The organism is Flavobacterium pedocola (genome assembly GCF_053764385.1).
Map to the genome: position 1 here is coordinate 57,672 of NZ_JBSNCR010000005.1, position 56,739 is coordinate 114,410.

63 protein-coding genes (2 of these 63 running past the window's edge) are annotated in these 56,739 nt (G+C 38.6%); 46 read left to right on the plus strand and 17 right to left on the minus strand.

The features are described 5' to 3' along the window. Positions 1 to 72 carry the 5' end (the start) of a helix-turn-helix domain-containing protein gene (locus ACWPKD_RS12505; RefSeq protein ID WP_073311884.1) on the minus strand. It extends 135 nt beyond the left edge of the window, so the window shows 72 of its 207 coding nt (coding positions 1-72); it begins with the start codon at positions 70 to 72; the stop codon falls past the left edge of the window. Positions 73 to 76: 4 nt separating this feature from the next. Next, positions 77 to 592 carry a DUF2975 domain-containing protein gene (locus ACWPKD_RS12510; RefSeq protein WP_455413019.1) on the minus strand — a complete coding sequence of 172 codons (516 nt, stop codon included), beginning with the start codon at positions 590 to 592 and terminating at the stop codon, positions 77 to 79. Between the two features lie 327 nt (positions 593 to 919). Between ACWPKD_RS12510 and ACWPKD_RS12515 the strand changes: the two genes are divergently transcribed. From ACWPKD_RS12515 to ACWPKD_RS12565, 11 genes are all read left to right on the plus strand, one after another. Then, complete coding sequence (locus ACWPKD_RS12515) at positions 920 to 2,320, plus strand: anthranilate synthase component I family protein (protein ID WP_455413020.1); 1,401 nt, start codon at positions 920 to 922, stop codon at positions 2,318 to 2,320. Positions 2,321 to 2,361: 41 nt separating this feature from the next. Then, a complete protein-coding gene (locus ACWPKD_RS12520; protein WP_455413021.1) occupies positions 2,362 to 2,931 on the plus strand; it encodes an anthranilate synthase component II in 570 nt (189 codons plus the stop codon). A 137-nt stretch (positions 2,932 to 3,068) separates the two neighbouring features. Beyond that, the gene (gene trpD, locus ACWPKD_RS12525; protein WP_455413022.1) at positions 3,069 to 4,064 is read left to right on the plus strand and encodes an anthranilate phosphoribosyltransferase; all 996 of its coding nucleotides are present in this window, start codon (positions 3,069 to 3,071) and stop codon (positions 4,062 to 4,064) included. Positions 4,065 to 4,090: 26 nt separating this feature from the next. After that, positions 4,091 to 4,882 (plus strand): indole-3-glycerol phosphate synthase TrpC, encoded by a 792-nt coding sequence (gene trpC, locus ACWPKD_RS12530; RefSeq protein WP_455413023.1) that lies wholly within the window; start codon positions 4,091 to 4,093, stop codon positions 4,880 to 4,882. Further along, a complete protein-coding gene (locus tag ACWPKD_RS12535; RefSeq protein ID WP_455413024.1) occupies positions 4,879 to 5,505 on the plus strand; it encodes a phosphoribosylanthranilate isomerase in 627 nt (208 codons plus the stop codon). Before trpC ends, ACWPKD_RS12535 begins: the two co-directional genes overlap by 4 nt. Positions 5,506 to 5,522: 17 nt before the next feature. Beyond that, the gene (gene trpB, locus ACWPKD_RS12540; RefSeq protein ID WP_455413025.1) at positions 5,523 to 6,704 is read left to right on the plus strand and encodes a tryptophan synthase subunit beta; all 1,182 of its coding nucleotides are present in this window, start codon (positions 5,523 to 5,525) and stop codon (positions 6,702 to 6,704) included. 50 nt (positions 6,705 to 6,754) lie between these two features. After that, positions 6,755 to 7,528, plus strand: coding sequence for a tryptophan synthase subunit alpha (gene trpA / locus ACWPKD_RS12545; RefSeq protein WP_455413026.1), 774 nt, complete (start codon positions 6,755 to 6,757; stop codon positions 7,526 to 7,528). Between the two features lie 159 nt (positions 7,529 to 7,687). Next, positions 7,688 to 8,209, plus strand: coding sequence for a hypothetical protein (locus tag ACWPKD_RS12550; protein ID WP_455413027.1), 522 nt, complete (start codon positions 7,688 to 7,690; stop codon positions 8,207 to 8,209). A gap of 207 nt (positions 8,210 to 8,416) precedes the next feature. Further along, positions 8,417 to 9,073, plus strand: a complete 657-nt coding sequence (locus tag ACWPKD_RS12555; protein WP_455413028.1) for a hypothetical protein — start codon at positions 8,417 to 8,419, stop codon at positions 9,071 to 9,073. Positions 9,074 to 9,200: 127 nt separating this feature from the next. Then, entirely contained in the window at positions 9,201 to 11,690 is a 2,490-nt protein-coding gene (locus tag ACWPKD_RS12560; protein ID WP_455413029.1) for a PIG-L family deacetylase, read from the plus strand. 184 nt (positions 11,691 to 11,874) lie between these two features. Next, on the plus strand, positions 11,875 to 13,557 hold the full coding sequence (locus ACWPKD_RS12565; RefSeq protein WP_455413030.1) for a sodium:solute symporter: 1,683 nt from the start codon (positions 11,875 to 11,877) through the stop codon (positions 13,555 to 13,557). 52 nt (positions 13,558 to 13,609) lie between these two features. Here ACWPKD_RS12565 and ACWPKD_RS12570 read toward each other — a convergent pair whose 3' ends face one another. Then, positions 13,610 to 14,461, minus strand: coding sequence for a DUF2911 domain-containing protein (locus ACWPKD_RS12570; RefSeq protein ID WP_455413031.1), 852 nt, complete (start codon positions 14,459 to 14,461; stop codon positions 13,610 to 13,612). A gap of 123 nt (positions 14,462 to 14,584) precedes the next feature. Here ACWPKD_RS12570 and ACWPKD_RS12575 point away from each other — a divergent pair, with 123 nt between their 5' ends. Next, positions 14,585 to 15,046, plus strand: coding sequence for an SRPBCC family protein (locus ACWPKD_RS12575; protein WP_455413032.1), 462 nt, complete (start codon positions 14,585 to 14,587; stop codon positions 15,044 to 15,046). 4 nt (positions 15,047 to 15,050) lie between these two features. Continuing rightward, on the plus strand, positions 15,051 to 16,337 hold the full coding sequence (locus ACWPKD_RS12580) for a cryptochrome/photolyase family protein (RefSeq protein ID WP_455413175.1): 1,287 nt from the start codon (positions 15,051 to 15,053) through the stop codon (positions 16,335 to 16,337). Positions 16,338 to 16,379: 42 nt separating this feature from the next. Here ACWPKD_RS12580 and ACWPKD_RS12585 read toward each other — a convergent pair whose 3' ends face one another. Then, a complete protein-coding gene (locus ACWPKD_RS12585) occupies positions 16,380 to 16,796 on the minus strand; it encodes an endonuclease domain-containing protein (protein WP_455413033.1) in 417 nt (138 codons plus the stop codon). 44 nt (positions 16,797 to 16,840) lie between these two features. Continuing rightward, entirely contained in the window at positions 16,841 to 17,497 is a 657-nt protein-coding gene (locus ACWPKD_RS12590) for an HAD family hydrolase (RefSeq protein WP_455413034.1), read from the minus strand. A gap of 313 nt (positions 17,498 to 17,810) precedes the next feature. Between ACWPKD_RS12590 and ACWPKD_RS12595 the strand changes: the two genes are divergently transcribed. From ACWPKD_RS12595 to ACWPKD_RS12605, 3 genes are read left to right on the plus strand one after another with little or no spacing between them, the layout of a single operon-like run. Further along, entirely contained in the window at positions 17,811 to 18,353 is a 543-nt protein-coding gene (locus ACWPKD_RS12595) for an RNA polymerase sigma factor (RefSeq protein WP_455413035.1), read from the plus strand. A 9-nt stretch (positions 18,354 to 18,362) separates the two neighbouring features. Next, entirely contained in the window at positions 18,363 to 18,767 is a 405-nt protein-coding gene (locus tag ACWPKD_RS12600) for a hypothetical protein (RefSeq protein ID WP_455413036.1), read from the plus strand. Between the two features lies 1 nt (position 18,768). After that, positions 18,769 to 19,218: a hypothetical protein gene (locus ACWPKD_RS12605; protein ID WP_455413037.1), complete on the plus strand. Its 450-nt coding sequence runs from the start codon at positions 18,769 to 18,771 to the stop codon at positions 19,216 to 19,218. Between the two features lie 27 nt (positions 19,219 to 19,245). Here ACWPKD_RS12605 and ACWPKD_RS12610 read toward each other — a convergent pair whose 3' ends face one another. Then, complete coding sequence (locus ACWPKD_RS12610) at positions 19,246 to 20,340, minus strand: WD40/YVTN/BNR-like repeat-containing protein (protein WP_455413038.1); 1,095 nt, start codon at positions 20,338 to 20,340, stop codon at positions 19,246 to 19,248. Positions 20,341 to 20,378: 38 nt separating this feature from the next. Further along, the gene (locus ACWPKD_RS12615) at positions 20,379 to 20,738 is read right to left on the minus strand and encodes a DUF983 domain-containing protein (RefSeq protein WP_455413039.1); all 360 of its coding nucleotides are present in this window, start codon (positions 20,736 to 20,738) and stop codon (positions 20,379 to 20,381) included. A 101-nt stretch (positions 20,739 to 20,839) separates the two neighbouring features. On the opposite strand from ACWPKD_RS12615, the gene ACWPKD_RS12620 reads away from it, so the two are divergent. Genes ACWPKD_RS12620 through ACWPKD_RS12635 form a run of 4 tightly spaced genes read left to right on the plus strand, consistent with a single transcriptional unit; the run spans position 20,840 to position 24,615 of the window. Continuing rightward, on the plus strand, positions 20,840 to 21,715 hold the full coding sequence (locus tag ACWPKD_RS12620) for a helix-turn-helix domain-containing protein (protein ID WP_455413040.1): 876 nt from the start codon (positions 20,840 to 20,842) through the stop codon (positions 21,713 to 21,715). A 48-nt stretch (positions 21,716 to 21,763) separates the two neighbouring features. Continuing rightward, positions 21,764 to 22,978 (plus strand): RsmB/NOP family class I SAM-dependent RNA methyltransferase, encoded by a 1,215-nt coding sequence (locus ACWPKD_RS12625; protein ID WP_455413041.1) that lies wholly within the window; start codon positions 21,764 to 21,766, stop codon positions 22,976 to 22,978. A 32-nt stretch (positions 22,979 to 23,010) separates the two neighbouring features. Then, entirely contained in the window at positions 23,011 to 24,174 is a 1,164-nt protein-coding gene (locus ACWPKD_RS12630; RefSeq protein WP_455413042.1) for an endonuclease, read from the plus strand. A 54-nt stretch (positions 24,175 to 24,228) separates the two neighbouring features. Beyond that, positions 24,229 to 24,615 (plus strand): hypothetical protein, encoded by a 387-nt coding sequence (locus ACWPKD_RS12635; protein ID WP_455413043.1) that lies wholly within the window; start codon positions 24,229 to 24,231, stop codon positions 24,613 to 24,615. A 17-nt stretch (positions 24,616 to 24,632) separates the two neighbouring features. Here the strand turns inward: ACWPKD_RS12635 and rho are convergent, their stop codons facing one another. Next, on the minus strand, positions 24,633 to 26,366 hold the full coding sequence (rho, locus tag ACWPKD_RS12640) for a transcription termination factor Rho (protein ID WP_455413044.1): 1,734 nt from the start codon (positions 26,364 to 26,366) through the stop codon (positions 24,633 to 24,635). 185 nt (positions 26,367 to 26,551) lie between these two features. Here rho and ACWPKD_RS12645 point away from each other — a divergent pair, with 185 nt between their 5' ends. The 4 genes from ACWPKD_RS12645 (at position 26,552) to ACWPKD_RS12660 (ending at position 29,899) form a co-directional block, all read left to right on the plus strand. Further along, entirely contained in the window at positions 26,552 to 26,962 is a 411-nt protein-coding gene (locus ACWPKD_RS12645; RefSeq protein WP_455413045.1) for a DUF4293 domain-containing protein, read from the plus strand. A gap of 157 nt (positions 26,963 to 27,119) precedes the next feature. Next, on the plus strand, positions 27,120 to 27,788 hold the full coding sequence (locus ACWPKD_RS12650; protein ID WP_455413046.1) for a response regulator: 669 nt from the start codon (positions 27,120 to 27,122) through the stop codon (positions 27,786 to 27,788). Between the two features lie 27 nt (positions 27,789 to 27,815). Beyond that, positions 27,816 to 28,109: a hypothetical protein gene (locus ACWPKD_RS12655; protein ID WP_455413047.1), complete on the plus strand. Its 294-nt coding sequence runs from the start codon at positions 27,816 to 27,818 to the stop codon at positions 28,107 to 28,109. Further along, positions 28,109 to 29,899, plus strand: a complete 1,791-nt coding sequence (locus ACWPKD_RS12660; RefSeq protein WP_455413048.1) for an ATP-binding protein — start codon at positions 28,109 to 28,111, stop codon at positions 29,897 to 29,899. The genes ACWPKD_RS12655 and ACWPKD_RS12660 overlap by 1 nt, the downstream gene beginning before the upstream one ends. Here the strand turns inward: ACWPKD_RS12660 and ACWPKD_RS12665 are convergent. Beyond that, the gene (locus ACWPKD_RS12665; protein ID WP_455413049.1) at positions 29,867 to 30,364 is read right to left on the minus strand and encodes a metallophosphoesterase family protein; all 498 of its coding nucleotides are present in this window, start codon (positions 30,362 to 30,364) and stop codon (positions 29,867 to 29,869) included. The two genes, ACWPKD_RS12660 and ACWPKD_RS12665, sit on opposite strands and share 33 nt — an antisense overlap. Before the next feature lie 182 nt (positions 30,365 to 30,546). On the opposite strand from ACWPKD_RS12665, the gene truA reads away from it, so the two are divergent. The 8 genes from truA to ACWPKD_RS12705 all read left to right on the plus strand — a co-directional run bounded on the left by truA (position 30,547) and on the right by ACWPKD_RS12705 (position 38,138). Further along, positions 30,547 to 31,293 (plus strand): tRNA pseudouridine(38-40) synthase TruA, encoded by a 747-nt coding sequence (gene truA, locus ACWPKD_RS12670; RefSeq protein ID WP_455413176.1) that lies wholly within the window; start codon positions 30,547 to 30,549, stop codon positions 31,291 to 31,293. Further along, the gene (locus tag ACWPKD_RS12675) at positions 31,290 to 33,044 is read left to right on the plus strand and encodes an ABC transporter ATP-binding protein (protein ID WP_455413050.1); all 1,755 of its coding nucleotides are present in this window, start codon (positions 31,290 to 31,292) and stop codon (positions 33,042 to 33,044) included. The genes truA and ACWPKD_RS12675 overlap by 4 nt, the downstream gene beginning before the upstream one ends. Continuing rightward, positions 33,041 to 33,802 (plus strand): cyclase family protein, encoded by a 762-nt coding sequence (locus tag ACWPKD_RS12680; RefSeq protein ID WP_455413051.1) that lies wholly within the window; start codon positions 33,041 to 33,043, stop codon positions 33,800 to 33,802. The genes ACWPKD_RS12675 and ACWPKD_RS12680 overlap by 4 nt, the downstream gene beginning before the upstream one ends. 195 nt (positions 33,803 to 33,997) lie before the next feature. After that, complete coding sequence (gene lpdA, locus ACWPKD_RS12685) at positions 33,998 to 35,386, plus strand: dihydrolipoyl dehydrogenase (RefSeq protein ID WP_455413052.1); 1,389 nt, start codon at positions 33,998 to 34,000, stop codon at positions 35,384 to 35,386. A gap of 264 nt (positions 35,387 to 35,650) precedes the next feature. Beyond that, positions 35,651 to 36,061, plus strand: coding sequence for a cupin domain-containing protein (locus ACWPKD_RS12690; protein ID WP_455413053.1), 411 nt, complete (start codon positions 35,651 to 35,653; stop codon positions 36,059 to 36,061). Between the two features lie 31 nt (positions 36,062 to 36,092). Next, positions 36,093 to 36,590, plus strand: coding sequence for a YybH family protein (locus ACWPKD_RS12695; RefSeq protein WP_455413054.1), 498 nt, complete (start codon positions 36,093 to 36,095; stop codon positions 36,588 to 36,590). Between the two features lie 386 nt (positions 36,591 to 36,976). After that, entirely contained in the window at positions 36,977 to 37,276 is a 300-nt protein-coding gene (locus tag ACWPKD_RS12700; RefSeq protein ID WP_455413055.1) for a hypothetical protein, read from the plus strand. 220 nt (positions 37,277 to 37,496) lie between these two features. After that, complete coding sequence (locus ACWPKD_RS12705) at positions 37,497 to 38,138, plus strand: dioxygenase family protein (protein ID WP_455413056.1); 642 nt, start codon at positions 37,497 to 37,499, stop codon at positions 38,136 to 38,138. Between the two features lie 27 nt (positions 38,139 to 38,165). On the opposite strand, the gene ACWPKD_RS12710 is transcribed toward ACWPKD_RS12705, so the two are convergent. Continuing rightward, positions 38,166 to 39,218: an RluA family pseudouridine synthase gene (locus ACWPKD_RS12710; RefSeq protein WP_455413057.1), complete on the minus strand. Its 1,053-nt coding sequence runs from the start codon at positions 39,216 to 39,218 to the stop codon at positions 38,166 to 38,168. Then, positions 39,208 to 39,840, minus strand: coding sequence for a PASTA domain-containing protein (locus tag ACWPKD_RS12715; protein ID WP_455413058.1), 633 nt, complete (start codon positions 39,838 to 39,840; stop codon positions 39,208 to 39,210). Before ACWPKD_RS12715 ends, ACWPKD_RS12710 begins: the two co-directional genes overlap by 11 nt. 190 nt (positions 39,841 to 40,030) lie before the next feature. Here ACWPKD_RS12715 and ACWPKD_RS12720 point away from each other — a divergent pair, with 190 nt between their 5' ends. The 4 genes from ACWPKD_RS12720 to ACWPKD_RS12735 are packed head-to-tail and all read left to right on the plus strand — an operon-like array spanning position 40,031 to position 43,847. Then, on the plus strand, positions 40,031 to 41,005 hold the full coding sequence (locus ACWPKD_RS12720; protein ID WP_455413059.1) for a D-alanine--D-alanine ligase: 975 nt from the start codon (positions 40,031 to 40,033) through the stop codon (positions 41,003 to 41,005). Positions 41,006 to 41,035: 30 nt separating this feature from the next. After that, positions 41,036 to 41,650, plus strand: coding sequence for a hypothetical protein (locus ACWPKD_RS12725; RefSeq protein WP_455413060.1), 615 nt, complete (start codon positions 41,036 to 41,038; stop codon positions 41,648 to 41,650). Further along, entirely contained in the window at positions 41,651 to 42,106 is a 456-nt protein-coding gene (gene coaD / locus ACWPKD_RS12730) for a pantetheine-phosphate adenylyltransferase (protein ID WP_455413061.1), read from the plus strand. Positions 42,107 to 42,113: 7 nt separating this feature from the next. Continuing rightward, the gene (locus ACWPKD_RS12735; RefSeq protein WP_455413062.1) at positions 42,114 to 43,847 is read left to right on the plus strand and encodes a M14 family metallopeptidase; all 1,734 of its coding nucleotides are present in this window, start codon (positions 42,114 to 42,116) and stop codon (positions 43,845 to 43,847) included. A gap of 29 nt (positions 43,848 to 43,876) precedes the next feature. Here ACWPKD_RS12735 and ACWPKD_RS12740 read toward each other — a convergent pair whose 3' ends face one another. Further along, positions 43,877 to 44,479 carry an NUDIX hydrolase gene (locus ACWPKD_RS12740; protein WP_455413063.1) on the minus strand — a complete coding sequence of 201 codons (603 nt, stop codon included), beginning with the start codon at positions 44,477 to 44,479 and terminating at the stop codon, positions 43,877 to 43,879. 7 nt (positions 44,480 to 44,486) lie between these two features. On the opposite strand from ACWPKD_RS12740, the gene pyrE reads away from it, so the two are divergent. Together pyrE and ACWPKD_RS12750 are read left to right on the plus strand one after the other, a co-directional pair. After that, positions 44,487 to 45,134, plus strand: coding sequence for an orotate phosphoribosyltransferase (pyrE, locus tag ACWPKD_RS12745; RefSeq protein WP_455413064.1), 648 nt, complete (start codon positions 44,487 to 44,489; stop codon positions 45,132 to 45,134). A gap of 18 nt (positions 45,135 to 45,152) precedes the next feature. Beyond that, complete coding sequence (locus ACWPKD_RS12750; RefSeq protein ID WP_455413065.1) at positions 45,153 to 45,545, plus strand: SRPBCC family protein; 393 nt, start codon at positions 45,153 to 45,155, stop codon at positions 45,543 to 45,545. Positions 45,546 to 45,595: 50 nt separating this feature from the next. On the opposite strand, the gene ACWPKD_RS12755 is transcribed toward ACWPKD_RS12750, so the two are convergent. Then, positions 45,596 to 46,327 carry a biotin--[acetyl-CoA-carboxylase] ligase gene (locus ACWPKD_RS12755; RefSeq protein ID WP_455413066.1) on the minus strand — a complete coding sequence of 244 codons (732 nt, stop codon included), beginning with the start codon at positions 46,325 to 46,327 and terminating at the stop codon, positions 45,596 to 45,598. Positions 46,328 to 46,419: 92 nt separating this feature from the next. On the opposite strand from ACWPKD_RS12755, the gene rsfS reads away from it, so the two are divergent. From rsfS to ACWPKD_RS12790, 7 genes are all read left to right on the plus strand, one after another. After that, positions 46,420 to 46,791 carry a ribosome silencing factor gene (gene rsfS, locus ACWPKD_RS12760; protein ID WP_455413067.1) on the plus strand — a complete coding sequence of 124 codons (372 nt, stop codon included), beginning with the start codon at positions 46,420 to 46,422 and terminating at the stop codon, positions 46,789 to 46,791. 12 nt (positions 46,792 to 46,803) lie between these two features. Continuing rightward, on the plus strand, positions 46,804 to 48,741 hold the full coding sequence (ftsH, locus tag ACWPKD_RS12765) for an ATP-dependent zinc metalloprotease FtsH (protein WP_455413068.1): 1,938 nt from the start codon (positions 46,804 to 46,806) through the stop codon (positions 48,739 to 48,741). Positions 48,742 to 48,852: 111 nt separating this feature from the next. Continuing rightward, the gene (locus ACWPKD_RS12770) at positions 48,853 to 49,458 is read left to right on the plus strand and encodes a lactate utilization protein B/C (protein WP_455413069.1); all 606 of its coding nucleotides are present in this window, start codon (positions 48,853 to 48,855) and stop codon (positions 49,456 to 49,458) included. A 1-nt stretch (position 49,459) separates the two neighbouring features. Further along, entirely contained in the window at positions 49,460 to 50,278 is an 819-nt protein-coding gene (locus tag ACWPKD_RS12775; RefSeq protein ID WP_455413070.1) for a phosphatidate cytidylyltransferase, read from the plus strand. Next, positions 50,259 to 50,921: a phosphatidylserine decarboxylase family protein gene (locus ACWPKD_RS12780; protein ID WP_455413071.1), complete on the plus strand. Its 663-nt coding sequence runs from the start codon at positions 50,259 to 50,261 to the stop codon at positions 50,919 to 50,921. The genes ACWPKD_RS12775 and ACWPKD_RS12780 overlap by 20 nt, the downstream gene beginning before the upstream one ends. Next, complete coding sequence (locus ACWPKD_RS12785; protein ID WP_455413072.1) at positions 50,921 to 51,205, plus strand: acyl-CoA-binding protein; 285 nt, start codon at positions 50,921 to 50,923, stop codon at positions 51,203 to 51,205. Before ACWPKD_RS12780 ends, ACWPKD_RS12785 begins: the two co-directional genes overlap by 1 nt. 33 nt (positions 51,206 to 51,238) lie before the next feature. Beyond that, complete coding sequence (locus tag ACWPKD_RS12790; RefSeq protein WP_455413073.1) at positions 51,239 to 52,027, plus strand: superoxide dismutase; 789 nt, start codon at positions 51,239 to 51,241, stop codon at positions 52,025 to 52,027. On the opposite strand, the gene ACWPKD_RS12795 is transcribed toward ACWPKD_RS12790, so the two are convergent. The 3 genes from ACWPKD_RS12795 to ACWPKD_RS12805 all read right to left on the minus strand — a co-directional run bounded on the left by ACWPKD_RS12795 (position 52,028) and on the right by ACWPKD_RS12805 (position 55,905). After that, positions 52,028 to 53,149 carry a cysteine desulfurase family protein gene (locus ACWPKD_RS12795; protein WP_455413074.1) on the minus strand — a complete coding sequence of 374 codons (1,122 nt, stop codon included), beginning with the start codon at positions 53,147 to 53,149 and terminating at the stop codon, positions 52,028 to 52,030. Position 53,150: 1 nt separating this feature from the next. Next, positions 53,151 to 54,059, minus strand: a complete 909-nt coding sequence (locus tag ACWPKD_RS12800; RefSeq protein WP_455413075.1) for an EamA family transporter — start codon at positions 54,057 to 54,059, stop codon at positions 53,151 to 53,153. Positions 54,060 to 54,129: 70 nt separating this feature from the next. Then, on the minus strand, positions 54,130 to 55,905 hold the full coding sequence (locus ACWPKD_RS12805; RefSeq protein ID WP_455413076.1) for an MFS transporter: 1,776 nt from the start codon (positions 55,903 to 55,905) through the stop codon (positions 54,130 to 54,132). A gap of 112 nt (positions 55,906 to 56,017) precedes the next feature. Here ACWPKD_RS12805 and ACWPKD_RS12810 point away from each other — a divergent pair, with 112 nt between their 5' ends. Then, on the plus strand, positions 56,018 to 56,539 hold the full coding sequence (locus ACWPKD_RS12810) for a hypothetical protein (RefSeq protein ID WP_455413077.1): 522 nt from the start codon (positions 56,018 to 56,020) through the stop codon (positions 56,537 to 56,539). Here the strand turns inward: ACWPKD_RS12810 and ACWPKD_RS12815 are convergent, their stop codons facing one another. Further along, a protein-coding gene (locus ACWPKD_RS12815; protein ID WP_455413078.1) for a Smr/MutS family protein crosses the window boundary here: on the minus strand, positions 56,540 to 56,739 show its 3' end. 355 nt of this gene lie beyond the right edge of the window; the window shows 200 of its 555 coding nt (coding positions 356-555); the start codon falls outside the window, past its right edge; its stop codon occupies positions 56,540 to 56,542. It lies immediately after the preceding gene.

The following is a 56,739-nucleotide window of genomic DNA, read 5'->3' on the forward strand; positions in this document are numbered from 1 at the left end:
AATTTCCGCCAATTCTTTGGACTGCATTTTGCGCTTGGCCAGCATTACATCAACATTTACTATAATTGGCATAGTTCTAAATATATAAATCCTGTTCGTTTTGCAGGTTCACGCCCTGCTGAAAAATCGCTGCCATGAAGAAGATAAAAATTCCCATTATAGCATGCGCGACAATCATCGCAAAAAAAGGAAAATCTTCAATACTGAATAGCGACCAGATTATAATCGCAACCGGGTACAGCAACAAATTAAACTGATAAAACTGCTTTAAGTTTTTCAAACCTTCTCTTGTAAACAAACGTTCTTGCTTGAAAGTTTTGAAGACATTGCTCAACACCCAAAAGAACAAACCGTATAGTGCTAAACCTAAAACCATTTCCGCCACATAGGCCAAGGTATATTCAGAACCTAAAAGAAAATGCTGATTCGTAAACGCCAGGTTGATAGCAAAGCGGTTGTTTTCCATTTTTTCGAAAAAAGGACCTTCAAAAACACAGTTGATCAGAGCATAAATTGCTGTTAGCAAATAAAAAAATGCGGCAATTCGTACCAACACATATAAAAAAGAAGCTATAATCCGAACTACTTTCATGGATTCTAAATTTAAGTTCAACAGAGCAAATGTAATAATTAATTATCGTAAAACAATAATTATTTATCAAATTTTTATAATTTGTGAAAATAGGATTTTTAGAAGAAAAAATATTTTAGTAAAAAAGTTTGCGTATTCGAAAATCATTTCTATAACTTTGTACCATACAAAATTACGAAATGAACAACATTTTAAACAATACTTGGTGGTGGAACAACTTACGTCGAACGTCGTGAGCGAATCCTCCTATCTGTATTTTTAAAACCAAAATAGATAAAAGGCTTGTCAATCACGACAAGCCTTTTTTTATTTCCAAAATTTAAGATCATGAACAACTATAAATTACACACACACTACAAACAAATCCTTGCTGACACCATCACGCCGGTGAGCATTTATTTAAAAATCCGTGATAAATTCCCGAACAGTCTTTTGCTGGAAAGTAATGACTATCACAGCAATGAGAACAGCTTTTCCTATATCTGCTGCAACCCAACTGCAAATATTAAAGTGGAAAACGGTGCGATCACCACAACCTTCCCGGACGGAAATACAACCAACAAACCCATTCAAAGTCAAAATGATGTTGTGGAAGCTGTTCAGGAATTTACCTCGCGGTTTGAAACGGAAAAGAACGATTTCAAATTCATTACCAACGGTTTGTTCGGATTTACCAGTTACGATGCCGTTCGCTATTTTGAAAATGTTTCCATCGAAAAGAAAACTTCCGATTTACAGATTCCCGATTTATATTATGCTGTTTATCAAAACATAATCGCTATTAATCATTTTAAAAACGAGGCTTTTATTTTCAGCCACAGCTTTGATAATCAAAACAATATTACCGAAATCGAACAACTGATACAATCGAAAAACTTTGCTTCTTATTCGTTTACCAAAGAAGGTGGATCTGCTTCCAATTTATCGGATGATGACTTCAAAACAAATGTTGCTTTGGCCAAAAAACACTGCCAGCGTGGTGATGTATTCCAATTGGTTTTATCCAGACGGTTTACACAAGGTTTCAAGGGTGATGAATTCAACGTTTACAGGGCTTTGCGAAGTGTTAATCCATCACCATATTTGTTCTTTTTCGATTACGGAAATTTCAAAATCATGGGTTCTTCCCCTGAAGCACAATTAGTCATCAAAAACCGAAAAGCAGAAATCCATCCCATCGCAGGTACTTTCAAACGAACAGGAAATGATCAAAATGATGCCCTTTTAGCCAAACAATTAACTGAAGATCCTAAAGAAAACAGTGAACACGTGATGCTGGTAGATTTGGCCCGAAACGATTTAAGCCGAAACGGACATAAAGTACAAGTGGAAAAATACCGTGAAGTTCAGTTTTTCTCGCATGTGATCCATTTGGTTTCCAAAGTAAGCGGGCAATTACACGAAAAAGCAACCACCATGCAGGTTGTAGCCGATACGTTTCCGGCTGGAACACTTTCGGGAGCGCCTAAACACAAGGCTTTACAACTCATCGAAACCATTGAAAACACCAACAGAAATTTCTACGGAGGTGCCATTGGTTTTATGGATTTTGATGGTAATTTTAACCATGCAATTATGATACGGACTTTTTTAAGCAAAAATCATCAGTTGCATTATCAGGCGGGAGCCGGTATAACTATCAATTCCAGTGAAGAAAACGAATTACAGGAAGTGTACAATAAATTAGGAGCGTTAAACAAAGCGTTGGATTTAGCGGAAACATTATAGTTTTCAGTCACAGTCACAGTTAACAGAAAAATTTATAACTCATGAAAAAGATCTTAGTCATAGACAATTACGATAGTTTCACCTACAACCTGGTTCATTATCTGGAAGATTTGAACTGCGAAGTGACCGTTTACCGCAACGATGAATTTTACATTGATGAAGTAAAACCGTTTGATAAAATCCTGCTTTCACCGGGACCGGGAATCCCTGATGAAGCCGGATTACTGAAAGAAGTCATTAAAACCTATGCGCCTACCAAAAGTATACTCGGCGTTTGTCTTGGCCAGCAAGCGATCGGGGAAGTTTTTGGCGGGAGTTTAACTAATCTTGAAAAAGTCTATCATGGTGTGGCAACCCAAGTCAAAATCACCGTTCCCGATGAAACCCTTTTTAAAGGTTTAGCCGATGAAATCGAAGTCGGTCGTTACCATTCCTGGGTGGTTTCCAACGAAAATTTCCCGGAAGTCTTGGAAATCACTTCAGTAGATGCAAACGGAGAAATTATGTCACTGCGTCATAAAACCTACGATGTCCGCGGGGTGCAATACCATCCGGAAAGCGTTCTTACTCCCAACGGAAAGAAGATTCTTGAGAATTGGGTAAATAGTTAAGTCCTTAGTAATTAGTGGTTAGTAATTAGTCAGCCACTTCGCCAAAACAAATGTCAGGATAGTAAAAAGTACTACCCTAAGGACTTCGCATGCCTAAATCAATTAACAAACATCACTAATCACTAATTACTATAAACATGAAGACGATATTAAACAGATTAATCCAACACGAAACACTTTCCAAAGAGGAAGCTAAAACGGTGTTGAAAAACATTTCCAACGGATTGTACAACCCGAGTCAGATTGCGAGTTTCCTGACCGTTTATATGATGCGAAGCATTACCATTGAAGAATTAGCGGGGTTTCGTGAAGCCTTACTGGAACTCTGCATCGCTATTGATTTAACCGATTACAATACCATCGATTTATGCGGAACAGGCGGTGACGGAAAAAACACCTTTAACATTTCCACTTTGGCTTCGTTTGTGGCAGCCGGAGCAGGAATTCAAGTGGCGAAACACGGAAACTACGGCGTTTCTTCCATATCAGGTTCAAGCAATGTGATGGAAACTTTGGGTATTAAATTCAGTAATGATGAAGTTTTTTTAAAGAAATCTATTGAAGAGGCTAACATTTGTGTTTTACACGCGCCGCTCTTTCACCCGGCCATGAAAAATGTGGCTCCGATTCGTAAAGAACTTGCCGTAAAAACCTTCTTCAATATGTTAGGCCCGATGGTGAATCCGAGTTTTCCGAAGCATCAGTTAGTAGGTGTTTTCAGTTTGGAATTAGCCCGGATGTACGCCTATCTGTATCAGAATACCGAAACGAATTTTACGATTCTACACAGCTTGGAAGGTTATGACGAAATCTCTTTGACCGGAAATACGAAAATCATTTCCAAAAACTACGAGCAGATTTTAAAGCCAGAAGATTTTCAGGTACAGAAACTACAGGAAACAGATATTTTAGGCGGAATTACCGTTGAAAAATCAGCCGAAATCTTCCTGAACATCCTAAAAGGAAACGGCACACAAGCCCAGAACAATGTTGTGTGTGCCAACGCCGGAATGGCAATTTCCACGGTAAAAAACTGTTCCATTTCCGATGGATTCGAACTGGCCAAAGAAAGTTTACTAAGCGGAAAAGCTCTTGAAAAGCTTAAAAAACTACAACTTTTGAGCAATTCATAACTCATAACTTATAATTCATAACTCAAATGACCATTTTAGATAAAATCATCATCGATAAAAAACGGGAAGTCGAACTCAAAAAAAAGTTGATTTCAACATCACAATTGGAAAATTCAGCTTTGTTTGGAAGCCGAACCTATTCGCTAAGCAAGAATCTGCGAAACAATCCGGTCGGAATCATTGCCGAACACAAGCGACGTTCACCTTCAAAATCCGTAATCAATAACAATTATTCCGTGGAAGAAGTTACAGTTGGCTATCAAAATGCAGGTGTTTCAGGAATTTCCGTTCTAACTGACGGGAAGTATTTTGGCGGCTCACTCGAAGATTTGTTACTCGCAAAAGCCTCCGTTAATGTGCCATTACTTCGAAAAGAATTCATCATCGACGAATACCAGATTTTGGAATCTAAAGCTCATGGTGCTGATGTTATCTTATTGATTGCAGCCGTTTTAACCCGTAAGGAAATTAAACAACTTTCTGAATTTGCACATTCGTTAGGCCTTGAAGTGTTGTTGGAAGTTCACAACAAAGAAGAACTGGACAAAGCCATTATGCCAAGTCTGGACATGATTGGGGTAAACAACCGCAATTTGAAAACCTTCGAAGTCAGTCTCGAGTACAGTAAACAATTGGCTCAACATATCCCTGATGAATTCGTAAAAGTTTCGGAAAGCGGCATCAGTTCCACTGCAACCATTCTTGATTTACAGCAATTTGGTTATCAGGGTTTTTTAATCGGAGAACATTTTATGAAAACTGAAAATCCGGGAAAAGCAGCAGCCGATTTTATTAACACAATACTGGTGAAATCATGAAACTAAAGATCTGTGGCATGAAATATCCGGCTAACATTCAGCAAGTTGTAATGTTTCAGCCTGACTATTTGGGCTTTATCTTCTATGAAAAATCCCCAAGATATTTTAGTGGAAATCTACCGTTACTACCAAAATCAACACAGAAAGTAGGGGTTTTTGTAGATGCATATCTAGACGATATTATTGGCAAAATTACCCGATACAACTTACAACTCGTTCAATTGCATGGGAATGAAAGCCCTGAATTTTGTAAGCTTTTTAAACAATTGGATATCAAAGTCATCAAAACATTTTCTATAGATGACAGCTTTGATTTTCAAACCATTAAGCCATACGAAACCGTTTGCGATTATTTTCTTTTCGATACAAAAGGAAATAATCCCGGTGGTAACGGAACCACTTTCAACTGGCAGATTCTCAAAAACTATCCATCCCAAAAACCTTTCTTTCTAAGCGGCGGCATTGGTTTGGATGAAATCAGCGAAATAAACCTGCTTAATTTACCGATTCACGCAGTCGATGTAAACAGCAAACTGGAAATCAAACCCGGGTTAAAAAACGTAAAAGAATGCGGAAAACTAATCCAACTGATAAAACTTTATAAGTTCATCTTCAATCCATAATCTTTAAATTCAATAAAATGCAATATCAAATTAACGAAAAAGGGTTTTACGGCGAATTCGGAGGCGCTTTCATCCCCGAAATGCTCTATCCGAATGTGGAAGAGTTGCGTCGTCAGTATTTAGAAATCACCAAAACCGAAAGCTTTCAAAACGAATTTCAACAACTGCTGAAAGACTACGTCGGACGTCCGACACCGCTATATTTTGCCGAACGTTTATCTGCCAAATACAACACCAAAATCTACCTGAAACGCGAAGATTTATGCCATACCGGTGCACATAAAATCAACAATACAATAGGACAAATCCTTTTAGCCAAACGCTTAGGTAAGACCAGAATCATAGCCGAAACCGGAGCGGGTCAACACGGTGTAGCTACCGCAACCGTCTGTGCTTTAATGGGTTTACAGTGCATCGTTTATATGGGCGAAATCGATATCAAGCGACAAGCCCCGAATGTAGCAAGAATGAAAATGTTAGGTACTGAAGTTCGTCCGGCAACATCCGGCTCCAAAACCCTGAAAGACGCTACTAATGAAGCTATTAGAGACTGGATCAACAACCCGGTCGATACGTTTTATATCATCGGTTCGGTAGTTGGGCCGCACCCTTATCCGGACATGGTTGCCAGGTTCCAAAGCATTATATCTGAGGAAATTAAAAAGCAATTACTGGAAAAAGAAGGTCGTAAAAACCCTAATTATGTAATCGCCTGTGTGGGTGGCGGAAGCAATGCAGCGGGTGCTTTTTATCACTTTTTAGACGAAGAAACCGTAAAACTGATTGCCGTTGAAGCAGCCGGAAAAGGCATTGATTCAGGGGAAAGCGCCGCAACTTCTGTGCTGGGAAAAATAGGAATTATCCACGGAAGCAAAACGCTTTTAATGCAGTCCGAAGACGGTCAGATCACCGAACCCTATTCTATTTCGGCCGGGCTGGATTATCCTGGAGTTGGTCCATTGCATGCCCATTTACATACCACAAAACGTGCTGATTTCGTTGCCATTACAGACGACGAAGCCATGAACGCCGGATTAAATTTATGCAAAACAGAAGGCATCATTCCGGCTATAGAAAGTTCGCATGCACTCGCGGTTTTGGAGCAGAAAACCTTTGACAAAAACGACATTGTGGTAATCAATTTATCAGGGCGAGGCGACAAAGATTTGAACACCTATATTGACTATTTCAATTTTTAGTAATCAGTAATTAGTGGTTAGTAAATAGTCCTACTCTAAAACTCAAAAAAATGAATCGAATAAACACCAAATTAAACGAAAACAAAAAGCTGCTTTCCATTTATTTCACGGCCGGCTTTCCGAACCTTAACGACACCGTTTCCATTATTGAAACACTGGAAAAAAATGGTGTGGATCTGATAGAAATCGGATTGCCTTTCAGTGATCCGTTAGCTGACGGGCCAACCATTCAGGAGAGCTCGACCATCGCCATACAGAGTGGCATGACCACAAAATTACTCTTCGAACAGTTGAAAGACATTAGAAAAACAGTTAAAATCCCTTTGATAATCATGGGCTATTTTAACCCTATTCTGCAATTCGGCGTGGAGCAATTTTGCCGGAAATGTGCCGAAACCGGTATCGACGGACTCATCGTTCCGGACCTTCCAACAGAAGTTTTTGAGCAGGATTTCAAAAGCATTTTCGATAAGTATAACCTTAAAAACATTTGCTTAATCACACCCCAAACCTCCGAAGAGCGCATCCGGAAAATTGATGAAATAACGGATAGTTTTATCTATATGGTGAGCAGCGCCAGTACAACCGGAAGTCAAAATTCATTTGGAGAAACCCATAAAAACTACTTCGAACGAGTGGCAAATATGAACTTGAAAAATCCACAGATTATAGGTTTTGGAATATCCAACCGTGAGACATTTTTACAAGCAACTGAACATCAGAAAGGCGCTATTATTGGCAGCTCGTTTATCAATTTCATAGCAAAAAACGAAACAAAACAAATTAAAGAATTTATTGAAGTGATATTATCTAATCAAAATTAAAAAGATTGATTATCAATACAATATATTAACCACCACATCAATTACTTTAAATGCTGTAACATTTTATTAACCTTTATTATGATTTCTTTAATACTTTTAATAAGACTTTCGTCGTTTTAACAAGAATACGCACTATTCAATTCATTAAAAACAAAGATCATGAAATCAATTAAAAAAGTAATTCTCGGCTTAATTTTGTTTTTCTCATTCCAATCCATCGGACAGGTATCGGTTAATGTAAATATCGGTACACCTCCGCCATGGGGACCGGTTGGCTATGTGGAAGCACGTTATTATTACATACCGGATATTCAGGTATATTATGACGTCAGTACATCGATGTTTATTTATATGGGACCACGAGGTTGGATTCATGTACACACTTTGCCCAGCCGTTACGCCTATTATGATTTGTACGGAGGCTATAAAGTAGTATTGGATTACAGAGGAGACAGACCTTACCGCTACTATAGTGTACACAAAGTAAAATATCCGAAAGGCTATAAAAAATACCATCAAAAGCCATACAAAATGAAAGGCGACCAGGGTTACCACTCCGGACATCATAAAAACAATCCTGGACCTGGAATAAGAATCGGTGACGGCGGACATCAGGACCATGGAGGTGGAAAACATGGAAAAGGTCATGGTGACGGCCACGGAAAAGGAAAAAATAAATAGACAAATAACCCATTAAATGAAAGAGCAAGGCTAACCACCTTGCTTTTTTTTTATTTAACAAAAAAACGACAAGCACTGTAAACAAAGGTAAAAGAAAGTATTTTAAACATTTAATTGAATATTATTTTCATTCAAAATTCATTTTTGGCACGGTCCTTGGATTTAGCTAAACAACAACACAGAAAGGTTTAATTAAAATATACGATTATGAAAGCTATCAGATTTTTACTCGCAGGTTTATTTTTAATGACATTAAGTGCAAAAGCTCAAGTATCGGTTAACATAAATATAGGGGCGCCTCCGGCATGGGGTCCTGTTGGTTATGCCGAAACAAGATATTATTACCTGCCGGACATTGAAGTATACTATGATATCCCATCAGCAATGTTTATCTATTTTGATGGAGGCGGATGGATAAGAGCAGCTTACTTACCGTACCGATACAGACATTATGATTTATATGGTGCTTACAAGGTTTGTTTACACGACTACGGCCCAAACCCATATGTTTACTATAAAAGACATAGAGTAACATACTATCACGGGTACAGAGGAGCATATCAAAGAACCGTAGGGGTTCGCCCTCAAGTAGTATACAACGGCCCGAGAGAAGGTTATTACAGAGACCGTGACGGAGACCGTGATGATAACAGAAGAGATTATTACAGAGACCGTGATGACAGAAGAGACGACAACAGACGTGATTACTACAGAAACGATAATCGAAACGAAAGACAAAACAACGATTACAGAAACGATTACCGAGGCGGGCGCGAGAATGGAAATGGCGGAGGGCATAACCCAGGACGCGGAAACGGAAACAACGGAAACGGAAACGGCAGAGGCCACGGAAAAAGAGGTTAAAACTAATTATCACCTTAGTAAGGCAGGACTTAAACAGTTCCTGCCTTTTTTAATTTACTGTTAAATAAAGCACAGCAACAACCTATTTGATTATCTTTGAAAGACAGGAATAACACTACAATTCACTATGAAGAAGCTTAGCTTACTTTTCTATACGATTACTTTATTTATATCTTCACAAGGGTTTGCCCAGCAGCCTCAAAAACCAAGCACTGCGGACATTTACCATCAGCTTGAAAAATTGAATTTCTTAGGTTCCGTATTGTATGTGGCGGCACATCCCGATGATGAAAACACCAGGCTTATTTCCTACCTCTCCAACGAAACCAAAGCCAGAACCGGTTATTTATCCTTAACCCGAGGTGACGGCGGCCAAAACCTTATCGGTACGGAATTACGCGAACTTTTAGGGATTTTACGGACACAGGAACTTTTGGCAGCAAGAAGAATCGACGGTGGCGAGCAGTTTTTCAGCAGAGCCAATGATTTCGGCTATTCCAAAGAACCGGAAGAAACCTTTGAAATCTGGAACAAAGAAGAGATTTTAAGCGATGTGATTCTGGCCATCCGAAAATTCAAACCCGATGTTATCATCAACAGATTCAACCACAGAACACCGGGCACAACGCACGGACATCATACCGCTTCGGCCATTTTAAGCATGGAAGCTTTTGACAAAACCAATGATGCTTCCGTTTTTCCTGAGCAACTTACCATGACTTCCGTTTGGCAGCCAAAACGTTTATTTTTCAATACTTCCTGGTGGTTTTACGGTAGTGAGGAGAACTTCAAAAAAGCCGATAAAAGCAATTTAACAAGTATCAATACCGGTGTTTTTTATCCGTTGAAAGGAAAAAGCAATGGCGAAATAGCCGCTTTGAGCAGAAGCCAGCACCAATGCCAAGGTTTCGGAAGTACCGGAACACGAGGAAACGAGCCGGAATACTTGGAATTTCTTAAAGGTGATATTCTAAAAGACAAGACCAATATTTTTGACGGCATCAACACAACCTGGTCAAGAGTTAAAGGTGGTGAAGCTATAGGAAAAATACTGTATGACGTTCAAAAGAATTTCAATTTCAGAAATCCGGAAGTTCATTTAACCAAACTGATGGAAGCTTATCAGCTAATCTGTCAATTAGAAGACGAACACTGGAGAACGCTGAAAAAACAGGAACTGGAAAACATCATCAGCGCGTGCTGCGGTTTATATCTTGAAGGCGTGGCATCGGCACAAAACACAAACCCTAACGGAGAAATCACTTTAAAACTTGAAGCGATCAACAGGAGTAATGAAGCCATCGAAATCGAATCGGTTAACTTTTTGAATACCTTGATTGTTGCCGATAAAAAATTAGAAGCTAACGTAGCTTTCAAAACCGAAAAGCAAATTCAGATTCCATCGGATAATTTATTTACAACACCGTATTGGCTTAACAATCAAGGAACTATTGGTTTGTTTGCGGTAGCCGATAAAAACAACATCGGAAAACCGGAATCCGATTACCTGAAACTGCAATGGAAAGTAAAAATCTGTGACATCCCGATTACGCTTTACAAAAACATCGTTTACAAATTCAACGATCCGGTTAAAGGCGAAATGTATCAGCCTTTCGCGATATTACCTGAAGTTACTACCGAGATCCTGAACAAAGTTGAACTTTTCCCTAACAACCGTAAACACAAAATATCAGTTAAAGTAAGAGCCGGAAAAGACAACTGTAAAGGTGAAGTGCTCCTGGATTTACCAGCCGACTGGAAAGTCTATCCTAAAACCATAGCGTTTGAATTACCGCAAAAAGGCAGTGAGAAAACCGTTTCGTTTGAAGTGACGCCTCCATCCTATCCTACTGAAGCTATTGCAAAAAGTATTGCGGTTATCAACGGCATCCGTTACAATAAAAAACTGGTAACTATAGATTATCCACACATTCCGTTGCAACAGATTTTATTACCGGCCGAAGCTAAATTCAATAAAATTGAAATCGAAACCCGAGGCAGTAATATCGCTTATATCATGGGGGCCGGCGACGAAGTTCCGGAAAGTTTACGCCAGATGGATTATACAGTAACGATTCTTGAACCGGAAAAAATCACTCCGGAAAACCTTCAAAACTATGATGCGGTTCTGGTGGGCATCCGCGCTTACAATACTGTTGAAGCCTTGAAATTCAAGCAAAAAACTTTGTTGGATTATGTAAAAAACGGCGGAACAATGATTGTACAATACAACACCACCGGAAAATTAGTGACCAACGATTTTGCGCCTTACGAACTGAAACTTTCCCAGGACAGGGTTACTGAGGAAAACGCAAACGTGACCTTTACAAACCCGAAACATCCTGTTTTAAACTTTCCGAACAAGATAACCGAAAAAGACTTTGAATGCTGGATTCAGGAACAGGGCTTGTACTATCCTAACAAATGGGCAAAAGAATTTGAAACCGTTATTTCTTCCCACGACAAAGGAGAAACACCAAAAGACAGCAGTTTACTAATCGCAAAATACGGCAAAGGGCATTATATTTATACCGGATTGAGTTTCTTCAGGGAATTGCCCGAAGGTGTACCGGGAGCTTTCCGTCTGATGGCTAATTTGATTGCGATTGGGAAGTAAAGAGAATAGAAGCAAGAGACAAGAGAAAGATTTTATATCTTCAATTTTGAAACTCAGCAACTTTAAAAACAAAACTATGAAAGAACAGGAATTCAAGTGGAAAAGAAGTTATACGATAGTGTTGCTGCTCAACGCTTTCTACATTTTGTTGTTCTATTTTCTAATGCAAATGTACGCTTAAGATATGCAGCTAATTGACTGGATCGTTCTATCGGTAACACTACTTTTCATCGTAATATACGGAGCCTGGAAAACCAAAGGCAGTAAAAACGTAGAAGAATTCATCCTCGGCAACAACGAAACCCCATGGTGGACCGTCGGGCTTTCCGTTATGGCTACACAGGCCAGTGCCATTACGTTCCTTTCCACACCCGGACAGGCGTATCATGACGGAATGGGCTTCGTGCAGTTTTACTTCGGATTGCCTATTGCGATGGTAGTCATTTGCATCACTTTTATTCCGATTTACCATAAACTCAGGGTTTTTACCGCTTACGAATTTCTGGAACAGCGTTTTGATGTTAAAACCCGCTCGCTGGCTTCCATCCTATTCCTGATTCAGCGCGGATTGGGAACCGGTTTGACCATTTATGCTCCGGCGATCATCATGTCGGCTTTATTGGGCTGGAACCTTACCCTGATGAATGTTGTTATCGGAATCATGGTAATCATTTATACTTTTTCCGGCGGAACCAAAGCGGTAAACGTTACCCAAAAACAACAGATGTTCGTGATCATGACCGGAATGTTCATCACCTTCTTTCTTATTTTAAGCTACTTACCTGAAGAATTAAGTTTCAGCAACGCCTTAGGAATTGCTGGCGCCAACGATAAAATGAACATCGTGGACTTCTCTTTCGATCCGGAAACCCGCTACACGTTTTGGAGCGGAATCACCGGTGGATTCTTTTTGGCCCTCTCCTATTTCGGAACCGATCAATCACAGGTTGGACGTTATCTGACCGGGAAAAACATAAGAGAAAGCCAGATGGGGCTTATCATGAACGGCTTGTTGAAAGTACCGATGCAGTTTTTCATATTGCTTACCGGGATAATGGTATTTGTGTTCTTTCAGTTTCATAATTCGCCGTTGCATTTTAACCCGACCAATAACGAATTGGTAAAAAAATCGGCACACAAAGCTGCATACGAAAAACTGGAAAAGCAACTGGAAGCCGTTCAGAATGAAAAGAAAGAAATCAGTATGTTGTATGTTGGCCAGTTAAACCAGGATTTTGACAATCCCATCCTGCAACAGAAAATGGTTTCACTTTCCGGTAAGGAAAAAGATTTGCGAGAGCAGGCCAAAGAAGTGATCAGCAAAGTGGACGAAAAATCCGAGACCAATGACAAAGACTATGTTTTCCTATATTTCATCCTTAACTTTTTACCTAAAGGATTAATTGGATTATTGTTAGCGGTAATCTTCTCGGCAGCGATGTCTTCCTCTGCTTCGGGTTTAAATGCATTGGCTTCCACGACTACCATCGATATCTACAAAAGAAACGTCAAAGCTGATAAATCAGAAAAACACTTTGTAACGGCCACCAAACTTTTCACTTTAATGTGGGGTATCATCGCTATTTTATTTGCCTGTGTGGGAACACTTTTTGAAAACCTGATTCAGTTGGTAAATATTGTAGGTTCCATATTCTACGGAACTGTGTTGGGGATTTTCCTTGTGGCTTTCTATGTAAAATTTGTAAAAGCAAAAGCGGTTTTCTGGAGCGCAGTGTTAACCCAACTTACCATCTTTTATATTTACTACCTGGACATTGTGAGTTTCTTATGGCTAAACTTCATCGGAGCTATGATGACCATTATTATAGGAATTCTGTTCCAGAGTTTTTTAAAGACCAAAGAGTAAATAAAAAAGGCTGTCACAAAAATCATGACAGCCTTTTTTGAAAAAATAACTATTATTTTTTAGTCCATTCTGAGATGGAATCTTTGTTCATTTTTACATAATCCTGGTTGTTTACTTTTTCAGCAGCAGCCAATGATAATTTTGCTGTTTCAACCGCTCCTACTTTATCGCCGTTTTTAGCCAGAACAAGTGATTTTAAACGTAAATACCAGAAAGGTGTTTCTTTTTCTTTAGTCATATCACAAGCTTTGTTAACCCAAACCAAGGCTTTCTTCATATCGCCGTTAGATTGGTACAAATACTGTGCAGAAGCGAAATAATCGTTTGCTGTCGGTCCAGCCAAAGTAGCTTCAATACTCTTTAAAGCCACCTTTTGTGTAGGAACTTCAAATTTCACGGGAATTAGGGTTTTTTCCCATGACAATTCTAAATAAGCGTAATCGTTATCAACGTTATTAACTCCGATAGTAAACGTTTCTACTTTTCGGCTTAAATTTTCAGGTTTTACAATGGTTCTTACGGCAACATTTGCCTCGTCCCATTTTTCAGGTAATCCCCAGTTATCCGTGTTGCTGTAAAAAATAACTTCCCAACTGTCTGCTTTTGGCAACGTATACAAAGCATACTTCCCTTTTTTAAGGATTTTACCATCAATCGTTACATCTTCACTGAAAGCAATTATTGTATTGGCATTAGCTCCTGTTCTCCATAATTTACCATAAGGCACCAATTCTCCGAAAACGGTTCTGCCTTTGATACTCGGACGGGAATATTCAATGTCTACATTAGTTAAACCAACGGTCTGTTCAACCTTGGAAACAGGACTCGCCTGCGGTGTCTTTACCTGAGCCTGCATCGCCAGTGTGGCAAATGCAAAAACAGCTGTAAGCACTATTTTTTTCATAAGATAATATCGTTAATTTGATTTGAAACGAAAATAGAAAAAAATCCGACTGCTAAATGTTAAGAATAGCATAAATACAAATTAAATAACAATCCAACATTATGTAACTTTACAAAAAAAAAGATGTTTTCCATAACAACACGTCAAAAATTACCGATTACCCTTGAAGAAGCGTGGGCCTTTTTTTCCGATCCCAAAAACCTCAATACCATTACACCTGAAAACATGAAGTTTAAAACATTATCCGGTGATGAGAGGAAAATGTTCGAAGGACAGATTATCCATTATAAAATCTCACCTTTTTGGGGCGTCACAATGGAATGGGTAACCGAAATCAAACACCTGAAGGAGAAGGATTATTTTGTAGACGAACAACGCTTCGGGCCTTATAAATTCTGGCATCACAAACATTTTTTTAAAACTGTTGACGGTGGCGTGGAAATGGAAGACCTGGTACATTACAAATTACCATTTGGGTTTCTCGGCAAACTTTTTCATCCGATACTGGTAAAACCGAAACTCGATGAAATCTTCAAATACAGAAAACAAAAACTTACCGAACTTTTCGGGGAATTTAAACCGTAACGACATGACACTATTCTGGTTCCGAAGAGATTTGCGCCTTGAAGATAATACGGCACTTTTCCATGCTTTAAATGAGAATGAAGCCGTCTTGCCTGTTTTTATTTTCGACACCACCATACTCTCCGAATTGGAAAACAATGACGCCCGCGTTACCTTCATCCATAAACAATTACAAACCATTCAGGCAAAATTACAGGAAACAGGAAAATCACTAGCGGTTTTCCATGGAACGCCGGAGACAGTTTTCCAAAAACTGATTACCGAAAACAAAATCACTACTATTTATACCAATCACGATTATGAACCTGGAGCCCGTAAGCGCGACAAAGCAATTCATCAGCTTTTAAAAGAAAAAGAAATAGCTTTCAAAACCTGTAAGGATCAGGTGATTTTTGAAAAAAGTGATGTAGTTAAAGACGATGGCAGCCCGTATGTGGTTTTCACTCCCTATTCCAGAAAATGGAAAGAAAAACTGAGTAAAATTCAATTGGTTTCGTATCCTTCGGAAGATTTGCTTCAGAAGATTACAGAACATTCTTATCCCTTTTTAAATTTGGAAGCTATTGGTTTTACGGAATCAGCTATTGAACCAAAGCCTTTCGACATATCTGAAAAACTGATTGCTCATTACGAGGAAACCAGAAACTTTCCGGAAATTCCGGGGACTTCTATGCTTGGTGTATATCTTAGGTTTGGAACGGTTTCCGTCCGTAAACTGGTAAATCTGGCCAGAACATCCCAAAACGAAACCTTTTTAAACGAACTGATTTGGCGGGAATTTTTTATGCAAATCTTATGGCATTTTCCGCATACGGTCAACCGAAGTTTCAAAGATAAATACGATGCAATCCAATGGAGTAACGATGAAACATTATTCCAAAAATGGTGCGAAGGCAAAACCGGATATCCTTTCGTGGATGCAGGCATGCGCGAACTCAACACGACCGGGCACATGCACAACCGTGTACGCATGATCGTGGCAAGTTTTCTTTGCAAACATTTACTGATAGACTGGCGCTGGGGCGAAACCTACTTTGCGCAAAAACTATTGGATTACGAACAATCCAGCAATGTCGGCAACTGGCAATGGGCTGCCGGATCAGGTGTAGACGCTGCACCTTATTTCCGGATTTTCAACCCAACGGAACAGATTAAAAAGTTTGATAAGGATTTGGCATACATCAAAAAATGGGTTCCGGAGCTTGAAACGGCAGAATACCCGAAACCTATTGTCGATCATAAGGAAGCCCGTGAAAAATGTCTACAGGCTTATAAAAGAGCTGTTGGGTAAACATTCCCCTCCTTTGGAGGGGTGGCCGTAGGTCGGGGTGGTTTAAGAATATTCTTTGATGATAAAATCTTCTAAATTTTTTAAAACATTTTCTAAATCATGCAGTACTCTAAAGTCTGTAGTTCTAAAAACTTTAAGACCACATGAAATTAAAAATTCTTCACGACTCTTATCATAATCCTCTTTACCATTATGACTTGTCCCATCAATTTCCACTACTAATCCAAGAGCTTTCACATAAAAATCTACTATATAATTACCAATGATTCTTTGGCGATCAAAATCTATATTATGAAACTTTTTTCTGTGAACTTCTTTCCAAAAAACAACTTCTGAAAAATTACCGATTTTGCGTAAATTCCTTGCTCTTTCTTTCAAACTAGGATTATATGGCAAATTTTCAACAAAATTTCTGTAAATAATAATAGTACTAATCGATGTTAACGCAACTTTATCCATAAACCACCCCACCTTTCAGGCACCCCTCCAAAGGAGGGGAAAGCTTAAACCAGACCTTTTATCTTTTCAAAATCGATTTCATCAAAATCGTGGATAAGATAATCCGCTAGGGTCAAATCCTGGTGTTTGGAATTGTCACTGTGATACCCAATGCAGAAAATGTCGGCAGCTTTTGCAGCTTTTACGCCGTTAGTACTGTCTTCGATAACGATACAGTGTTCTTTTGGTGCTTCAGACAAAGAAGCTGCATGAAGAAAAATTGTCGGATCCGGTTTGGATTTTGGGAAATCTTCGCCACTTACCGTATGGGTGAAATATTGGTACAAATCGAAACGGGTGAAAACACGGTTAATCGTACTTTTCGAAGCCGATGACGCTAAAATAAGCTGCATTCCGTTGGCATGAAGGTTTTTGATTAAAGCTTCCACGCCGGATATAAGTTCTAAATCAGGTTTGGTATCGAAAGCCTCGTTGAACAAATGGCGCTTGCGCAGCACCAGTTCTTCTACATCATGATCAAGACTGAAAGTATCTTTAATCTTCTGAAAAACATTACGGGTGGAATTCCCTGTAAAAGAAGCATATAACTGCTCGGAAACTTCAATCCCTAATTCATTAAAATGCTGGAAGTAAGCGTATTTATGAACGGGTTCTGTATCGACGATTACGCCGTCCATGTCGAAAATTACTGTTTTAATCATTGTTGTTGTGTTGTAAAGTTGCAAAGGTAAACATATTTGTGGATTTGAAAATTTGGGGATTTGGTTATTTGGGTTTTGGTTATTTGGAAGAAGTGATGTTGGCAAATACAAAAATGGCTTCCTCCCTAGCCCTGATGGGAGCGGTCTCGTTATTTGTAACGAGATAAAGCGGACAGCAGGATTTACCATTCCCGACACAAAACAACCATTCGCTCCAACTCTTTAACTCATAATTCATAACTTATAATTCATAATTTATAATTCCATTAAACCATTTCCCTTATCTTTAGTCTTACCAACAAATCGATTTCACTTGCAGGACGAAAAAGCCTTTATCGCTGAATTACTCAACCCTAAAACGCAGAATGACGCGTTTCGGAAGTTAGTGCGCGAATACCAGCGTCCGTTGTACAATCACATCCGGACTATTGTTCTGAATCATGACGATACCGATGATGTGCTGCAGAATACCTTTGTGAAAGTGTTTCAGAACCTGAAAAATTTTAAAGGTGAAAGTAAACTGTTTTCCTGGATGTACCGAATTGCCACCAATGAAGCGATAACGTTTATCAACCAACGGGCTAAAAAACAGGGCGTTTCCAGCGAAGAAGTTCAGGAAAAAGCGATTAACAGTTTACAGGCCGATGTGGATTATGACGGAGACGAAATTCAGTTGAAACTCCAAAACGCCGTCGCGACACTTCCGGAAAAACAACAGTTGGTTTTCAAAATGAAGTATTTCGAAGAAATGAAATACGAAGAAATGTCGGAAATACTGGAAACAACGGTTGGTGCTTTGAAAGCCTCCTATTTCCATGCCGTGAAGAAGATTGAAGAATTTTTAAATACGAATTAAACCTTTTGAATGTATTTTTGTCTTATGGATATGAAGAAGTTTGATTTACATAACGACCCGAAAATCGAAACCGGTTTTAAAATTCCCGAGAATTATTTCGAGAATTTCGAAGACCGATTGATGCAACAGCTTCCCGAAAAAGAAGTTCGTGTGGTTTCGCTATGGCAAAAAAGAACCACCTGGATTTCGGCCGTTGCCGCTGTATTTGTAGTGAGTTTTGGCATTTGGATGTACAATACTTATCAAAGTACTGAAATGAGCATCAGTACCGAACAATATCTTGCGTATCAAAGCGATATTACCACCGAAGACATAGCCATGCAATTAACCGACGAAGACATTTCTTCGATTGAAAAAGACCTTGGCCTTTACGGAACCGAATCCGAAACTTATATTAATGAATACCCCGAATAATATGAAAAAAATTATCACCATACTGTTACTTGTAATCACCGTGAGTGTTTTTGCACAAAACCGAAGACAGGAACGCATCGACCGCATCAAAGCGCTTAAAGTGGCTTTTATTTCAGATCGTCTGGATTTAAAACCGGAAGAAGCTGAAAAATTCTGGCCTGTTTTCAATCAATATGAAGAACGTCAGATGGAACTTCACAAACAGAAAAGACAGTTGATGCACAAACTTCGTCCGGAAAACACAACCGGCTTATCCGATAAGGAAACGGCTGCACTTATGGAACAGGACGATCAGCTGGAAACCGACATGCAGAACAACAAAAGAAAACTTACCAAGGATTTACAAGGTGTAATCCCGAGTCAAAAAATACTGATGCTGAAACAATTGGAAATCGAATTCAAAGAAAAATTGCTACAGCAGATGAAAAACAAAAAAGAGAGAATGAAATAATAGAAAAGGAGCTGAATGCTCCTTTTTTTATTTAAACCTAAAACGTAAGATTTTTTTATTACCTGCCACAATCGCAGTTTTATTGTCTACGAAACGGATAGTGAACAAATCTTTGTAATCGGCAATTTTACTCCAGGTTTTTCCCTTATCAAACGAATAAAAAACACCGGATGCACCAACGGTAACCAACTCATTTCCATTACTTCCCGGCACGAACTGCACACAGGAACCGTAACCGTAACCTTCGTTTTCACCAACCTTGCTCCAGGTTTTTCCGCCGTCTAGGGTTATGATTTTGTTGCCGAAATTCTGTTGTGGTTTTTCATAATCGCCACCGGTAGCAAAACCGATAGTCTCATTGTAAAAATCGGCTGAAAATATTCCGGTCATGGTACTTCCCTGAAGAATCGGGGTGTCGATTACGCTCCATGATTTTCCCTTATCTTCCGAATAAAAAACACGGGACTTTTTCCCTCCGGAAACTATCCAGGTTTTATCGCCTTGGATATTAATATTAGTATTACTGGCCGCAAAAAATGCTTCTCCTTCGTCTAATTTCGGTAAATGATCACAGATTGTTTTTTTCCAGGTTTGGCCGCCGTCTCTGGTGATGATCAGCGAAAAACAATCTTCGGTCGGATCCCCTACGGCAATTCCTTCGTTATCGTTCCAAAACTGAATGGCATCGTAAAATACCTTCTCGCCTTTTTCTTCATACACCAATTGGGTTTCCTTACCATCTTTGGAAATACGGTACAATAAACCCGGATTCGCTATGCCTAATACGAAAACATTGTCTTTATTCTGAGCCATGCTTCGGAATTCCAACTTCAGGCTGTCTTTTTTGATATTACCCACAAATTGTTTACCGTTGGACAGATTGATACTGCCGTAATTTCCGTTATTGGCAGCATACCAGACTTTATCGTTATCGATTTCCAAGGCTCTGATGCTTAATTTTTCAGCCAATAACGTATCGATTTCAACCGAAGTAAAACTTGGTTTCAACACCGCTTGTGGTTGTTCTGCAGCAGAAACGGTTTCTTTTTTGGAACCGAATACCGATTTCACGTTACAGGAAAAACATAAAAAAAAGCTGATTACGACAACGACTCTTCGCATTCGAAAGGAATTTAGAAAAGCTAAAGTACGAATTTGCTTTAGATTTTCTTGTCTTTTCCGTCGAGCATGTAAATCCAGATCATTCTTGAAAAACGGAAATTGAAAGTACTCATTACAATGGACAGCATTCCGATTAAAACCACTATGGTGAGATAACTGTCTATGAACTGATTAGCAATCAGAAAGAATACAACCATTTCAGCTACCGTCACGGCATAACTCACAAACATCGATCCGAAGAAATATCCTGGCTCTTTTTCAAATTTGTGCTGACAATGTGAGCAGTGCGTATTCATTTTCGGCAATCTCAGCAGGAAGATGTTTCCTTTTTCTGCAAACACTTTTCCTTCACCACACTTCGGACATTTTTCTCCTAAAACATTTACTAAAACTGACATAACTATTTTTTTATACAAATTTCGGCAGATTTCGGTTTAATGCTATAAACGATTTACGCAAATATTTGTACTTTTAGGACATATTTAAATATTCAATTGTCATGAAGAATTTTGCCGTTTTAGACATTCAGCACTTTGAATCTATAAAGAAAAGAAAAGAATTCTACACAAATACGATTGAAAATCATTTAATTACAGCCCACAAAAACATCCATAAACCACACAAGCACAATTTTTATTTAACTGTACTTTTTACTCATGGACAAGGTTTTCATGAAATCGATTTTACACGTTACGAAGTAAAATCAGGAAGTTTGTTTTTTCTGAATCCGGGACAAATGCACCATTGGGAATTATCGGATGATATTCAAGGGTTTATCTTTTTTCACACCCAATCGTTTTATGATCTGCATTATTCTCAAAACCGTGTGAACCACTTTCCGTTTTATTACAGTGTGCAGAATTCACCTTTATTGCAACTGGAAGAAACTCAAATTGGTTATTTCAGTCAGTTGTTCAGGCAGATTAACACTGAAAATCAATCCGAAGCACTCTTCAAAAACCAAAAACTGATTTCCTTAATCGATTTGGTTTATATTGAAAGTACGCGATTGTACCTTCAAACCAACGAATCGGAAGTAATTGCACAAAACAGCTATTCCAACACGTTTCAGAAATTGGAACAACTCATTGAGCAACACTACAAAACCGAAAAATCACCTTCCCAATACGCAGATTGGCTGAACATTTCGGCAAAGCACCTTAACCGGATCACCCAAAACATGGTAGGCAAAACTTCAACGGATATGATCCTGGAAAGGGTTTTTCTGGAAGCCAAACGGGAACTCATCAGCAGGCAATTCAATTTCAATCAGATCGCAACAGATTTAGGCTATGACGATTATGCTTATTTCTCAAGGCTTTTCAAGAAAAAATGTAACGAAACACCGTCCGAATTTATAAAACGCTATAAATAAGCTTTTGCCAAATAATTTACTATCTTTGCGGGCTTATTTTTTTACACAATGAGATTACACCGTAATTTAGTTTTTACCGTTATTGATTCGCTTATGGCGATTTTCAATGAAGAACAATATGCCGATAAAGTAGTAGCCTTTGCTTTGAAAAAAGACAAACGCTGGGGAAGCCACGACCGAAAATTCGTTGCCGAAACCATCTACGAAATCGTTCGTTGGAAACGACTATATGCCGAAATTGCCGAAGTAAAAGAACCTTACGACCGTGACAACATCTGGAGAATGTTTGCGGTTTGGGCGGTTTTACGCGGCTATACTTTACCGGACTGGAAATACTTCGAAAGCACGCCGGCCCGTAAAATCAAAGGACGTTTTGACGAATTGTCAAGAATCAGAAAGTTCAGGGAATCCATTCCGGATTGGATGGACGAATTGGGTGTAAAAGAATTAGGTGAAGACCTTTGGAATAAGGAAATCGCAGCTCAAAACGAACAGGCAAGGGTAATTCTTCGTGTAAATACTTTAAAAACCACCAAAGAAAAATTACGTGCGATTTTGATGGATCTGAACATCGAAACCGATTTCAATAAAGAATACCCGGATGCTTTAATTTTAAAAGAAAGAGCCAACGTATTTTTGACCGATGCTTTCAAAGACGGTTTGTTTGAAGTACAGGATGCTTCTTCCCAATTGGTAGCTCGTTTTCTGGACGTGAAACCCGGAATGCGTGTTGTAGACACTTGTGCCGGTGCAGGCGGAAAAACATTACACATTGCTTCTTTAATGGAAAACAAAGGCCAATTAATCGCAATGGATTTGTACGAAAGCAAGCTAAAACAGTTAAAACTTCGCGCAAAACGTAACGGAGCATTCAACATTGAACCGCGTGTTATTGAAGGTACCAAAACGATTAAAAAACTTCACGAAAAGGCAGACAGGGTTTTAATTGACGCACCCTGCAGCGGTTTAGGAGTTCTAAAACGTAATCCGGACAGCAAATGGAAACTACAGCCGGAATTCATTGAAAACATCAAAAAAGTTCAGGCGGAAGTTTTGGAAAACTACTCCAAAATTGTGAAGCCGGGAGGCAAACTTGTGTACGCCACCTGTTCAGTCTTACCCTCTGAAAATCAGGAACAAATTAAGAAATTCTTAAACACCGAAAGCGGAAAAAACTTTAACTTTGTTAAGGACATAAAAGTACTGGCGTCAGAATCCGGATTTGACGGATTTTACATGGCTTTATTAGAACGTAAAATGTAACCCAAATACTTTCAATTAAACCCCAATTTAATATGAAAAAAATCTTTACAATATTTTCAATATTGAGCGTTGTCGCCGGCTTTGCTCAAATCCCGTCCGGATATTACACCTCGGCAAACGGGTCTGGTTATGCGCTTAAAACCCAGTTAAAAAAGATCATCGATAATGTTAACGACGGTTTAGCCTCAGAACATTTACATAGCGATCAAGGATATCCTGCTTTATGGAATTTATATACCCAGTCGGCCTGGAGAGACAATTATTATGAGAACAACAGTTCTTTGTTAGACATTTATTCTGAAAAACCAGCCGGAGCAGACAGTTACGAATACACATCAACCAGTCAGCAATGCGGATCCTATTCAGGCGAAGGTGATTGCTACAACAGAGAACACTTAGTACCACAGTCCTATTTTGATAATTTCGCTGTTGACCCTATGAAAAACGATCCTTTTCATGTTTTCCCAACAGATGGAAAAGTAAACGGCGACAGGAATAATTTACCTTTTGGAGTAGTTGCTTCCGCAAGTTACACTTCATCAAACGGATCTAAAAGAGGTGCAAATACCGTGAATGGATATTCTGCATACAGCGCCACTGTTTTTGAACCAATCAATGAATTTAAAGGTGATGTGGCCAGAGCATTTTTCTATTTTGCCACACGTTACGAAGATTCAATGGATGACTTCTACAACACAGCAAACGCTTCCACCTGTGAAGCAAAAAATATGTTTGACGGCTCTATAAACAAAGTTTTCTCAGACAACTTTATTCTGCTTTTAATTAAATGGCATAGAGCAGATCCGGTTTCAGCTAAAGAAATTGCTCAAAACAATGCTATTTACGCTTATCAAAACAATAGAAATCCATTCATTGACCATCCGGAATACATTTGCGCAATCTGGCCTTCGCAATGCGCAACTGTAGATGTTCTTGCAACAGATTCATTTAATAGTTTAGCTGATATTTCTATTTATCCTAACCCGACTTCCAACAACAAAATCACCATCAGCACTGAAGTTGAGTTAGACGAAATCGAATTGATCAACATTAACGGGCAGGTTATTCAGCACATCAGCAAACCGAACAACATTCAAGGCACTTACACACTTGAGAGCTTACCACAAGGTTTCTTTTTTGTAAAACTTACTTCGATCGACAATCAGACAACTACTAAAAAAATATTGGTTAATTAGATTCCAAACTTTTTAAAATCCACCATTTCGGTGGATTTTTTTATATCTGTTACCATGAGACGACTTTCCAACATAGGTATTTTAATCACATCCTTATTCGGCTATATGGAATGGGGAGCCAACAACGATTCTTTTCTTTTTGAGGCACAATATGAAATACTATTTGGGCACCATAATTTTATTGAATCTATAACGCATCCAATTATTCTGTTCAGTATAAGCGGACAACTCTTGATTTTGCACTGTGCCATAAAAAACAACTCTTCTAAAAAAACCAATATTGCCGGATTGATTTTGTTAAGCCTTATTATGCTGTTAATTATCCTTGGAGGCTCTTTATCTTCAAATACAAAAATGATTCTTTCCACAGTTCCCTTTCTTTTCTTCGCGGCACTGCTCATTATTGCCATAAAAAAAGAGAGACCAAAAGCCTCTCTCTAATTATTCAATTCTGTTATTTAATCGTTCATTGAAATCAGGAACTCTTCGTTGTTTCTGGTTTTCTTAAAGCGGTCGTTGATGAATTCCATTGCTTCAACCGGGTTCATATCGGCTAAATATTTACGCATGATCCACATACGCTGGATGGTATTATCATCTAACAACAAATCATCACGACGCGTACTTGAAGACGTAAGGTCGATCGCAGGGAAAATACGACGGTTGGCAATCTTTCTGTCCAACTGTAATTCCATGTTTCCTGTTCCTTTGAATTCTTCGAAGATAACCTCGTCCATTTTTGAACCGGTTTCGGTTAATGCTGTTGCTATGATACTCAAGGAACCACCGTTCTCAATATTACGGGCCGCTCCGAAGAAACGTTTTGGTTTTTGTAATGCATTAGCATCCACACCCCCACTCAATACTTTACCGGATGCCGGCTGAACAGTATTATAAGCTCTCGCCAAACGCGTAATCGAGTCTAATAAAATCACTACATCGTGACCGCATTCCACCAAACGTTTTGCTTTTTCCAGAACGATATTGGCAACTTTTACGTGTCTTTCCGCAGGTTCATCAAAAGTGGAAGCAATAACTTCCCCTCTAACGCTTCGCTGCATGTCGGTTACCTCTTCCGGACGCTCGTCAATCAATAAAACTATAAGATAAACTTCCGGATGGTTGGCCGCAATGGTGTTGGCGATATCTTTCAACAACATCGTTTTACCGGTTTTCGGCTGTGCCACGATCATACCACGTTGTCCTTTACCAATTGGAGAGAACAAATCGATGATTCGGGTAGATATAGTACTTTGCTTTTCAGCTAATTTGAATTTTTCTTCCGGGAAAAGCGGAGTCAAATGCTCGAAGGAAATACGATCACGAACAACCTGAGGGTCGTGTCCGTTGATTTTCAACACTTTTACCAATGGGAAGTATTTCTCACCTTCTTTTGGCGGACGTACCACCCCTTTTACGGTATCTCCAGTCTTCAGACCGAACAAACGAATTTGGGATTGCGACAGGTAAATATCATCCGGAGAAGCTAAGTAATTGTAATCTGAGGAACGTAAAAATCCGTAACCGTCAGGCATCATTTCCAAAACGCCTTCACTTTCAATAATTCCGTCGAACTCATAATCAGGTTCTCTGAAATTCTGTTTTTTGTTTTTCTGGTTTGGGTTTTGATTTTGATTGGGGTTCTGATTCTGGTTCTGGTTCTGTTGGTTTTGAACCGGTACCGGTGTTTCAGCTTTTTCAGCTGCAGGTTCTTCTACAGTATCCGTATTTTGGGTACGGGGCTGGAAATTCGGATTGTTTTCCTTGTTGAAACGCGGCTTCTGCTGAAAATCTTTCTTCTTCACAAAAGGTTCACGCTTATTATCTTTAACGTCCTTAACCTCTTTTTCTTTTTCTTTTTCAATTTCTTTCTCTTCCGCTTTTGGTTCGGCCGGAACTTCTTTTGGAACAATTGGAGTCGGAACTTCTTTTGGAGCAGTTCGTGCCGTGGCCGGTGCTTCCGGGCTATTTGTTATACGTGCTCTTTTCTGTTTTTCAGATTTAGGCGTCTGTTTAACTTCCTGCGCAGGTTTTGCTGGCTCAATAACATTGGGATTCGCTGCCTGAAGATCTAAAATCTGGTAAATAAGCTCCTCTTTCTTAAGATTCCTGAATTTATTGATTTTAGCAACTTTGGCAATTTCCTGAAGCTCAGACAGCTTCATTTCTTTTAACACATCGATATCAAACATGTATATACTGTGAGTTTAATTAGTCGTACTTGTAGAAATAAATTTTGTGGTGATTTTTTTTGAATCGAAACAATCGTAGAATGAAGTACTTACGATTTTATACTGCAATAATACGAATTTAATTTAATAAACAATGGCATTTTAATGAAAAAGAATAGTATTTTTGTGCTACAATAAAACCGAAAATGATTCAGAGAATACAAACTGTTTACCTTTTTCTTGCCTTTGTCTGTTCAGGGGTTTTGCCGTTTGTTTTTCCTTTGTGGAAAGATGGAGCCGGAGCCGATTTCTTTTTCATGGCAAACACATTGTATTCTGTAGTATTTGGTTTGAGCACAACATTAGCCTTAGTTAGTATTCTAGGCTACAAAAAAAGACAAAACCAGTTTGTAATGAACAGACTGAACATGATATTGAACGTTATATTACTAGGATTATTTGTGTATCGCTCACTAAACTTATCCGGAGAGACGCAAGTTTCAGAGAAGGGTATTGGGATGTTTCTTCCTATTGTTTCTATCGTTTTGCTGGTATTTGCCAACAAAGCCATCAAGAAGGACGAAGATCTCGTAAAATCTGTGGACCGATTACGATAAACCTATCATCTTAGTTTATTAGTGCGCGAAAAAATCCGATTCATTGAGTCGGATTTTTTATTTTCCAATATCACCAAATTTAGTGATGCAAAATCACCATTTCAGGTGAGTAGTTGTAGCTTTTTTTGTCTTATATTTGATTAAACCGATTTCCCGAATGACAGAAAAAATACGCATCTATCTTGCCGATGACCATCAGGTACTTATAGACGGACTCATCGCCGTTTTAAAAACCAATAAATCTTTTGAAGTGGTTGGCTTCTCCCTTTCAGGTGAAAATCTGTTTGAAAAAGTAACAACCAAAAATGCCGATATCCTTATCATGGACATCAACATGCCGGAAAAGAACGGAATTGAAGTCCTTAAAGAATTCGACGAGAAAGGTTTCCCGTGTGAAGTAATCGTGTTTTCAAGTTTCGATGATATCAAACTCATCAAAGAAGTGCTTCAGTTAGGCGCAAAAGGATACCTGACCAAACAATCTGCCGGGGAACATCTTATGGAAGCCATCAACACCGTTCATAACGGCGAAGAGTTTTATTCCAAATCCATCCGCGAGAAAATCTTCCAGTCCTTTGCCGGACGTGAAAAAGAACCCGAAGAAGTTAATACGGAAGAAATCCTAAAACACATCTCTGAACGCGAAATGGAAATCCTTAAGTTAATTTCCATGGAATACAGTGGAAAAGAAATCAGCGATGCCCTTTATATCAGTGTGAATACTGTGGAAACCCATCGTAAGAACCTGATGAAAAAACTAAAAGTCAAATCGACCATCGGTTTGGTAAAATTCGCATACAAGAACAACCTTATAAATATAACCTAAACACAAACTCTCAAACACAAAAAAATTATGGCTTTAATCAAAAACTACGGTTTTCAGACCGAATTGGATTTAGGGGATTTTGATTTTTCATTTGACATCCCAAATAATTGCAATTTCAACGTAGCGTACGATGCTACAAAAAATTACTACACAGTTTCCATACAGTTGAATTCAGGGCAATCATCTCCCTCAAACACTTATGTTACACAATATTACACTTTTAGTGATTCAGCCGGTATATTGGATGTTCGTTTCCAACAAACTTTGAATGGCTCTACTTCCAAAAAACCAAGAGTTTTTATTGATTCTAATGCACAATAATGTCAAAGTACTGGCTTTTAATAACACTTTTTTCTTTTACTGCTTTTTCCCAAGAAAAGGCAGTAAAAGATTCTTTTGAATATTACAAGGAAAAAAGGCAATATATCAAAGCATTTAATTTTTCTGACAACAAAGCGAATTATTATTTAAAAAAAGAAGATTATCCTAAATTCATAAATCAGACTCTTGAAAAAGCTAAATTACTCTCACAATTTATAAAAGACGAAAAGCGAGCCTATAAATTAATATTAAATACACTAAACAAAACTGAAAACAAAGCATCTGAATACAACAGAGTCAAATTATCGGAATACTTAGCCCGAATTAATCTTCGACTTAAAAAGTACCCACAAGCTATCGATGTTTCAAAAAAAGCATTAAAAATTGCTTATGCATCAAAGAATGACACTATTGTTGCCAAGTTGAATGACATTATGCTCTTATGTTACCTCAGTAATGGTAAAACAGATAGCGCATTCAAACACCTTGAACCAGCACTTAAAAGTGCTCAAAAAATAAACGACAACGAACTCATTGCAAAAGCATATAATACACACTTTTACTTCTACTCATCTATAGAAGAACGCGACATTGCTAAAAAATATTTAGACTCCTCTCTTGTTTATGCATTAAAATCTAAAAGCTACAGTACTATAACTACAGCTAAAGCTAACTTAGGAGTTCATTATCTTACTATTGAAAAAGATTATGATAAAGCTATAAAAACATATTTAGATTTAATTGAAAGTCGCAAAAATAACCCAGTAACAATTGATTATGGCTCATATTATTTAAATCTTGCTTTTGCTTATGAAAAATTAGGCAACTATAAAAAGGCATACGATTACCAAAACCATTATGTTGATTTTGCCGATTCACTTATCTTTAATAAAAATGACATCGAACTTGAACAAATTCGTACCCAATACGAATTAGACAAAGCGGAAAATACTTACAAGGAAAAAGAAATGCTTCTGCAGCAGAAACAACTCAAAAACGAGAAGATGCTGTATTTGCTTATAGCTGTTTTATTGTTCCTGGGGATATTGTTCTATTTCTTCTATCAGAATTTAAAATTGCGTCAGAAGAACAAACTCAAAGACGTTTACCAGAAAACGCAGCAAAACATTATCAACGCGACTATTGACGGTCAGGAAGAAGAACGTAAAAGACTTTCAGGGGTGTTGCATGACAACATCAGCGCATTATTGTCTTCTGCAGGATTACACATTTCGGCATTTGAAGCCAATTATCCTGACATGAAAGACGAGTTGAAAAAAACCAAAACCATTTTAAAAGAAGCGCATGACAAAGTACGCGACTTATCGCACGACCTGATTCCGCCGGTTTTGGAAAAATTAGGACTGGTTACCGCTCTGGAAGATTTATGCGAGAAGAATTCTAACTCACTGATCGACTTTGAATTCACTAATTTCATTGAAAGAGAAACCCGTTTCCAAAACGATTTCGAAATGAAACTGTATTTCATCGTGGCAGAGCTTTTTAACAACATCATCAAACACAGTAATGCTTCCAAAGCCTTTTTAACACTGGATAGGTCTGACAATCAGATTTCCATAAACATTGAAGACAACGGAAAAGGTTTTGAAATCAAAGAAGGAAAGGCCAAAGAAGGTTTAGGTTTATCGCAAATCAAAACGAGAATCAAAAGTCTTAACGGAAGTATCAGCATCAATTCCAAAGAGAAATCCGGGACCCTGATTTACATTAAAGTGGAAATTCCAAGAGAGGAGCAATCAAACGCGGTTCCCCAGTTCTACAATGCTTAAATTCTGGATTTTATCTCCATCGATTTCAAACTGCAGCATGGTTCGCACCTGATGAAACCCGTGTATTCCAGCCGCACCCGGATTCATGTGCAGCAAATCCAAATCTTTATCAAACTGTACTTTCAGGATATGGGAATGCCCGCAAATAAATAATTTCGGCGGGTTTTGCCTGATTTCAGCCCGAATCTCCAGATTGTATTTCCCCGGATAGCCGCCAATATGTGTAATCCAGACGTCTACACCTTCACACATAAAACGATTGTGCAATGGAAATTCCATGCGCGCTTTAGCATCATCAATGTTTCCGTAAACCGCCCGTAAAGGCTTAAGATTCTTTATGGTATCGGTAACTGACAAATCGCCGATGTCCCCTGCATGCCATACTTCATCCGCCAGTTTTACGTATTTCAAAACCTTCTCGTCAATATGACTGTGCGTATCGGAAAGCAAAAGGATTTTTTTCATTTTCTTTTTTCAGTAGCTGAATTTCTGAAGTGCTAAGTTACTAAGAATTTTACTATAGTTTTTAAAAACATATAATTCCTATTATGTTTCCAGATGTTTTCTCTTTCCCCTTACAACTTTAACCTTTTCACAACATAAAATCTTTGTAACTTTGTTTCTCTTAAACTTTGAGCCTAACAATCTTGAGATATTTCATCGAATTTGCATACAACGGAAAAAACTATCACGGTTGGCAATACCAGCCGCAATCCGTATCCGTACAAGAAACCCTGAACAAAGCCTTATCTGTTTTACTCAGAAAAGAAATTGATGTTGTGGGAGCAGGACGAACCGATACAGGCGTTCATGCTAAGCAGATGTATGCCCATTTCGATCACGAAGAACCGCTGGATTCGGAATACTGGACACAAAAACTCAATTCATTTCTACCGAAAGACATAGTGGTTTACCGTCTGATTCCTTTACACGAAGAGGCTCACGCCAGATTCGATGCCACAAGCCGAACTTATGAATACCACATCCACACTTTCAAAGATGCCTTTGAACACGAAGGAAGCTGGTACCATTTTCATGCGCTTGATGTTGAAAAAATGAATGAGGCGGCCAAAATATTATTCGAATACACGGATTTTGAATGTTTTTCCAAAGTACATACCGATGTGAGAACTTTTAATTGTGTTATCAAAGAAGCCTACTGGGAGCAAAACGGAACGCGTATGGTTTTTACCGTTTCGGCAGATCGTTTTTTACGCAACATGGTCCGCGCTATCGTGGGAACGCTGATCGGAGTTGGTTCCGGGAAGTTATCCTTTGATGATTTCCGAAAAATTATTGAAAGCAAAGACAGAGGCAAAGCCGGGTTTTCAGTTCCTGCCCATGGTTTATATTTAACCAAAGTAATTTATCCCTATCTTCACCAACAGCCATGAAAGCCCTTCAATCCATATCATTAAAAAAAGTAATGCACTATGCGAAACCTTATCAATCAAGGTTTTACATGGTAGTTTTATTTGCGGTAACACTTTCCGTGTTTGCTGCACTTCGCCCTTATCTTTTAAAGCAAACCGTAGATGGTTATCTGAAGCCTCATAATGAAACCGGTTTTCTGTACTACATTGTTTTAATGGGAGTAATTCTGATTTTGGAGGTACTGTCACAATTTTATTTCACCTATTGGGCGAGCTGGTTAGGGCAAGACATTGTAAAAGACATCCGTGAAAAGCTTTTCAGTCATATCACCAAATTCCGAATGAAATATTTCGACCACGAGCCGGTTGGAAAATTAGTTACCCGATCCGTAACGGATATTGAATCGATAGCCAGTATTTTCAGCCAGGGCTTGTTCATGATCGTCAGTGATTTAATGAAAATGGTAGTCGTGTTGGGCATCATGTTTTACATGAACTGGAAGTTGAGTTTCATTGTAGTTTTAGGAATGCCGATTTTGGTTTACGCCACAAGGATTTTCCAGCAAAAAATGAAAGTCGCTTTCGAAGAAGTACGTAATCAGGTAGCCGCTTTAAACACTTTTGTACAGGAGCGTGTAACCGGTATGAAAATCGTTCAGTTGTTCAACCGTGAAGATATCGAATTGGAAAAATTCAAAAAAATCAATGAATTGCACAACAAAGCCTGGTTAAAAAACATCTTATACAACTCCATCTTCTTCCCTATTGCCGATATTTTATCATCGCTAACCTTAGGATTGGTGGTTTGGTACGGCGGCTGGAACATCATGAACGGCGACACCATGACTACCTTCGGGGATTTATTTGCCTACACCATGTTAATCGGTATGCTGTTCAACCCATTGCGTCAGATTGCGGATAAATTCAACGTGATGCAGATGGGAATCATTGCAGCCGAACGTGTTTTTGAAGTATTGGACAAAGAAGATCTGGTTCAGGAATCCGGTGAAATTGTGGCCGGTCATTTCAAAGGCGATATTGATTTTAAAGACGTTCGTTTCAGTTACGTTAAAGATGAAGAAGTACTGAAAGGCATCAACCTGAAAGTAAAAGCCGGCGAAACCATTGCAATTGTCGGGGCAACCGGTGCCGGAAAATCGACTATCATCAACTTATTAAACCGTTTTTACGAAATTGACAGCGGTGAAATTTTAATCGACGGAAGCAACATCAATGATTTTGATTTAGACAGTTTACGCAGACAAATCGCTATTGTTTTACAGGATGTTTTTCTTTTCGCCGATACGATTACCAACAACATTGCACTCAACAATCCGGATATTTCCCAGGAAGACATAATTGCGGCAGCTAAAAAAATCGGAGCCCACGATTTTATCATGAGTTTACCGCACGGTTACAACTATAATGTGAAAGAACGCGGTGTGATGTTATCTTCGGGACAAAGACAGCTGATTGCTTTCTTACGGGCGTATGTAAGCAATCCGAGTATTCTTATTTTGGATGAAGCCACTTCTTCCATCGATACCTATTCGGAAGAATTGATCCAGAAAGCAACGGAAACGATTACCCAGGGAAGAACTTCCATAGTAATTGCCCACCGACTGGCTACGGTAATCAATGCCGATAAAATCATCGTAATGGACAAAGGACAGATTGTGGAAGAAGGCAAACATTACGAATTGATTGCTAAAACGGAAGGCTTTTACAAGAATTTATACGAGTCGCAATTTTTATCCAATGAAATTTCATGAAAATCATTGACCTCTCCAAAACCATCCAATACAACGCGGAAGACCCCTTCTTCATGAAGGTAAAAATCAAACACAAACCCCACAATAAAGCAAAATGGCTGATCCGTATTTTTGGTTTGCCGTTTCGTCTTTTTCCTAAAAATTTCAACGGTTGGGCAGATGATACCATTAAAAAGATGGGGGTTCATTCCACAACCCATTTGGATGCTCCTTATCATTATGCTCCTTTATCGGAAGGCAAAAAAGCGAAAACCATAGACGAAGTACCTTTGGAATGGTGTTACGGTCCGGGCATTGTTTTGGATATGTCACACAAGCAGGATTTCGACCCGATTACAGTTTCTGATTTGGAAGATTTCGTCGCTAAAGAAAACCTGACTATTACTCCCGGAATGATTGTATTGATCAAAACCGGACGCGATAAATTCATCAACACAAAAAACTACTACAAAAAAGGAACCGGAATGACAGCAGAAGCTACGCTTTGGCTAATCAATCATGGGATCAAAGTAATGGGTATTGACCAATGGGGCTGGGATTTACCACTTCCCTATCTTATCCAAAAAGCTAAAGAATCCAATAATCCTGAGTTGTTCTGGGAAGCCCATTTGGTAGGCAGAGAACACGAATACTGCCATATGGAACAATTGGTAAACCTTGATGCTTTGCCCTACAGCGGATTTCAAGTAGCAGCTTTTCCTTTGAAAATTAAAGGAGCTTCTGCTGGTCCGGCACGTGTGGTTGCTATTTTAAATTAATACGAAGATTTTTAGGGAATACCTTTCTTAAAAAGCAAATTAATCCCTATTTTCGTACGCTGAAATTAAACTGAGAAATTAGAATTTTAATCGCTTAAGGCATTAATTTTCAACTTAATTTAAATAATTTATTTAGAAAATGAAATGTTGTAAAACATTGATTTTCACTTAAAAAAACAAATAAAAGATTAGAAAATGAAATACGATGTTATTGTTTTAGGAAGTGGTCCTGGTGGGTATGTAACTGCCATCAGAGCATCGCAATTAGGCTTTAAAGTAGCCGTTATCGAGAAAGAAAACCTAGGTGGAATCTGCCTTAACTGGGGATGTATTCCAACGAAAGCCTTATTAAAATCGGCTCAGGTTTTTGATTACCTAAAACATGCTTCAGACTATGGTTTGAAAGTAGAAAATGCCGATAAAGATTTTGGAGCGGTTATCGCGCGTTCCCGTGGTGTAGCCGAAGGAATGAGCAAAGGTGTTCAGTTCTTGATGAAGAAAAACAAAATCGACGTTATCGACGGATTCGGAAAAGTAAAACCGGGCAAAAAAGTAGACGTTACGGCTGCTGATGGAAAAGTTACCGAATATACTGCAGACCATATCATCATCGCAACCGGAGCGCGTTCAAGAGAATTGCCAAACTTACCTCAAGATGGTAAAAAAGTAATCGGATACCGTCAGGCGATGGTATTACCGGAGCAGCCAAAAAGTATGATTGTTGTTGGTTCTGGTGCTATTGGCGTGGAATTTGCACATTTTTACAACGCAATGGGAACTCAGGTTACTATCGTTGAATTCATGCCGAACGTTGTTCCTGTGGAAGACGAAGACATCTCAAAACAATTTGAGCGTTCTTTGAAAAAAGCAGGTATCAACATTATGACGAATGCTTCTGTAGAGAAAGTGGATACTTCAGGAAAAGGTGTAAAAGCTACGGTTAAAACAGCAAAAGGAGAAGAAATCCTTGAAGCGGACATCGTACTTTCTGCAGTTGGAATCAAAACAAACATTGAAAACATCGGATTGGAAGAAGTAGGTATCGCTACCGACAGAGACAAAATCCTTGTAAATTCATATTATCAGACTAATGTTCCAGGTTACTATGCTATTGGTGACGTAACTCCAGGACAAGCTTTAGCGCACGTTGCTTCAGCGGAAGGAATTTTATGTGTGGAGAAAATCGCAGGTTTACATGTTGAACCGTTAGATTACGGAAACATTCCGGGTTGTACATATGCAACACCTGAAATCGCATCTGTTGGTTTAACTGAAAAACAGGCAAAAGAAAAAGGATACGAATTGAAAATCGGTAAATTCCCGTTCTCAGCTTCAGGTAAAGCTAAGGCTGCCGGAACACCGGACGGTTTCGTAAAAGTAATTTTCGATGCTAAATACGGAGAATGGTTAGGATGCCACATGATTGGTGCAGGAGTTACAGATATGATTGCGGAAGCAGTTGTTGCCCGTAAATTGGAAACTACCGGTCACGAAATCCTAAAAGCAGTTCACCCTCACCCTACCATGAGTGAAGCAGTTATGGAAGCTGTAGCTGATGCTTACGGAGAAGTAATCCACTTGTAATTTAGTAACAATGAGAGACTAAAATCTCAATGTTTAAAATATCGAAAATCCGCTTTGTAAAAACAAGGCGGATTTTTTTATCACATTAATAATCAAATTATTACAGTTTTCATTGTAACTTTGCAGAATGATTTTCCAATCCCCGGATCTAAAACAATTTTAGTCTTTCACTGTAAGAGTGCAGAACGTGAACTTGTTTCTTAAACAAGGTGTGTAATCCAAACAAATACCACACAAACAAATCAATATTAAAAACTTTGATGTATGAAAACAGTTAAATTAATTTTCATGATGCTGGTATTTTGTTTACTTTCTTCAATGTACACAAACTTACATGCACAAGACCCGGTTAAAGTGGCTCCCAACATTTATAAAAAAATTCTGCTTGATAACGATAAAGTAAGAGTTATCGATGCGGAAATTGCACCGGGAGATGTTGTACCATGGCATAGTCATCCCGACCACATTGCTTATGCATTGACCGATGGGAAAATTGAAATCACAGACAAAGGCAAAGCTGGAGTTATTGTCGATATTAAAGCCGGTGAAGCATTGTATCTTACTGCTGTAACTCATATGGCTAAAAATATCGGAACTTCTACGATTAAGCTTGTCATAACAGAAATCAAATCCAAAGGCGGGAAAAAGCCGATGATGACAAAAGAGGCCAAATAAATTGGCACAGCGTATAAAATAACTTTCAATTATGAAAAAAATAATCATATTCGTTATGTTTATAGCAATCGGTTCACTGTGTTTTACCGGTTGTAAAAAAGAAGCAGAAGCAGCGACTAAAGAAGAAAAACCTGCTTTTGATCTGGCAGCAGCCAAAAGTGCAATTGAAGCCCGTAGCAAAATATACGTTGACGCTTTAAACAAGCGGGATTCTGTTGGTTTGGCAAATTGTTACACAACCGACGCTAAATTCATGCAGCCCAACGGTGAAGCAATTGTAGGCAAACAAAACATTCAGAAACTATTCAGCCAATGGCTTAAAGAGGAATGGCCCACTTTTTCAATTGAAACAATAGAAGTTTGGGGAAATGAATCCGTACTTGCTGCCGAAGAAAACTGGTTCATGAAAGACAAAGACGGAAAACTGGTCGATTCAGGAAAAGCGCTGGAGGTTTACAAAATGGAAGATGGTGTATGGAAATTACATCGTGACTGTTACAATTCAAATACAGCATTGCCTAAGAAATAACATCAAACTATAAATTCGGACAGGAATCCGTTTTGTGAAAACAGGACGGATTTTTACATTTACAAATAACAACAAATTGATTATCAAATATTTGAAATTTAAAATAATTAAATTTCTAACGTTTTTGAAGTCAAATTTTCGTAATTTAGTACCTCGAAAAATCACTCACTAATAGTGATCATGTACAAAAAACAACTTCCATTGCAGTGTTTTTTTGTGAATTTGCAAACAAATATTTGGATTGTATTCCGGCTAACTAACAAATGGCCTACAAAACATTTCATTTTGTTAAATTTTAGACATCTCCAGCATCGTTACATCTTTAAATAATTTTAAAAACCTCATACATGAGGAGTAAAACGCAGAAAAACTAAACTTATACAACTATGAAAAATATAATTGTTTTATTTCAAAGTGATAGCATCAACGCCCAAAAATATGATAAAATATGGGACGATTTACGTGCCGCAGGCCAATCCGAACCAAATGGATTACTGCATCACGTAGGAGGACCTACAGCAAATGGCTTTACGGTAGTTGATGTATGGGAATCTGAAGAACATTTTAATGAATTCGGGAAAATACTTTTTCCAATTTTAGAAAAAAATGGAGTTTCAGAAATGCAACCGACTATAACCCCGTTACACTATATGTACACCGGACATTTAGCAGAACACGATCACTAAAAATCGAGTTGATCAACCGAATTCTTTAAAATAACACACCATAACTTGCAATCCGTTTTGTGAAAACAGGACGGATTTTTATATTTATTCAACTATCAATAAAAAACAAAATATTTAAAATCAATCGTCTACAAAAAACCTTAACACAATTCAAACAGGATGATCAAATGCTATTTTGTAAATTTAAGACAACAATCTGTCATTCAAAAAACTACACATCATGTCTTATTCAATCAAAATTGTTTTTATAGCATTACTGTTGGTTTGCTGTAAACAAAAAGAAGTACCCGGGGAAATATCACAGTCTCAAGCAGGCAATTCCGTAAATACTGATGATTGTGACAATCCCGATGCCGACATTACTTGCTGCTTTGCAAATATACCGAGCAAATTAACTTCGACAATGGTGATTGCAGATGATGATAAAAACAGTGAAAAATTGACCGTTAGCGGCACCATTTACAGAAAAGACGGAAAAACCCCTTATCCTGATGTAATTCTATACGCATATCACACAGACGCTAAAGGGGAATATTCTAAAAATGGAAACGAAAAAGGTGTCCAGAAATGGCATGGCTACCACCACGGCTGGTGCAAAACCGATCAAAACGGTAACTATCAGATTCATACCATAAGACCCGCGTCGTACCCAAACAGCACGGCTCCCGCACATATACATGCCGCAGTAAAACTTCCGAATGATCCGAAACCGTTTTACATCAACGATTTTCTGTTCAAAGACGATCCCTATTTACCTAAAAAAGAACAAAACAGGTTTTCTTACCAGGGTGGTTCAGGTATTATGGATGTTAAAAAGATAAATAATATTTGGGTTGGAAAACGCGATATGAGTCTTCAATAAAAAATCCCTCTTTCAAGGGATGTTTTATTAATTTTCTTCTTCTGCAGTATGTGACTTGGAGTACACTCTCCATTTCTCCACACAATCTGTAATATCCTTTGGCACTTCAGATTCAAAGCGCATAAATTCTTTGGTTATCGGATGTTCAAAACCTAATGTTCTTGCATGTAAAGCCTGTCGTGGCATCACTTTAAAACAATTATCTACAAACTGCTTGTATTTCGTAAATGTGGTTCCTTTCAGAATTGCATCTCCTCCGTAACGTTCATCATTGAATAAAGTATGACCGATGTGTTTCATGTGTACACGGATTTGGTGCGTACGACCGGTTTCCAGCCTACAGGAAATCAAGGTTACATAACCTAATCGCTCTAAAACTTTGAAATGGGTTACAGCGGGTTTGCCTTTGTCTCCATTGGGAAAAACGGCCATCTGCATACGGTTTACAGGATGACGGTCGATATTACCTTCAATAGTTCCGCTATCAGCTTCAATATTTCCCCAAACTAAGGCAACATATTCTCTTTCAGAGGTTTTCTCAGCAAATTGTTTGGTCAGATAATCCATAGCCAGTTCTGTTTTGGCTACGACCAATAACCCGGAAGTATCTTTATCAATACGATGTACCAAGCCCGGACGTTCGCTGCTGTTCATCGGTAAATTATCGAAATGATACGCAAGCGCATTCACCAAAGTTCCCGAATAATTTCCATGACCGGGATGCACGACCATGCCCGCCGGTTTGTTCACAACAATCAGTTGATCGTCTTCGTAAACTATGTTTAACGGAATATTTTCACCCTTAAGCAAATGTTCATACGGCGGATGTTCCAACATCACCGTTACGACATCGTTAGGTCTTACTTTGTAATTGGATTTTACGGCAACTTCGTTAACAAAAATATTCCCTGAATCGGCAGCTTTCTGTATTTTGTTTCGTGTGGTGTTCTCAATAAGGTTCATCAGAAACTTATCGATTCGCAACGCCTGCTGTCCTTTAGACACTTCAAACCGATGGTGTTCAAATAGCACATCATCATCATCAAATTCGTCCTGCTCTAAATCTATATTATTCTGCATTGTTCAAATCTTCCTCGGTAGGCACTAAAATCTCCTGATCGTTTACACTGTCCATTTCTTCTTCCTGGAAACCTGTTTTTCCGTCACCCAATACGAAATCAATTTTTGAATTCTTAAGGATTCTGTCTCCGGCTTTCAGTTTTTTACCGTTTTGTTTTACTTCCAAAACCACGTCTTTAGCCATGTACTCCACATATTTCACATTGCCTTCCTGTAAACCTAAAGCCCGTAAAGTAGACAAGGCTTGTCTGTACGTTTTCTGAACCAGATCCGGCATATCCACTTTCGCATAACCGCCTGAATTGATTTTCACGTATACTTTTCGTCCGTCCTTAACCGTAACACCGGCCAACGGATCTTGTTCTACAATGGAATAAGGCGGAAAAGCAGGATTATAATCCATTGTATCCAGCAAATGGAATTCTAAGTCAATATCGTTTAAACGCTCCTCAGCTTTTTCAACACTCATTTTAGCAAGATTCGGAACCGGGATTTCCTCACCATGATTGGTAGCTACGCTAAGGAACTTCATCACTCCGACAACAAATACGATTGTAATCACTAACGCTAAAGCAAGATGCTTAAAAAAGGTAGGGCTTGTTAAAAATTTTTTCCAACTCATGGTTTTGGGTTTTGGGCAAAGATATAAAATACTAAAGATTTTTTGTTTCTTCTGAAAAAGTAATTGTTTTCCTAAGGTCGTCAGCAACCCACTTTTTCATTTTTATCGGAAGAAAAAGATTTTTGATGTGGGTTTCAACAAATAGTGATAATTTTGTAAGAACTAATACTTATCAAATAACGTAAAACATATGAAAAATGTTGCCATCATTATGGGAGGCTATTCCAGTGAGTATCAAATATCTCTGAAGAGTGGAAACGTAGTATATAACTTTCTGGACAAATCGAAATACAACGCCTACCGCATTCATATTTTCAAGGAAAAATGGGTAATGGTGGATGAAAGCGAAAACGAATTCCCGGTAAACCGCCATGATTTCTCTGTGGATTATGCCGGGATCAAACTTACTTTCGACGTGGTATTCAACGCAATTCACGGTACTCCGGGCGAAGACGGCTTAATGCAGGCTTATTTTGAATTGTTGGGAATCCCGCAAACTTCCTGCGATTATTATCAGGCCGCATTAACCTTCAACAAACGCGATTTGCTTTCGGTTTTAAAACCATACGGAATCAAAACAGCTACTTCTTTCTATCTTGATAAAGGCGACGTTATCAACGAAGAGGAAATCATAAAAACCTTAGGATTGCCATTATTTGTAAAACCGAACAAATCCGGTTCCAGCTTCGGAATTTCAAAAGTAAAATCAAGAGAAGAATTACTTCCGGCCATTGAAAACGCTTATAAAGAAGACAGCGAAATCATCATTGAAAGTTTCCTTGACGGAACAGAAGTTTCGGTAGGTGTAATCAATTACAAAGGACAAACCACGGTTTTACCGATTACGGAAATCGTTTCGGAAAACGACTTTTTCGATTACGAAGCCAAATATTTAGGAAAATCCCAGGAAATCACTCCTGCCCGACTTTCGGAAGGAATCAAAGTAAAAGTTGAAACCGTAGCTAAAAAAGCGTATGAAGTTTTAAAAATGAAAGGTTTCTCAAGAAGCGAATTCATCATTGTAAACGGCGAGCCATACATGCTGGAAATGAACACTATTCCAGGTTTAACCACCGAAAGTATTTTACCACAACAGGCAAAAGAAGCAGGAATTTCATTAACGGATTTGTTCAGCAATGCCATCGAATTGGCAATAACAAAATAACCAAATACCAAAAAAACCAACAATTAAATCATGATCATTTACGGCACAAAAGGTTCAAACATTAAAAACGGGCAAATCATTAATACCGAATGTCCGAACTGCAATACAAAATCAACGATGGACTATAGTATATTTGGGAAATACGCCCATGTTTACTGGATTCCTTTTTTCCCTTACACCAAATTAACTTTCGTTGAATGCGGCAATTGTAAAAGAACATTTGAGAAAAACGATTTTACCCCCGAAATAACTCAAAAATTAGAGCACGAAAAGAACAAAAACGGTAAACTTTTTTTCCCAGTATGGATGTTTTCCGGAATAGCAATCGTAGCGTTAATTTCAGGATTCGGAATCTACCAGAGTAATGTTGATGATGAGAACGATAAAGCCTATTTAAACGATCCAAAAGTTAACGACGTCTACCATTTGAAAACTGAGAACGGTTTTTTTACCTCGGCAAAAGTTACCAATGTAGACAAAGACAGTGTTTATCTTTCATTTAACACTTATGAGATCAATCAGGAGACCGGAATTTCAGATATCGATATCGCAAAAAATTACGAAAAAGAGTCTTACGGGATTTCCAGAGAAAGAATAACCGAGTTATTTAAAAAAGATACAATTTATTCTGTTAAAAGAGATTAGATGAGAAAAGCAATCTTTCCGGGTTCGTTCGATCCGATAACCTTAGGACATTTCGACATCATCAAAAGAGCTTTGCCTTTATTTGATGAAATCGTCGTGGCCATCGGTATCAATGCCGAAAAAAAATATATGTTTTCTTTGGAAGACCGTCAAAAATTTATCGAAGAATCTTTTAAAGACGAACCAAAGGTTTCCGTAATCACTTATGAAGGCCTGACTATTGATTTGTGCCACAAACTGGGTGCGCAATTCATCCTTAGAGGGCTTCGCAACCCGGCCGATTTCGAATTCGAAAAAGCCATCGCCCATACCAACCGCCAGCTATCAGATATTGAGACGGTTTTTCTTTTGACTGCCATCGACACTTCACACATCAGTTCAAGTATTGTTAGGGATGTTATCCGAAACGGCGGTGATTATACGTTCTTAGTTCCCCAATCTGTAAAAATCAAATAACAACATAATGAAACAAATAATCGGCTTATTTCTTCTAAGCACGGCCTCACTGTTTGCCCAGCAAACCGATTACAAAACACCTTACGAAAAAGGAAACGGAAACCAGTCGGCTACTTATAAAGAAGCGATCGAATATTACCAGAAACTGGACAAAGGCTTTGAAACCATTTCCATGAAAACGATGGGTGCTACTGATAACGGCGAACCCCTTCATATAGTGGTTTACAGTGCGGATAAATTCTTCGATTTCCGTCAGATGGCCTCAACAAAAAAAGCCGTAATGCTTATCAACAACGGAATCCATCCCGGAGAAACAGACGGTATTGATGCTACCATGCTTTTCATGAGAGATTTAGCTTCCGGTAAAATCACTGCGCCAAAAAACACGGTTGTTGTGGCGATTCCGGTGTATAACATTGGTGGTTCCATGAATCGTAATTCCACTTCACGTGTAAATCAGAATGGCCCGGAAGAATATGGTTTCAGAGGAAATTCAAGAAATTATGACCTAAACAGGGATTTTGTCAAATCGGACACTAAAAATTCAAAAAGTTTCCAGGCGCTTTTCAACTTTGTCAACCCTGATGTTTTTCTTGACAATCACGTAAGCAACGGTGCGGATTATCAGTATACGCTAACCTACATTGCCACGCATTACCAAAAATTAGGTGGTACTTTGGGAACCTTCTTCAACGAAGAAATGATGCCGGCCATTTTAAAAGATCTGAAAACAAAGAAAATCGAATCGGTTCCTTATGTTAACATTCACGACAAAACTCCGGAAACAGGTTTTGCTAAAAGTATGGAAACACCAAGATTTTCAACAGGTTACGCTTCGATGTTCAATACACTTGGCGCCATGGTGGAAACCCATATGCTGAAAAAATATTCCGAAAGAGTGAAAGTCACTTATGAATACATGCTTTCCACTCTAAACTTCACGGATAAAAGTGCGGCCAAAATCAAAAAACTGCGTCAGGACAACCTTGAAAATTATAAGGCTCATAACAAATACACGGTGCAGTGGGAAATTGATTCGGCGAAAGTAAAACAGATTCCTTTCCTTGGCTATGAAGGCAAATACAAGCCTAGTGATGTTTCCGGAAAACCGCGTTTGTATTACGACAGAACCAAACCCTTCAATAAAATGATTCCTTTTTATGAGGTATACAAATCCAAAAAAGAAATCACCATTCCGGAATATTACATCGTGCCGCAACAATATTGGGACGTTATCGACTTAATGAAACTGAACGATATCGATATGGTGAAATTAAAAAAAGACACCACCATCAACGTTGAAAGCTATAAAATTGCGGATTACAAAACCTCAAACCAGCCCTTTGAAAACCACTATTACCACTACAATACTTCGGTTAATGCGAGTAGAGAAAATGTACAGTTCAAAAAAGGCGATTTTATCGTAAAAACGACTCAGAAAAATGTAAAGTATCTTCTGGAAACCTTAGAACCGGAAGCAGCCGATTCGTTCTTCAACTGGAATTTCTTCGATATTATTTTACAGCAGAAAGAATATTTTTCAGCGTATGTTTTTGAAGATCTGGCAAAACAGCTTTTAGACGAAAACCCAAAACTGAAAGCGGAATTCGAGAAGAAACGCAGCGAAGACAAAAAGTTTGCCGAAAGTGGAGAAGCGCAGTTGGACTGGGTATACAAACACTCCAAATACTTTGAAAAAGCGTATCTGCAATATCCGATTTACAAGAAAATGTTGTATTAACCAACAACATCATTATAAAGAAAAAGCTCCTAAATCAGGAGCTTTTCTTCTTCAAAGAGAAGTTTAATATTTTCGTAGGAGTTGGTTAAGGCTTCTCGTATTTCTTCCGGTTTCATCCACACTACTTTTTCGATGCCTTCATCGGCCTGACCTTGTGGAATTCCCTTGAAATTGGTTTTCATTTCGTACCAATGGGTTACTTTTAGTTTGTAGCGGCCGTTGCGTTTAAACACGTGATACGTTTTTTGCAATTTTCCCGTGATTTTCAGGCCGGTCACTCCGGTTTCTTCCTCTACCTCACGGATTGCAGTTTCCTCAATGGCCTCACCTTTTTCTATTCCGCCTTTTGGCAGGTCCCATTTTCCGTTTCTGAAGATGAAAAGCACCTCCCCGTTCTTGTTGTAAACCAATCCGCCACCGGCTTTCACCACAGGAATTTTCTCGCGCAGTGTGGTCATAATTTCCTTTTCATCCGGATGATATAAAAATGCTTTGTCAATTTTATTCTGAAACATTTTCATAATAATCTGTTTGATATCAACGCTTTCCAGAAGAAATAGCTTAAAATCGGTTTCTTTGACAACTTGATTTGTCAGGAAAAGTGGTTTATCGTTTACAAAAACTTTATACATTTGTAGTATGATTTTTAACACAGACACAGCTAAAAAAACAGCCGAATTGCTTTTACAAATAAACGCAATTAAATTAAATCCCAAAAATCCTTTTACTTGGGCTTCGGGCTGGAAATCTCCAATTTATTGCGATAACCGCATAACGCTCTCATTTCCACCAATCAGGAATTATCTTCGTGAGGAATTTGCCAAAAACATCGAAAAACAATTTGGTAAACCTGATGTGATTGCCGGTGTAGCCACAGGAGCTATCGGAATCGGGATGCTGGTTGCGGAAATCATGGGACTTCCTTTTGTTTACGTTCGTCCTGAGCCTAAAAAACACGGGCGTCAGAATCAGGTGGAAGGTTTTCTTCAGAAAGGCCAGACGGTTGTAGTGGTTGAAGATTTGATCAGTACCGGAAAAAGCAGCTTACAAGCCATTGAAGCCTTAAGAGAAGCCGGTGCCAACGTAAAAGGAATGGTCGCTATTTTCACCTACGGATTTGACGTTGCCGAAGAAAACTGCAAAGAAGCCAAACTGGATGTTTTCACTTTAGGAAACTACGACACCTTACTGGAAGAAGCCGTGGCCCGTCAGTACATTACAGAAGAAGAACACGAAACACTTAAGGAATGGCGTAAAAGCCCATCAACCTGGAGTGTGGAAGTTTAAAATTTTATATCAACCATTATGAATTTAGAAAGCCCTAAGGTTAACGTTGAAAAATCAGACGATTATTTGTTCAACGCGTTAACCGATGTTAAAAATTTTGAGAAACTTATGCCGGATTCCATTGCAAAATTTGAAGTTTTGGATGAGAACGCTTTTATCTTCGGATTAAAAGGCATGCCGGAAATCAAATTGAAAATGAAAGACAAAGTAGCCCCAAACAAAGTAGTTTTGGGTGCTGCAAGTGATAAATTACCTTTTACATTAACTGCGAACATCAATGCACTAACCCAAAATACTTCTGAAGTTCAGTTGGTTTTTGACGGTGAGTTCAACCCGATGATGGCCATGATGATCAAAGGACCGATTTCGAAATTTATCGAAACTTTAGCGGAAAACATGAACAAGCTATAGTAACGGAACGACTTAAACAAAAAAGGCTTTTAGAATTCTAAAAGCCTTTTTTAATATAACATCTGCACTTCTTTTATGTCAAATTGACGACAACTGTCATCTTCCAGCAGAATTTCAAGTTTACCTACTTCATTTACTTTCTGGATAATCCCCATGAATCTGGCGCCCGTCATATCTTCAAAAGGCATGGGAACTCCTTTTTTGTACAAAAACCTGTCGTAACCAATCCAAAACTGATTATAATTACCAGTTTGCAACAAAGCGATATTCTGCTTTAATTTCTCAAGGATGACACGAAGCACATCATCTCTGTCAAATTCTTTGGTCGTAATTGTAAAAAGGGAACCTGCTTTTGGTAAATCTTCAAAGAAATGCTGGTTTACATTCAGCCCGATCCCAATAATCGAAATAATTTCCCCGTTACTTTTGATACTGTTTTCAATCAGGATGCCGCCAATCTTCTTGTTTTCTGCCAAAATGTCGTTCGGCCATTTTATCGACAGATTGGGAATCAGAAACTCGTTTAACGCTTCCGTGATGCTCACCGCAACCGCTACATTAAGGTTAAAAATCGAATTGATTTCGAGCAACAAATCTTTCACAAGCACACTAAACGTTAGGTTTTTACCTGATTCGTTTAACCACTTTGCTCCCATCTGGCCGCGACCGTCGGTTTGGTTTTCAGCTACAACAACCGTAAAATTTTCAACAAACTGTTTTGACAACTTTTCCTTTAAAAAGTCATTTGTGGAAGGTATGGCATCGAGTTTGATGATATTCATAAAAATAATTAACTTTAAGTAGTTTAATCTTATGTTAAGATGTCAAAAATAACAACAAAAATGGTAACTTTGCGAAAATATAAAATTTATAAATGGCAGTAAAAGATATTAGTAATGATGATTTATTAGCTAACATCATCAAAGGGATTGAAGACGTAAAAGGAAACGATATCGATATTTTAGATTTAAGAGCAATAGACAATACCGTTTGCGACTATTTCGTAATCTGTAACGGTAACTCCAACACTCAGGTTAACGCTATTGCAAATTCTGTTCAGAAAGTAGTATCCAAAGAATTGAAAGATAAGCCTTGGCATGTGGAAGGAAGTGAGAATGCCGAGTGGATTTTAATGGATTATGTGAGCATCGTGGTTCACGTTTTCCAAAAGCATATTCGTGAGTACTACAACATCGAAAGTTTATGGGGTGATGCTAAAATCACCTCAATTGAAAACAAATTATAACCCAACATTTTCATGTCAAAAGAAAATAAGCCAAACAATAAAATTAAAATCAGCCCTTGGTTTCTTTATGGAATCGCGCTTCTGATTCTGATTGTTATCCAAATTATCTCCAGCGGATCAAACTTTCAGGAAGTAAAACCTACCAGTATTTCCAAATTCTACCAGTTTTTGGATTCCGGACAGGTTAACAAGGTGGTGTACAACAAAACCACTGCACAGGTCTATCTGAAAAAAGAAGCACTTACAGCGAAAGAACATTCCAAGATAAAAAAAGAAACCTATTTCGGAAAAGAAAATACAGGTCCTCACTATTCTTTTGACATAGGCCCTAATAACGAGCTTTTTCTAAAAAAGCTTGATGAGGCGAATCGTGCACATAAACTAAATGAATATGCTTCAGAACCTGAAAGCAATTGGGGTGAAATCATCATCACGTATTTACCGTTAATCATCATTATCGGATTCTGGATCTACATGATGCGCAGAATGTCCGGAAGTGGCGGAAGTGGCGGCGGCGGCCAGATTTTCTCCATCGGGAAATCAAAAGCCAAATTATTTGACGAGAAAAACGATGTGAAAGTTACGTTCAAAGACGTAGCCGGATTAGAAGGAGCGAAAGAGGAAATTCAGGAAATTGTGGAATTCCTTAAAAACCCTGAAAAATATACTGAAATTGGAGGTAAAATACCAAAAGGAGCTTTATTGGTCGGCCCTCCGGGAACAGGAAAAACTTTATTAGCCAAAGCCGTTGCCGGTGAAGCTAAAGTACCTTTCTTCTCCTTATCAGGATCAGATTTCGTTGAAATGTTTGTTGGAGTTGGGGCATCCCGTGTGCGTGATTTGTTCAAACAAGCCAAAGAAAAATCACCGGCCATCATTTTCATTGATGAGATAGATGCCGTTGGACGTGCCCGTGGAAAAAGCAATTTTTCAGGCTCAAACGACGAACGTGAAAATACCTTAAACCAGTTATTAACCGAAATGGATGGTTTCGGAACAAACACGCACGTAATCGTACTTGCTGCCACCAACAGAGCAGACATTTTGGACAAAGCCCTGATGCGTGCCGGACGTTTTGACCGCCAGATTTATGTGGATTTGCCGGATATCCGTGAGCGTAAAGAAATCTTTGAGGTACACTTGACACCGCTTAAAAAAGAGGAACAACTGGATACAGATTTCTTAGCCAAACAAACCCCTGGATTCTCCGGTGCCGACATCGCAAACGTTTGTAACGAAGCGGCATTAATCGCTGCCCGAAAAAACAAAAAAGCAGTTGGTAAACAAGATTTCCTTGATGCGGTTGACCGAATCGTTGGAGGTCTGGAAAAGAAAAACAAAATTGTTACCCCGGCCGAAAAAAGAGCCATTGCCATTCACGAAGCCGGTCACGCTACAGTAAGCTGGATGCTGGAACATGCTGCTCCACTAGTAAAAGTTACCATCGTTCCTCGCGGACAAAGTTTGGGTGCTGCCTGGTATTTACCGGAAGAGCGTTTAATCGTTCGTCCTGAGCAAATGCTTGATGAAATGTGTGCTACCATGGGAGGCCGTGCGGCAGAAAAAGTAATTTTCGATAAGATTTCCACAGGCGCCTTGAGCGATTTGGAAAAAGTAACGAAACAGGCCCGTGCCATGGTTACTATTTACGGTTTGAATGACAAACTTGGAAACGTAACATATTATGATTCTTCCGGGCAAACGGATTACAATTTCTCCAAGCCTTATTCTGAAGATACAGCAAGACTTATTGACAAAGAGATTTCCGATTTAATCGAAGACCAATACAAAAGAGCTATAAAAATCCTTAAGGAAAATCAGGACAAACTGGTTCAATTAGCTGATATTCTTATTGAAAAAGAAGTGATTTTCAAAGATGATCTTGAAACTATTTTCGGTAAACGCCCATTTGAAAAATCAGATAGTGAAGCGGTTACGGAGAACGAATAGTTTTGTTAAATAATTTTTTATAAAAATCTTAATTCAGTTGCACGATTGAATTAAGATTTTTTTATCTTTGGTTATTATCAAATTGTAAATTTCCCAGATTTTATAAAATATATGAGTCTTTTCAGAAAGTTTTTTGGCACATCATCCGAAGATTCGAATGAAGACAAAGAGAAGGAAAAAACAAGTCCTTACCTTCCGGATCCGGTGATGCCTATCGATGAACTCTTTACCTATAATTTCAAGAAAAACGGAGGCAAATTTTTATACTGTGAAAATTTACCTGAGGTTCACGACAACTTTGAAAGCATATTGGAAGAAAATGACTGGTTTGAACAAGAAGCATTATGTCTTGAACCAAAGCTTTACAGCCTTCTTGACGAAAACAAACTGAATTATACCAATCCAAACAACCCGAAATTCCTTTTGACTTCCTGTGAAAATCTGATTGCCAATGAAGGGTCGATTTTATTTTCATCCAAACAGATCAAACAATACAAACCCAACGAATTACCGGACAACATAGTTGTTTTGGCCACAACCAGCCAAATCACCGGGAACAAAAGCGACGGTTTAAGAGAAATCAAAAGAAAGTACGACAAAGAAATCCCTACAAACATAACAACCTTTAAATACTTCGAAAAGGCCAAGGAAGAAGATTTCCTTCAATACGGAAGTTGTCCTAAAAACCTTTATTTACTGCTTTTAGAAGATTTATAGTATGCGTGAAAGTATTATCCGATCCCTTTCCGGAATAGTATACATTTTGCTTTTGGTTTCAGCAACATTGTTTTCCGAGTACAGCTTTTCGCTTCTTTTCGGAATGTTCATGCTGATTTGCACCGTAGAATTCTGCAAACTTATCCATTTAAAAAATTCGGTTCCGATTTTACTGGCATTGGTCAGTTATATGATTTTCGCCTTTTTTCATACAGGCAATTCCAAAACCGATTTATTACTGACTCTTGGCGCTCTTTTCGTATCGGTGAATTTAATTTTTGATTTGTTTCAGGAAAAGACAAAACCAAAAAATGACACCTTATCAAAATACGTAACCCTTTTTGGTTACATCATTCTGCCGTTTGTATTGATTATGAAGTTGCCAAACATTGACAATCTCTACAATCCCAGAATCATCATCGGCATCTTCATTATCATCTGGACCAACGACACTTTTGCTTATATTGTTGGAAAATCACTGGGAAAACACAAGCTTTTTGAACGCATCTCTCCCAAAAAAACAATTGAAGGCTTTTTAGGCGGATTGGTTTTCGCTATGATCGGAAGTTATATTTTAAGCATTTATTTCACTTTCTTCTCTCCTGCAATCTGGGTCGCTACGGGTTTAATCGTAGCCGTTTTCGGCACCATCGGTGATTTGATCGAATCCAAATTCAAACGCATGGCCGGAGTAAAAGACAGCGGAAAAATAATGCCCGGACACGGAGGTATTTTAGATCGCTTAGATAGTGTTATATTTGCAGTACCGTTTTTATACTTATTTTATCAAATTATAAATTATGTTCATACAATTTCATAAAGAAGGAGCAAAAATCATTTTAGGAGCCACTATTACAGCAACAGCTGTTATTTTCCTGGCGGATGAATTCATCAATATCTTCTGGCTTCAGAAAGCAATACAGCTTTTCACGCTGTTCATGCTGATCATGATTTTACAGTTTTTCCGTAACCCAACAAGAATTACGGCAATCAATGACAATCATGTAATTGCACCGGTTGACGGAAAAGTAGTAGTTATTGAAGAAGTATTCGAATCAGAATATTTTAAAGACAAACGTTTAATGGTTTCCATTTTTATGTCGCCCATAAACGTACACGTAACGCGTTATGCCGTGAACGGTTTGGTAAAATTCAGCAAATACCATCCTGGTAAATACCTTGTGGCATGGCATCCGAAAGCCAGCGAAGAAAACGAAAGAACGACTGTAGTGGTGGAAAGCCCGGTTTTCGGGGAAATCTTATACCGTCAGATAGCCGGAGCATTGGCAAGACGTATTGTTAACTATGCAAAAGAAGGAATACAGGTAGTTCAGGGAACTGATGCCGGTTTCATTAAATTTGGTTCGAGAGTAGATTTATACTTACCTTTAGGTACGGAAATCAATGTTAAGCTAAACGAAAAAGCTGTAGGTGGAAAAACCATCATTGCAATTAAAAAATAATGAATTCTACGGAATTAGATAAATTATTTGATGAGGCTTTTGAAAATGCCAACCTGATACCGCAATCTTCAGTTCCGATAGATTTGCAGTTGGTTTTGTATGGCCTATACAAACAGGCTACTTCCAACGATTCCGACCGCTTTTTTTTTCGACAGGATTCACAGAATATCCGAAGTGCCTTCAAACTGAATGCCTGGATGCAAGTCAATAACCTCTCGGCGGATGAAGCAAAAAGACAATATATAGAAATTATCAATAAACTTATGAAAGAACGAAATTTGTAACCAGGTTTCGTTTTTTCTTTTAATTACATCAGTATGAAATTCCAAAAAACAGCAATTCTTTGTTTCGCTTTAATGACCTTGTTTTCCTGCCGTAAGAAAAACAATCTTGAAGAAGTGGTGCAGATACCGGAGCCGGAAGCTCAGGCAACACAATCCGCTTATGGAAATCCAGCTGATGTAAAAGCCGCAAAAGGCAAATTCAAAATGCGCGGCTTACCTTATGCTTATACCGCTTTAGAACCGTATCTGGATGCCAAAACCATGGAAATCCACTATTCGCGCCATCATTTGAGCTATTGTAACAATTTAAATGCCGCTATAAAAGGTACCGATCTTGAAAACTGGACACTTGAACAAATCCTGAAAAGTTCTGACCCTAACAACATGGAAATCCGAAACAATGCGGGAGGTTATTACAACCACAACCTGTTTTGGGAAAATATGGCACCAAAAGCCGGAGGACAACCTAAAGACAGTCTGGCATCGGCCATCAACCGTGATTTTGGCTCTTACGATGCTTTTAAAGCACAATTCGTTCAAGCAGCAGGCAAACAGTTTGGTTCCGGCTGGGCATGGCTGGTAGTAGACAAAACCGGTAAACTTGCGGTTGGCAGTACTTCAAACCAGGACAATCCTATCATGCCGGATATGCCGATTTCAGGAACACCGATTTTAGCATTGGATGTTTGGGAACACGCCTATTATCTGAAGTTTCAAAACAAACGCGGGGAATACATCTCGGCTTTCTTCAACGTAGTGAATTGGGCTACCGTAGAGAAAAGGTATTTAGAAGCTATGAAAAAGACTCAGTTAATCCCTTAATCAAATATTTCTTAGTGCATCCATTAAAGCATAGATATCTTCTTTAGTATTGTAATGACTGAACGATATGCGTAAGCTTGGCTTATTGATATCCTCAGCTTCCAATATTTCAGCTAACACATGCGACGGTTTGATGCTTCCGCTCTGGCAGGCGCTTCCGCGGGAAACTGCAATACCTCTCATATCAAGGTGAAACAAAATCATGGCCGTTTTGTCTTCGGGTAACGGTAAAACTACATTCAGGATGTTGTAAAGTGTTTCTTCCCCATTGATTATAAGTTCCGGAAAATCAATTTCAAGGCATTCTATCGTGTAATTTTTCAGGGCTGAAATATAGTTTCTTTCTTCTTCCAAATGCAGATACGCTAATTCAAGTGCTTTAGCCATTCCTGCAATCTGATGCACTGCTTCGGTTCCGGCACGTAAACCTTTTTCCTGTTCACCGCCAAAAAATAAGGGTTGCAGCCCGGCATTTTTCTTCACATAAGCAAACCCGACGCCTTTTGGCCCGTGGAACTTATGCGCACTGGACACCAGAAAATCGATGCCTAATTCCTGTACATTGATTTCCATTTTACCCACCGATTGCACCGTATCCGAATGAAACAACGCATTATAATCATGAGCGATCCGTACCGCTTTTTCAAGGTTTAAAATGGTTCCGATTTCGTTATTCACGTGCATTAAACTTACCAGCGTTTTTTTGTCCTGCGACAATAGTTCCACTAAATCGGTAAAGTCGATCTGACCGTTTGGTTTGATGGCAACAAAATCCACATCGATACCGAATTCCTGCTGCAATACTTCAATGGTATGCAGTACGGCATGGTGCTCAATTTTACTGGTGATGATGCGCGCTACTTTCATGTCTTTAACGGCCGAACGCAAAATCCAGTTGTTGGCTTCCGTTCCGCATGAGGTAAAAATAATTTCAGAAGCTGTCGCATTGATCTGCTTAGCAATGGATTTCCTTGCGGTTTCCAAAACTACTTTAGCACTTCTTCCATATCCGTGCGTAGAAGAAGGATTCCCGAAATCCTCGGAAAGCACTTTAGTCATCTCTGCCACTACTTCCGAACGAAGCTGCGTGGTGGAAGCATTATCAAGGTATACTTTTCTCATATTATTCTGAAACGGGCTGTTCTTTCAATTTTCGTTTAAAGATAAGTTTTTCGTTGAAAACAAGAATCGATATCAAGATCAACGAGTACGAAATAATCTGAATCCCAGTGACTTCTTCCTTATAATAGAATACGGCCAGCAAAAAATTCAAAATCGGGTTAATGTATAACATGATTCCCAATGTGGAGGAATTCATGCCTTTAAGGGCAAACAAATTTAAAAACAACGGAATGATCGTGAACAGAATCACTATAAAAACCAAGCAGATGTAAAACAGGCTTTCCCCTGGAACCGGACCACTGAAAGACGGATAAAACGGCAATAGTAAAATTCCGGAAGTCAGTAATTGCACATTTAAAGCCACAAACTTATCAACTTCTGTATTCTTGCGTTGCGAAATCAAATACAAAGCGTACGTTAGCGCCACAATCAGACTGTAAAAAATATCGGCAAAACTATTGAATGACAACAGTACACAGCCCGAAAGACTTATGCCAACCGCTATCCATTGCCATTTACTCAGCTTTTCTTTCAGGATGAAAAACGCCAGCACCGTGGTAAGAATCGGGCAAACCAAATAAGCAAATGAGGCAGCTTTTACACTGATGTGGTTCATCACGTAAATAAAGATAAACCAGTTCGCCGTTAGCAGCAATCCACCACCAACATTCAACAGGAGGATAATATTTCGTTCGGCTTTAGGCTTAGTTTTTATGGTTTGGAAATCTTTCAAAAGTACCTTTCTACGAATAAAAAGGTTGATGGCCGAAATCAGCAAAACACTCAAAAAAACCCTGTAAAACAAGATGTCCAGCGAAGGATAATGGTGTATCGGCTTCAGTGCCAAACTAAAAAACCCCCAGATTACAAAAGCTGCAACAGCTGCCAGATAGTATTTATTGATTCGCATAAAAAAGAAATTCGGAACAAAGGTACAGTATTTCCCATGCTCCGAATTAGATATTATTATTTTATTAAGATTAGTGTCCGCCTTCCGCTTCGATTTCATCAACATCAATATTCTGTTTCTTTAAAATCGATTTTACGATTATCGCAAAGAACAATAAATAGGAGAAACAAATTACCGGTACAATATACGATTGGTGAATTCCGATGATATCCGAAAGTTTACCCTGAAGCGGCGGAATAATTCCTCCACCCAAAATCATCATGATCAAAAAAGCTGATCCCTGAGACGTATATTTTCCTAAACCGATGATAGACAAACTGAAAATAGCAGGCCACATGATACTACAAGCCAATCCTCCAGCTAAAAACGCATAAATAGCAACATTTCCGGAAGCAAACAATCCGATTAACATGGCTGCAACTCCAAAAATCGAGAAAACCGTCAAGGTACGTGCGGGTTTATCTTTACTGATGAAGAAAGCACCAATCTGCAGGGCTATACAAATAACGTAGTAATACAACGCCGACATGTCTTTTTGTGCTATCGTATTTACAGCAATAACCACAGAAAAAGCAATCAACGGAACTATTATTAAGGCTAACTTCTTTCTGGCATCCGTTAAATGAAAAACACTGATGGCTCCTGCCCAGCGGCCAATCATCAAACTTCCCCAATACATGGAAATATAAGGCGCACTGTCTGAAACACTGATGCTTCCGAATTCTTTTAGTTTTAAAAGCTCGGTTAAATTACTTCCGATAGCTACTTCCACTCCAACATAAGTAAAGATGGCCAACATCCCCAACACCAATTGCGGATATTGCATTGCACCCCAGCCTTCACTGTTTTTTTGGGCAGACTGATACGAAAACAACAAACCTCCCACAACCACAATTAAAGCGCCGGACAACCAAAGCATTCTGGAGTGCTCCAATCCTTCTTTAAGAGGTTTAATTTCATTTTCGTGTGAAGTAATCTCAGCTTCTAATTTTACAATTTCAGGATGGGAAACTACCGCTACTTTTGCATCGTATTCCTTTTTAAGATCCCCTATTTTCGTTTCTAAAGCAAGAATTTGTTTCGCTTCTTCACTTTTATAACTGTTGAAAACCGGTACAAAACAAATTACCAGCAAACCTGTCATGATCACAAGGGTACGCATGGCTTTATTTGCTTTTTCCATCGGCTCGTTGGAGATTCCGTCCGGTACTTTTTTAGAAAAACGGAACATGGCAGCTGCCGCAACGAAAAGCAATCCTACACATACATATAGTAAAACCACCTTCCCTAAATCTAAATTTTTGATCTGATCGTCTGTAACGGTTGCTGTAGTCCCGAAAAGAGCAAAAGCAACAATTAACGGACCAATCGCCGTTCCGAAGGAATTGATTCCTCCTCCTAAATTTACACGGTCTGCTCCTGTTTTAGGATTACCTAACGAAATTGCAAAAGGATTGGCAGCCGTTTGCTGTAGTGAAAAACCTAAAGCCACAATAAACAAACCGGTTAACATCCCCGCATACAAATTCGCTTCCACTGCTAAAATCATGGCTCCGGCTCCCAAAGCTGAGAAAAGCAATCCGAAAACGATACTTTTTTTGTATCCCCAGCCGCTTACGATATCTTTATTTTTAAAGGTCCCGAAGATGAACAACAATAAGGCTCCAATATAATAAGCCGTGTAAAAAGCGAAATCCACCAGCTGTGACTGAAACTGATCGAGTGAAAAATAACTTTTACAGAACGGAATAAAAATACTGTTTCCTGCCGCGATGAATCCCCAGAAAAAGAAAACGGTGATCAGCGTATATAGCGCAGGATAATTGGTTTGATGTTTGGATGACATAAATTAGTTTTTCAATTGGTTCCCAAATATAGGAATATTGATGAATTTTCGTTATTTCTTTTATCGTTTTTGAAAACTAAAAGTGCTATTTTTGTCCCAAATACAACAACTTATGAAAAAGTTTTTCGGTTTATTGGTTTGCGCACTGCTTTTAGGGTCATGTGATGACGGGGATATGGTTTTGGAATCCCTTAATTTTGATTCGGTTTCGATACAAAAATGTACCGATAAAGAAGTGTTGTTTAAAATTAAAGGCGAAGAACTTTTGCTGCTGGACATTCCCGCTTCGAACTTTCCGAATGAAGTAACTCCTGTCGGTTCGCCAAGAATCGTTGAGATTACAGAAAGTAACATGGTTCTTTACCGAAAGTACAACGGGTCGCTTTCCAACAGTACGATTTGTTCTGAAATTCCACCGGCAACGCCTACAGTTTTAAAAGAATGGACAGCATCTCCGGGCGGAACCATTCAGATTATAACAACCGAAAAAACAGTTACGGATCCCGTTACCAACGAAGTAACGGTTACAGGATACAACCATCAGATAAAATTCATCAACATTCAGTTTGTAAACCCTGATGACAGTTTTGTATTTGAAGAATATCTTTTCGGTACGTACACTACAAATCTGTAGTTAACGGTTCGGATTTTGCTTAATGTATACTTCGGTGGCGCCTAAACCATATTTCTGGTAATTAGCGTCCTGAAAAGTAATTCCCTCGTAACGCCCTAAAAGAAAATCAAGTTCGGCTTTCAAAACACCTTCACCCACACCGTGAATAAAAACGACTTTCGGCATTCTGTTCCTGATGGCGAAATCCAATTGACGTTTGG

Excerpts from the sequence above, each read along its gene's own strand:
- ACWPKD_RS12510 (WP_455413019.1), bottom strand. The coding sequence starts at position 592 with ATGAAAGTAGTTCGGATTATAGCTTCTTTTTTATATGTGTTGGTACGA.
- ACWPKD_RS12515 (WP_455413020.1), top strand. The coding sequence starts at position 920 with ATGAACAACTATAAATTACACACACACTACAAACAAATCCTTGCTGAC.
- ACWPKD_RS12520 (WP_455413021.1), top strand. The coding sequence starts at position 2,362 with ATGAAAAAGATCTTAGTCATAGACAATTACGATAGTTTCACCTACAAC.
- trpD (WP_455413022.1), top strand. The coding sequence starts at position 3,069 with ATGAAGACGATATTAAACAGATTAATCCAACACGAAACACTTTCCAAA.
- trpC (WP_455413023.1), top strand. The coding sequence starts at position 4,091 with ATGACCATTTTAGATAAAATCATCATCGATAAAAAACGGGAAGTCGAA.
- ACWPKD_RS12535 (WP_455413024.1), top strand. The coding sequence starts at position 4,879 with ATGAAACTAAAGATCTGTGGCATGAAATATCCGGCTAACATTCAGCAA.
- trpB (WP_455413025.1), top strand. The coding sequence starts at position 5,523 with ATGCAATATCAAATTAACGAAAAAGGGTTTTACGGCGAATTCGGAGGC.
- trpA (WP_455413026.1), top strand. The coding sequence starts at position 6,755 with ATGAATCGAATAAACACCAAATTAAACGAAAACAAAAAGCTGCTTTCC.
- ACWPKD_RS12550 (WP_455413027.1), top strand. The coding sequence starts at position 7,688 with ATGAAATCAATTAAAAAAGTAATTCTCGGCTTAATTTTGTTTTTCTCA.
- ACWPKD_RS12555 (WP_455413028.1), top strand. The coding sequence starts at position 8,417 with ATGAAAGCTATCAGATTTTTACTCGCAGGTTTATTTTTAATGACATTA.
- ACWPKD_RS12560 (WP_455413029.1), top strand. The coding sequence starts at position 9,201 with ATGAAGAAGCTTAGCTTACTTTTCTATACGATTACTTTATTTATATCT.
- ACWPKD_RS12565 (WP_455413030.1), top strand. The coding sequence starts at position 11,875 with ATGCAGCTAATTGACTGGATCGTTCTATCGGTAACACTACTTTTCATC.
- ACWPKD_RS12570 (WP_455413031.1), bottom strand. The coding sequence starts at position 14,461 with ATGAAAAAAATAGTGCTTACAGCTGTTTTTGCATTTGCCACACTGGCG.
- ACWPKD_RS12575 (WP_455413032.1), top strand. The coding sequence starts at position 14,585 with ATGTTTTCCATAACAACACGTCAAAAATTACCGATTACCCTTGAAGAA.
- ACWPKD_RS12580 (WP_455413175.1), top strand. The coding sequence starts at position 15,051 with ATGACACTATTCTGGTTCCGAAGAGATTTGCGCCTTGAAGATAATACG.
- ACWPKD_RS12585 (WP_455413033.1), bottom strand. The coding sequence starts at position 16,796 with ATGGATAAAGTTGCGTTAACATCGATTAGTACTATTATTATTTACAGA.
- ACWPKD_RS12590 (WP_455413034.1), bottom strand. The coding sequence starts at position 17,497 with ATGATTAAAACAGTAATTTTCGACATGGACGGCGTAATCGTCGATACA.
- ACWPKD_RS12600 (WP_455413036.1), top strand. The coding sequence starts at position 18,363 with ATGTATTTTTGTCTTATGGATATGAAGAAGTTTGATTTACATAACGAC.
- ACWPKD_RS12605 (WP_455413037.1), top strand. The coding sequence starts at position 18,769 with ATGAAAAAAATTATCACCATACTGTTACTTGTAATCACCGTGAGTGTT.
- ACWPKD_RS12610 (WP_455413038.1), bottom strand. The coding sequence starts at position 20,340 with ATGCGAAGAGTCGTTGTCGTAATCAGCTTTTTTTTATGTTTTTCCTGT.
- ACWPKD_RS12615 (WP_455413039.1), bottom strand. The coding sequence starts at position 20,738 with ATGTCAGTTTTAGTAAATGTTTTAGGAGAAAAATGTCCGAAGTGTGGT.
- ACWPKD_RS12620 (WP_455413040.1), top strand. The coding sequence starts at position 20,840 with ATGAAGAATTTTGCCGTTTTAGACATTCAGCACTTTGAATCTATAAAG.
- ACWPKD_RS12625 (WP_455413041.1), top strand. The coding sequence starts at position 21,764 with ATGAGATTACACCGTAATTTAGTTTTTACCGTTATTGATTCGCTTATG.
- ACWPKD_RS12630 (WP_455413042.1), top strand. The coding sequence starts at position 23,011 with ATGAAAAAAATCTTTACAATATTTTCAATATTGAGCGTTGTCGCCGGC.
- ACWPKD_RS12635 (WP_455413043.1), top strand. The coding sequence starts at position 24,229 with ATGAGACGACTTTCCAACATAGGTATTTTAATCACATCCTTATTCGGC.
- rho (WP_455413044.1), bottom strand. The coding sequence starts at position 26,366 with ATGTTTGATATCGATGTGTTAAAAGAAATGAAGCTGTCTGAGCTTCAG.
- ACWPKD_RS12645 (WP_455413045.1), top strand. The coding sequence starts at position 26,552 with ATGATTCAGAGAATACAAACTGTTTACCTTTTTCTTGCCTTTGTCTGT.
- ACWPKD_RS12650 (WP_455413046.1), top strand. The coding sequence starts at position 27,120 with ATGACAGAAAAAATACGCATCTATCTTGCCGATGACCATCAGGTACTT.
- ACWPKD_RS12655 (WP_455413047.1), top strand. The coding sequence starts at position 27,816 with ATGGCTTTAATCAAAAACTACGGTTTTCAGACCGAATTGGATTTAGGG.
- ACWPKD_RS12660 (WP_455413048.1), top strand. The coding sequence starts at position 28,109 with ATGTCAAAGTACTGGCTTTTAATAACACTTTTTTCTTTTACTGCTTTT.
- ACWPKD_RS12665 (WP_455413049.1), bottom strand. The coding sequence starts at position 30,364 with ATGAAAAAAATCCTTTTGCTTTCCGATACGCACAGTCATATTGACGAG.
- ACWPKD_RS12675 (WP_455413050.1), top strand. The coding sequence starts at position 31,290 with ATGAAAGCCCTTCAATCCATATCATTAAAAAAAGTAATGCACTATGCG.
- ACWPKD_RS12680 (WP_455413051.1), top strand. The coding sequence starts at position 33,041 with ATGAAAATCATTGACCTCTCCAAAACCATCCAATACAACGCGGAAGAC.
- lpdA (WP_455413052.1), top strand. The coding sequence starts at position 33,998 with ATGAAATACGATGTTATTGTTTTAGGAAGTGGTCCTGGTGGGTATGTA.
- ACWPKD_RS12690 (WP_455413053.1), top strand. The coding sequence starts at position 35,651 with ATGAAAACAGTTAAATTAATTTTCATGATGCTGGTATTTTGTTTACTT.
- ACWPKD_RS12695 (WP_455413054.1), top strand. The coding sequence starts at position 36,093 with ATGAAAAAAATAATCATATTCGTTATGTTTATAGCAATCGGTTCACTG.
- ACWPKD_RS12700 (WP_455413055.1), top strand. The coding sequence starts at position 36,977 with ATGAAAAATATAATTGTTTTATTTCAAAGTGATAGCATCAACGCCCAA.
- ACWPKD_RS12705 (WP_455413056.1), top strand. The coding sequence starts at position 37,497 with ATGTCTTATTCAATCAAAATTGTTTTTATAGCATTACTGTTGGTTTGC.
- ACWPKD_RS12710 (WP_455413057.1), bottom strand. The coding sequence starts at position 39,218 with ATGCAGAATAATATAGATTTAGAGCAGGACGAATTTGATGATGATGAT.
- ACWPKD_RS12715 (WP_455413058.1), bottom strand. The coding sequence starts at position 39,840 with ATGAGTTGGAAAAAATTTTTAACAAGCCCTACCTTTTTTAAGCATCTT.
- ACWPKD_RS12720 (WP_455413059.1), top strand. The coding sequence starts at position 40,031 with ATGAAAAATGTTGCCATCATTATGGGAGGCTATTCCAGTGAGTATCAA.
- ACWPKD_RS12725 (WP_455413060.1), top strand. The coding sequence starts at position 41,036 with ATGATCATTTACGGCACAAAAGGTTCAAACATTAAAAACGGGCAAATC.
- coaD (WP_455413061.1), top strand. The coding sequence starts at position 41,651 with ATGAGAAAAGCAATCTTTCCGGGTTCGTTCGATCCGATAACCTTAGGA.
- ACWPKD_RS12735 (WP_455413062.1), top strand. The coding sequence starts at position 42,114 with ATGAAACAAATAATCGGCTTATTTCTTCTAAGCACGGCCTCACTGTTT.
- ACWPKD_RS12740 (WP_455413063.1), bottom strand. The coding sequence starts at position 44,479 with ATGTATAAAGTTTTTGTAAACGATAAACCACTTTTCCTGACAAATCAA.
- pyrE (WP_455413064.1), top strand. The coding sequence starts at position 44,487 with ATGATTTTTAACACAGACACAGCTAAAAAAACAGCCGAATTGCTTTTA.
- ACWPKD_RS12750 (WP_455413065.1), top strand. The coding sequence starts at position 45,153 with ATGAATTTAGAAAGCCCTAAGGTTAACGTTGAAAAATCAGACGATTAT.
- ACWPKD_RS12755 (WP_455413066.1), bottom strand. The coding sequence starts at position 46,327 with ATGAATATCATCAAACTCGATGCCATACCTTCCACAAATGACTTTTTA.
- rsfS (WP_455413067.1), top strand. The coding sequence starts at position 46,420 with ATGGCAGTAAAAGATATTAGTAATGATGATTTATTAGCTAACATCATC.
- ftsH (WP_455413068.1), top strand. The coding sequence starts at position 46,804 with ATGTCAAAAGAAAATAAGCCAAACAATAAAATTAAAATCAGCCCTTGG.
- ACWPKD_RS12770 (WP_455413069.1), top strand. The coding sequence starts at position 48,853 with ATGAGTCTTTTCAGAAAGTTTTTTGGCACATCATCCGAAGATTCGAAT.
- ACWPKD_RS12775 (WP_455413070.1), top strand. The coding sequence starts at position 49,460 with ATGCGTGAAAGTATTATCCGATCCCTTTCCGGAATAGTATACATTTTG.
- ACWPKD_RS12780 (WP_455413071.1), top strand. The coding sequence starts at position 50,259 with ATGTTCATACAATTTCATAAAGAAGGAGCAAAAATCATTTTAGGAGCC.
- ACWPKD_RS12785 (WP_455413072.1), top strand. The coding sequence starts at position 50,921 with ATGAATTCTACGGAATTAGATAAATTATTTGATGAGGCTTTTGAAAAT.
- ACWPKD_RS12790 (WP_455413073.1), top strand. The coding sequence starts at position 51,239 with ATGAAATTCCAAAAAACAGCAATTCTTTGTTTCGCTTTAATGACCTTG.
- ACWPKD_RS12795 (WP_455413074.1), bottom strand. The coding sequence starts at position 53,149 with ATGAGAAAAGTATACCTTGATAATGCTTCCACCACGCAGCTTCGTTCG.
- ACWPKD_RS12800 (WP_455413075.1), bottom strand. The coding sequence starts at position 54,059 with ATGCGAATCAATAAATACTATCTGGCAGCTGTTGCAGCTTTTGTAATC.
- ACWPKD_RS12805 (WP_455413076.1), bottom strand. The coding sequence starts at position 55,905 with ATGTCATCCAAACATCAAACCAATTATCCTGCGCTATATACGCTGATC.
- ACWPKD_RS12810 (WP_455413077.1), top strand. The coding sequence starts at position 56,018 with ATGAAAAAGTTTTTCGGTTTATTGGTTTGCGCACTGCTTTTAGGGTCA.